Origin of the sequence: Bacillus sp. H1a (assembly GCF_000633475.1) — a bacterium.
GTDB lineage: Bacteria > Bacillota > Bacilli > Bacillales > Bacillaceae_G > Bacillus_A > Bacillus_A paramycoides.
Window position 1 is genome coordinate 1 of the sequence record NZ_AYMH01000042.1, and the last position, 57671, is coordinate 57671.

General features: G+C 35.0%; 48 protein-coding genes, 16 tRNA genes, 1 rRNA gene and 1 pseudogene (1 of these 66 running past the window's edge). 58 read left to right on the plus strand and 8 right to left on the minus strand.

Features of this window, described 5'->3' with window-relative positions; genetic code table 11:
* Nucleotides 1-91 precede the first annotated feature (91 nt).
* The 34 genes and pseudogenes from rrf (at nucleotide 92) to U860_RS0119010 (ending at nucleotide 25406) form a co-directional block, all read left to right on the plus strand.
* A 5S ribosomal RNA gene (rrf, locus tag U860_RS0118840) occupies nucleotides 92-207 on the plus strand.
* 8 nt (nucleotides 208-215) lie between these two features.
* Nucleotides 216-290: transfer RNA gene (locus tag U860_RS0118845), tRNA-Asn, on the plus strand.
* 2 nt (nucleotides 291-292) lie between these two features.
* Nucleotides 293-384 (plus strand) — tRNA-Ser (locus tag U860_RS0118850).
* A gap of 18 nt (nucleotides 385-402) precedes the next feature.
* Nucleotides 403-477 (plus strand) — tRNA-Glu (locus tag U860_RS0118855).
* Between the two features lie 5 nt (nucleotides 478-482).
* A tRNA-Val gene (locus U860_RS0118860) sits at nucleotides 483-558 on the plus strand.
* A 25-nt stretch (nucleotides 559-583) separates the two neighbouring features.
* Nucleotides 584-660, plus strand: a tRNA-Met gene (locus tag U860_RS0118865).
* 3 nt (nucleotides 661-663) lie between these two features.
* Nucleotides 664-739: transfer RNA gene (locus tag U860_RS0118870), tRNA-Asp, on the plus strand.
* A gap of 9 nt (nucleotides 740-748) precedes the next feature.
* Nucleotides 749-824 (plus strand) — tRNA-Phe (locus U860_RS0118875).
* Nucleotides 825-838: 14 nt separating this feature from the next.
* Nucleotides 839-914, plus strand: a tRNA-Thr gene (locus U860_RS0118880).
* A 10-nt stretch (nucleotides 915-924) separates the two neighbouring features.
* Nucleotides 925-1008 (plus strand) — tRNA-Tyr (locus U860_RS0118885).
* Between the two features lie 7 nt (nucleotides 1009-1015).
* A tRNA-Trp gene (locus tag U860_RS0118890) sits at nucleotides 1016-1089 on the plus strand.
* Between the two features lie 19 nt (nucleotides 1090-1108).
* Nucleotides 1109-1184 (plus strand) — tRNA-His (locus U860_RS0118895).
* 63 nt (nucleotides 1185-1247) lie between these two features.
* Nucleotides 1248-1322: transfer RNA gene (locus tag U860_RS0118900), tRNA-Gln, on the plus strand.
* Nucleotides 1323-1327: 5 nt separating this feature from the next.
* Nucleotides 1328-1402: transfer RNA gene (locus U860_RS0118905), tRNA-Gly, on the plus strand.
* A 14-nt stretch (nucleotides 1403-1416) separates the two neighbouring features.
* A tRNA-Cys gene (locus U860_RS0118910) sits at nucleotides 1417-1487 on the plus strand.
* Between the two features lie 10 nt (nucleotides 1488-1497).
* A tRNA-Leu gene (locus U860_RS0118915) sits at nucleotides 1498-1579 on the plus strand.
* A 263-nt stretch (nucleotides 1580-1842) separates the two neighbouring features.
* Nucleotides 1843-2562, plus strand: coding sequence for a YebC/PmpR family DNA-binding transcriptional regulator (locus U860_RS0118920; RefSeq protein ID WP_002174764.1), 720 nt, complete (start codon nucleotides 1843-1845; stop codon nucleotides 2560-2562).
* A 150-nt stretch (nucleotides 2563-2712) separates the two neighbouring features.
* Nucleotides 2713-3174, plus strand: coding sequence for an NUDIX hydrolase (locus U860_RS0118925; protein WP_025149726.1), 462 nt, complete (start codon nucleotides 2713-2715; stop codon nucleotides 3172-3174).
* A gap of 586 nt (nucleotides 3175-3760) precedes the next feature.
* Nucleotides 3761-4537 (plus strand): transglycosylase domain-containing protein, encoded by a 777-nt coding sequence (locus tag U860_RS0118930; RefSeq protein WP_025149727.1) that lies wholly within the window; start codon nucleotides 3761-3763, stop codon nucleotides 4535-4537.
* A gap of 187 nt (nucleotides 4538-4724) precedes the next feature.
* Nucleotides 4725-5378: a thioredoxin domain-containing protein gene (locus tag U860_RS0118935; RefSeq protein WP_025149728.1), complete on the plus strand. Its 654-nt coding sequence runs from the start codon at nucleotides 4725-4727 to the stop codon at nucleotides 5376-5378.
* Between the two features lie 114 nt (nucleotides 5379-5492).
* Nucleotides 5493-5566: transfer RNA gene (locus U860_RS0118940), tRNA-Gly, on the plus strand.
* A gap of 200 nt (nucleotides 5567-5766) precedes the next feature.
* A complete protein-coding gene (gene queG / locus U860_RS0118945) occupies nucleotides 5767-6909 on the plus strand; it encodes a tRNA epoxyqueuosine(34) reductase QueG (protein WP_002174768.1) in 1143 nt (380 codons plus the stop codon).
* Nucleotides 6910-6953: 44 nt separating this feature from the next.
* Nucleotides 6954-7841 carry an amidase domain-containing protein gene (locus tag U860_RS0118950; RefSeq protein ID WP_025149729.1) on the plus strand — a complete coding sequence of 296 codons (888 nt, stop codon included), beginning with the start codon at nucleotides 6954-6956 and terminating at the stop codon, nucleotides 7839-7841.
* Between the two features lie 58 nt (nucleotides 7842-7899).
* Nucleotides 7900-8388, plus strand: a complete 489-nt coding sequence (trmL, locus tag U860_RS0118955) for a tRNA (uridine(34)/cytosine(34)/5-carboxymethylaminomethyluridine(34)-2'-O)-methyltransferase TrmL (protein WP_000538147.1) — start codon at nucleotides 7900-7902, stop codon at nucleotides 8386-8388.
* 126 nt (nucleotides 8389-8514) lie between these two features.
* Nucleotides 8515-10584 carry an EAL domain-containing protein gene (locus tag U860_RS0118960; protein WP_025149730.1) on the plus strand — a complete coding sequence of 690 codons (2070 nt, stop codon included), beginning with the start codon at nucleotides 8515-8517 and terminating at the stop codon, nucleotides 10582-10584.
* Between the two features lie 401 nt (nucleotides 10585-10985).
* Nucleotides 10986-12881 (plus strand): PrkA family serine protein kinase, encoded by a 1896-nt coding sequence (locus U860_RS0118970; protein ID WP_025149731.1) that lies wholly within the window; start codon nucleotides 10986-10988, stop codon nucleotides 12879-12881.
* 449 nt (nucleotides 12882-13330) lie between these two features.
* Nucleotides 13331-14506, plus strand: a complete 1176-nt coding sequence (gene yhbH / locus U860_RS0118975; RefSeq protein ID WP_002174772.1) for a sporulation protein YhbH — start codon at nucleotides 13331-13333, stop codon at nucleotides 14504-14506.
* Nucleotides 14507-14611: 105 nt separating this feature from the next.
* Nucleotides 14612-14941: pseudogene (locus U860_RS33765) on the plus strand (GNAT family N-acetyltransferase); the annotation flags it as partial.
* Nucleotides 14942-15253: 312 nt separating this feature from the next.
* Nucleotides 15254-18151, plus strand: coding sequence for a collagenase ColA (gene colA / locus U860_RS0118985; protein ID WP_025149732.1), 2898 nt, complete (start codon nucleotides 15254-15256; stop codon nucleotides 18149-18151).
* Nucleotides 18152-18396: 245 nt separating this feature from the next.
* Complete coding sequence (locus U860_RS0118990) at nucleotides 18397-18945, plus strand: NfeD family protein (RefSeq protein ID WP_025149733.1); 549 nt, start codon at nucleotides 18397-18399, stop codon at nucleotides 18943-18945.
* A gap of 12 nt (nucleotides 18946-18957) precedes the next feature.
* Nucleotides 18958-20550: a flotillin family protein gene (locus tag U860_RS0118995; protein WP_025149734.1), complete on the plus strand. Its 1593-nt coding sequence runs from the start codon at nucleotides 18958-18960 to the stop codon at nucleotides 20548-20550.
* A 259-nt stretch (nucleotides 20551-20809) separates the two neighbouring features.
* On the plus strand, nucleotides 20810-22786 hold the full coding sequence (locus tag U860_RS0119000) for a methyl-accepting chemotaxis protein (protein WP_025149735.1): 1977 nt from the start codon (nucleotides 20810-20812) through the stop codon (nucleotides 22784-22786).
* Nucleotides 22787-23109: 323 nt separating this feature from the next.
* Complete coding sequence (locus U860_RS0119005) at nucleotides 23110-24714, plus strand: sensor histidine kinase (protein ID WP_025149736.1); 1605 nt, start codon at nucleotides 23110-23112, stop codon at nucleotides 24712-24714.
* The gene (locus tag U860_RS0119010) at nucleotides 24714-25406 is read left to right on the plus strand and encodes a response regulator (protein WP_025149737.1); all 693 of its coding nucleotides are present in this window, start codon (nucleotides 24714-24716) and stop codon (nucleotides 25404-25406) included. Before U860_RS0119005 ends, U860_RS0119010 begins: the two co-directional genes overlap by 1 nt.
* Nucleotides 25407-25472: 66 nt before the next feature.
* Here the strand turns inward: U860_RS0119010 and U860_RS0119015 are convergent, their stop codons facing one another.
* Nucleotides 25473-26777 carry a CitMHS family transporter gene (locus U860_RS0119015; protein WP_025149738.1) on the minus strand — a complete coding sequence of 435 codons (1305 nt, stop codon included), beginning with the start codon at nucleotides 26775-26777 and terminating at the stop codon, nucleotides 25473-25475.
* 255 nt (nucleotides 26778-27032) lie between these two features.
* Between U860_RS0119015 and U860_RS0119020 the strand changes: the two genes are divergently transcribed.
* The 20 genes from U860_RS0119020 (at nucleotide 27033) to U860_RS0119120 (ending at nucleotide 45812) form a co-directional block, all read left to right on the plus strand.
* Entirely contained in the window at nucleotides 27033-27287 is a 255-nt protein-coding gene (locus U860_RS0119020) for a hypothetical protein (protein ID WP_025149739.1), read from the plus strand.
* 185 nt (nucleotides 27288-27472) lie between these two features.
* A complete protein-coding gene (locus U860_RS0119025; RefSeq protein WP_025149740.1) occupies nucleotides 27473-27979 on the plus strand; it encodes a nitrous oxide reductase accessory protein NosL in 507 nt (168 codons plus the stop codon).
* A 163-nt stretch (nucleotides 27980-28142) separates the two neighbouring features.
* Entirely contained in the window at nucleotides 28143-28358 is a 216-nt protein-coding gene (locus tag U860_RS0119030; RefSeq protein ID WP_025149741.1) for a hypothetical protein, read from the plus strand.
* Complete coding sequence (locus U860_RS0119035; RefSeq protein WP_115610331.1) at nucleotides 28331-29161, plus strand: ankyrin repeat domain-containing protein; 831 nt, start codon at nucleotides 28331-28333, stop codon at nucleotides 29159-29161. The genes U860_RS0119030 and U860_RS0119035 overlap by 28 nt, the downstream gene beginning before the upstream one ends.
* Before the next feature lie 205 nt (nucleotides 29162-29366).
* Entirely contained in the window at nucleotides 29367-30047 is a 681-nt protein-coding gene (locus U860_RS0119040; RefSeq protein WP_025149743.1) for a GNAT family N-acetyltransferase, read from the plus strand.
* A gap of 331 nt (nucleotides 30048-30378) precedes the next feature.
* Nucleotides 30379-30921, plus strand: coding sequence for a glycerol-3-phosphate responsive antiterminator (locus U860_RS0119045; protein WP_025149744.1), 543 nt, complete (start codon nucleotides 30379-30381; stop codon nucleotides 30919-30921).
* Nucleotides 30918-32015 carry an ABC transporter ATP-binding protein gene (locus U860_RS0119050; protein WP_025149745.1) on the plus strand — a complete coding sequence of 366 codons (1098 nt, stop codon included), beginning with the start codon at nucleotides 30918-30920 and terminating at the stop codon, nucleotides 32013-32015. Before U860_RS0119045 ends, U860_RS0119050 begins: the two co-directional genes overlap by 4 nt.
* Nucleotides 32015-32947: a sugar ABC transporter permease gene (locus U860_RS0119055; RefSeq protein ID WP_025149746.1), complete on the plus strand. Its 933-nt coding sequence runs from the start codon at nucleotides 32015-32017 to the stop codon at nucleotides 32945-32947. Before U860_RS0119050 ends, U860_RS0119055 begins: the two co-directional genes overlap by 1 nt.
* Entirely contained in the window at nucleotides 32944-33765 is an 822-nt protein-coding gene (locus tag U860_RS0119060) for a carbohydrate ABC transporter permease (protein WP_025149747.1), read from the plus strand. The genes U860_RS0119055 and U860_RS0119060 overlap by 4 nt, the downstream gene beginning before the upstream one ends.
* Nucleotides 33766-33792: 27 nt before the next feature.
* Nucleotides 33793-35169: an ABC transporter substrate-binding protein gene (locus U860_RS0119065; RefSeq protein ID WP_025149748.1), complete on the plus strand. Its 1377-nt coding sequence runs from the start codon at nucleotides 33793-33795 to the stop codon at nucleotides 35167-35169.
* 419 nt (nucleotides 35170-35588) lie between these two features.
* A complete protein-coding gene (locus tag U860_RS0119075; protein WP_025149749.1) occupies nucleotides 35589-36293 on the plus strand; it encodes a metallophosphoesterase family protein in 705 nt (234 codons plus the stop codon).
* A gap of 219 nt (nucleotides 36294-36512) precedes the next feature.
* Nucleotides 36513-37184 (plus strand): response regulator transcription factor, encoded by a 672-nt coding sequence (locus U860_RS0119080; RefSeq protein WP_025149750.1) that lies wholly within the window; start codon nucleotides 36513-36515, stop codon nucleotides 37182-37184.
* Nucleotides 37181-38452 carry a HAMP domain-containing sensor histidine kinase gene (locus U860_RS0119085; protein ID WP_033795458.1) on the plus strand — a complete coding sequence of 424 codons (1272 nt, stop codon included), beginning with the start codon at nucleotides 37181-37183 and terminating at the stop codon, nucleotides 38450-38452. The genes U860_RS0119080 and U860_RS0119085 overlap by 4 nt, the downstream gene beginning before the upstream one ends.
* A gap of 237 nt (nucleotides 38453-38689) precedes the next feature.
* Complete coding sequence (locus U860_RS0119090) at nucleotides 38690-39511, plus strand: hypothetical protein (RefSeq protein ID WP_025149752.1); 822 nt, start codon at nucleotides 38690-38692, stop codon at nucleotides 39509-39511.
* 45 nt (nucleotides 39512-39556) lie between these two features.
* A complete protein-coding gene (locus U860_RS0119095) occupies nucleotides 39557-40315 on the plus strand; it encodes a C39 family peptidase (protein ID WP_025149753.1) in 759 nt (252 codons plus the stop codon).
* A gap of 167 nt (nucleotides 40316-40482) precedes the next feature.
* A complete protein-coding gene (locus U860_RS36890; protein WP_269431810.1) occupies nucleotides 40483-40614 on the plus strand; it encodes a hypothetical protein in 132 nt (43 codons plus the stop codon).
* Between the two features lie 162 nt (nucleotides 40615-40776).
* A complete protein-coding gene (locus U860_RS0119105) occupies nucleotides 40777-42375 on the plus strand; it encodes a sensor histidine kinase (RefSeq protein WP_025149754.1) in 1599 nt (532 codons plus the stop codon).
* Between the two features lies 1 nt (nucleotide 42376).
* Complete coding sequence (locus U860_RS0119110) at nucleotides 42377-43084, plus strand: response regulator (protein WP_002174796.1); 708 nt, start codon at nucleotides 42377-42379, stop codon at nucleotides 43082-43084.
* Nucleotides 43085-43206: 122 nt separating this feature from the next.
* The gene (locus tag U860_RS0119115; protein WP_025149755.1) at nucleotides 43207-44553 is read left to right on the plus strand and encodes a 2-hydroxycarboxylate transporter family protein; all 1347 of its coding nucleotides are present in this window, start codon (nucleotides 43207-43209) and stop codon (nucleotides 44551-44553) included.
* A 59-nt stretch (nucleotides 44554-44612) separates the two neighbouring features.
* A complete protein-coding gene (locus U860_RS0119120) occupies nucleotides 44613-45812 on the plus strand; it encodes a malic enzyme-like NAD(P)-binding protein (protein ID WP_002174798.1) in 1200 nt (399 codons plus the stop codon).
* A gap of 296 nt (nucleotides 45813-46108) precedes the next feature.
* Here the strand turns inward: U860_RS0119120 and U860_RS0119130 are convergent, their stop codons facing one another.
* Both U860_RS0119130 and U860_RS0119135 read right to left on the minus strand, forming a co-directional pair.
* Entirely contained in the window at nucleotides 46109-46633 is a 525-nt protein-coding gene (locus U860_RS0119130; protein ID WP_025149756.1) for a DUF4871 domain-containing protein, read from the minus strand.
* A 115-nt stretch (nucleotides 46634-46748) separates the two neighbouring features.
* Nucleotides 46749-47675 carry a DMT family transporter gene (locus U860_RS0119135; RefSeq protein WP_025149757.1) on the minus strand — a complete coding sequence of 309 codons (927 nt, stop codon included), beginning with the start codon at nucleotides 47673-47675 and terminating at the stop codon, nucleotides 46749-46751.
* Between the two features lie 120 nt (nucleotides 47676-47795).
* On the opposite strand from U860_RS0119135, the gene U860_RS0119140 reads away from it, so the two are divergent.
* Nucleotides 47796-49196: a PLP-dependent aminotransferase family protein gene (locus U860_RS0119140; protein WP_025149758.1), complete on the plus strand. Its 1401-nt coding sequence runs from the start codon at nucleotides 47796-47798 to the stop codon at nucleotides 49194-49196.
* Between the two features lie 34 nt (nucleotides 49197-49230).
* Here U860_RS0119140 and U860_RS0119145 read toward each other — a convergent pair whose 3' ends face one another.
* The 3 genes from U860_RS0119145 to U860_RS0119155 all read right to left on the minus strand — a co-directional run bounded on the left by U860_RS0119145 (nucleotide 49231) and on the right by U860_RS0119155 (nucleotide 52084).
* Nucleotides 49231-49743 carry a GNAT family N-acetyltransferase gene (locus U860_RS0119145; protein WP_000351212.1) on the minus strand — a complete coding sequence of 171 codons (513 nt, stop codon included), beginning with the start codon at nucleotides 49741-49743 and terminating at the stop codon, nucleotides 49231-49233.
* 146 nt (nucleotides 49744-49889) lie between these two features.
* Entirely contained in the window at nucleotides 49890-51344 is a 1455-nt protein-coding gene (locus U860_RS0119150; RefSeq protein WP_025149759.1) for a HAMP domain-containing sensor histidine kinase, read from the minus strand.
* 68 nt (nucleotides 51345-51412) lie between these two features.
* Nucleotides 51413-52084: a response regulator transcription factor gene (locus tag U860_RS0119155; RefSeq protein ID WP_025149760.1), complete on the minus strand. Its 672-nt coding sequence runs from the start codon at nucleotides 52082-52084 to the stop codon at nucleotides 51413-51415.
* 334 nt (nucleotides 52085-52418) lie between these two features.
* On the opposite strand from U860_RS0119155, the gene U860_RS36895 reads away from it, so the two are divergent.
* Complete coding sequence (locus U860_RS36895; protein ID WP_002029704.1) at nucleotides 52419-52541, plus strand: hypothetical protein; 123 nt, start codon at nucleotides 52419-52421, stop codon at nucleotides 52539-52541.
* 306 nt (nucleotides 52542-52847) lie between these two features.
* On the opposite strand, the gene U860_RS0119170 is transcribed toward U860_RS36895, so the two are convergent.
* Nucleotides 52848-53354, minus strand: coding sequence for a GNAT family N-acetyltransferase (locus tag U860_RS0119170; protein ID WP_025149761.1), 507 nt, complete (start codon nucleotides 53352-53354; stop codon nucleotides 52848-52850).
* 256 nt (nucleotides 53355-53610) lie between these two features.
* On the minus strand, nucleotides 53611-54417 hold the full coding sequence (fdhD, locus tag U860_RS0119175; RefSeq protein WP_002174809.1) for a formate dehydrogenase accessory sulfurtransferase FdhD: 807 nt from the start codon (nucleotides 54415-54417) through the stop codon (nucleotides 53611-53613).
* Nucleotides 54418-54711: 294 nt separating this feature from the next.
* Here fdhD and fdhF point away from each other — a divergent pair, with 294 nt between their 5' ends.
* Together fdhF and U860_RS0119185 are read left to right on the plus strand one after the other, a co-directional pair.
* A complete protein-coding gene (gene fdhF, locus U860_RS0119180; RefSeq protein ID WP_025149762.1) occupies nucleotides 54712-57654 on the plus strand; it encodes a formate dehydrogenase subunit alpha in 2943 nt (980 codons plus the stop codon).
* Between the two features lie 12 nt (nucleotides 57655-57666).
* Nucleotides 57667-57671 carry the beginning of a DUF1641 domain-containing protein gene (locus tag U860_RS0119185; RefSeq protein WP_025149763.1) on the plus strand. 478 nt of this gene lie beyond the right edge of the window, so the window shows 5 of its 483 coding nt (coding positions 1-5); it begins with the start codon at nucleotides 57667-57669; the stop codon falls past the right edge of the window.

Below are 57671 nucleotides of genomic sequence, written 5' to 3' on the forward strand. Positions count from 1 at the left end.
AGCAATGTTATCTAGTTTTGAGAGAACATAAAAAACTTATTGACTTTTAAAGTGAATAAGTTATAATAATGATTGTCTCAAAAGAATAATGTCTGGTAATGATGGCAGAGAGGTCACACCCGTTCCCATACCGAACACGGAAGTTAAGCTCTCTAGCGCCGATGGTAGTTGGGACCTTGTCCCTGTGAGAGTAGGACGTTGCCAGGCAATATTATTCCGCAGTAGCTCAGCGGTAGAGCTATCGGCTGTTAACCGATCGGTCGTAGGTTCGATTCCTACCTGCGGAGCCATTGGAGAGCTGTCCGAGTTGGCCGAAGGAGCACGATTGGAAATCGTGTATACGTCACAAGCGTATCAAGGGTTCGAATCCCTTGCTCTCCGCCATAAGGATTTATAATATTTGGCCCGTTGGTCAAGTGGTTAAGACACCGCCCTTTCACGGCGGTAACACGGGTTCGAATCCCGTACGGGTCACCACTTTTGGAGGATTAGCTCAGCTGGGAGAGCACCTGCCTTACAAGCAGGGGGTCGGCGGTTCGATCCCGTCATCCTCCACCATATAAAATTATATGAATAATATTGTCGCGGGGTGGAGCAGTACGGTAGCTCGTCGGGCTCATAACCCGAAGGTCGCAGGTTCAAATCCTGTCCCCGCAACCAAATGGTCCCGTGGTGTAGTGGTTAACATGCCTGCCTGTCACGCAGGAGATCGCCGGTTCGACCCCGGTCGGGACCGCCATTTTAATAAGGCTCGGTAGCTCAGTCGGTAGAGCAGAGGACTGAAAATCCTCGTGTCGGCGGTTCGATTCCGTCCCGAGCCACCATTTTAATAAAATATGCCGGCTTAGCTCAATTGGTAGAGCAACTGACTTGTAATCAGTAGGTTGGGGGTTCAAGTCCTCTAGCCGGCACCATGTAAGTTTCGGAGGGGTAGCGAAGTGGCTAAACGCGGCGGACTGTAAATCCGCTCCTTCGGGTTCGGCAGTTCGAATCTGCCCCCCTCCACCATTTACATAGGGGCATAGTTTAAAGGTAGAACTGAGGTCTCCAAAACCTCCAGTGTGGGTTCGATTCCTACTGCCCCTGCCAAATATATAAACACAACATGGCGGTTGTGGCGAAGTGGTTAACGCACCGGATTGTGGCTCCGGCATTCGTGGGTTCGATTCCCATCAGTCGCCCCATTTTTATTTTAAACATTACAAATAATCTAATGGATACTTACATATAATTAAGTAAGAATTCGATGGGCTATAGCCAAGCGGTAAGGCAACGGACTTTGACTCCGTCATGCGCTGGTTCGAATCCAGCTAGCCCAGCCATTTTTGCGGAAGTAGTTCAGTGGTAGAATACAACCTTGCCAAGGTTGGGGTCGCGGGTTCGAATCCCGTCTTCCGCTCCATTTAAATTTCATATGGCGGCATAGCCAAGTGGTAAGGCAGAGGTCTGCAAAACCTTTACCACCGGTTCGAATCCGGTTGCCGCCTTTATTATTGTGCCGATGTGGCGGAATTGGCAGACGCGCACGACTCAAAATCGTGTTCCTTCGGGAGTGTCGGTTCGACCCCGACCATCGGTATCGGCGATGTAAAAAGACTCTAACAGAAATGTTAGAGTCTTTTTTGTTAAATTATGCTATGTGATTCTAAAATTCGTAATGAACGTAGAAATTCATGTATAATATAATTTGTTGAATTAGCAAAAGGATAGTGATTTATATTATGTCAGTAATATGAATCAATAATGAACTTTTTACATTTATTTTAAAAAAGTGTTGAATAAACATTATATTTCATATTAATATTTTTATGTAGATTTAAAACGGGAAAGAGAGTGGAAAGTATGGGCCGTAAATGGAACAATATTAAAGACAAGAAAGCATCAAAAGATGCAAATACAAGCCGTATATACGCGAAATTTGGACGTGAAATTTATGTGGCAGCAAAACAAGGCGAACCAGATCCAGAATCAAACCAAACGCTAAGAGTTGTATTAGAGCGTGCGAAAACATACAATGTACCAAGAACCATTATTGATCGTGCAATTGAAAAAGCAAAAGGTGGTTCAGAAGAAAACTACGATGAGCTTCGTTACGAAGGGTTTGGACCAAATGGATCTATGGTAATTGTGGATACACTTACAAATAACGTAAACCGTACTGCAGCAGATGTACGAGCTGCATTTAGCAAAAACAGTGGTAACATGGGCGTAAACGGTTCTGTAGCTTACATGTTTGATGCGACAGCTGTTATCGGTCTTGAAGGTAAAACATCAGATGAAGTTCTTGAAATTTTAATGGAAGCAGATGTAGATGCGCGTGACATTCTAGAAGAAGAAGATTCTGTCATCGTTTATGCTGAACCTGATCAATTCCATTCAGTACAATCTGCACTTAAAGATGCTGGTGTTGAAGAATTTACAGTTGCAGAATTAACAATGCTTGCACAAAGTGATGTAACACTTCCTGAAGATGCTCAAGTACAATTTGAAAAAATGATTGATGCATTAGAAGATTTAGAAGATGTACAGCAAGTTTACCACAACGTAGACTTAGGAGAATAATATAAGACAGAAGACCCTTTCGTTTAACGAAAGGGGTCTCTTTTTTATTGAATTAATTAAGATGATAAAGTTTTAAAGGTGTTTTGTTGTAGTTAGGGAATATGGTTATAGATTGTATATGAAATAATCGTATTTCTAGGAGGTATTTATGTGGAGCATAAAACACCAAAGCATATTGTTGCTGTAGCAGGTTATTTGACAAATGAGAAGAACGAGGTACTTTTAACGAAAGTGCACTGGCGAGCCGATACGTGGGAAATGCCTGGAGGACAGGTAGAAGAAGGAGAAGCACTCGATCAGGCTGTTTGCAGGGAGATAATGGAGGAAACGGGCTTAACTGTGAAGCCTATCGGAGTTACAGGGGTTTATTATAACGCTTCTATGCATATTTTAGCTGTTGTTTTTAAAGTGGCATATGTTAGTGGTGAAATAAAAATTCAGCCTGAAGAAATAAAAGAAGCAAAATTTGTTGCTTTAAACGAAGAGAACATCGATGAGTATATAACGCGTCCTCATATGAAATCAAGGACACTTTATGCGATGAAAGCAACGCATTTCATTCCATACGAAACATGGGAAGTTCAGCCGTATAATCTTATAGGAAGAATGTAAAGTTTAGGTTAGTTATTTGAGGACATCTCAAATTGCTAACCTTTTCTTTATGTATACTGTTTCAGAAAAAGGTCAAAATGATAAAGTGAAACTTTAATCAATGGAGGGTGTTCATCCCCCACTGATTATTAGCCCGTACCAATCGGGCTTTTAGGGGGAGTCCTACTGCCCGCAAATAGCGGGATAATACGAAGGATAGTCTTGATTCCAAGAACGTTCGTTCTGTATAATGATAATATATCGTATATAATTAGATTGCTAGATGTTTAAAAGTAAAAATTTATAGCTGATATAATAAAAGAATAAAGTATATATTAGGAGGCTTTTATAAGGGACTTAGTGCTGTCTTAAGCTCTTTACTTTGACTGGTTATTAAGGGAAACACTACGCCTGCAAATAATGAGGAAAATAATGTATATTCAACATTTCATATGAGTAGTAGATAAAAAAGGACTGTGATACAATACATTTTTATACCTTACAATGTTGTAAGGTAGGTGTAAGAGAAATCGATGGGATATTCTTTTACAACAAGGTATTCTTAAGTTAAGAGTTATATATGCTGTGTGGAAAAGAGGTGTTCAAGATGAAAGAACGAGTATTATCTAGAGTGAACTATCATCAAAAAGTTGCATTGAATCCAATAACTAAATTTCTTTATAAAGCCATCATTTTATTATTATTGTTAAGTTGTACATTATTATTCATTGGAAATGTAATGATTGAGCGAAGTGATATTAGTAAATTGCAGGTACCCGCTAAGTTAGAGGTGCCAGAATCATTAACACACGCATTTATTGCGACGGAAGATAAAAGATTTTATCATCATAATGGTTTAGACTATATAGCAATTATTCGAGCGTCTATTGAAAATATAAAAGCTGGTGGTGTTGTGCAAGGAGGAAGCACGATTACACAGCAGTTATCTAAAAATGCTTTCTTATCTAATGAACGTACATTTTCTCGTAAGTGGAAAGAGATTTTTTATACGAAAAAAATTGAACGTACATTCACGAAAGATGAGATTTTAAAATTATATGTGAGTAATATTTACTACGGAGAAGGCGCATGGGGAATTGAAAAAGCAGCAAACCTTTACTTCGGTAAAAAGGTGGATCAATTAACGTTGGCTGAGAGTGCAATGATGGCTGCTGTAGTAAAAGCGCCAGCTTATTACTCACCTGCACAAAATTATGATAAAGCAGTAGAGAGACGAAATGTAGTTTTAAGACTAATGGAGAAAGAAGGATATATAAATCATGATGAATATGTGCAAGCAGTTAGTGAGAAATTAGTAATTCGTCATGATATAAAAACAGAGCAGTCCGTGTTAAAAAATGCCCGTGAAAAAGCAGTAAGTTAAAAGAAGTTCCTATAGAGGAACTTCTTTTTTTGAATAAAATGTGACAAATGGCGACACAATATTGTCACAATTGTTGTGTTTTTGTAATTTATGTGAGCGTGTTCATTGCGTGACCTATGAAAGTCTTGATATTATGTGTATTGTGTACAATGATGTATACAGAATATGAATTTAAAGAGGAATGTATATGAAATCATCAAACAAACTCATGGCTCTTGGTATAGTTTTTTCTATCGCAGTATTGATTGTAATCGGGACGATTGTGTATAGCATCATAAATGACAAAAAAGATAAAGGGAATGAGATGTTTGCTTATTCTACGCAACAATCTTTAGGGAAAGATGATGCACCAGTTAAGGTAGTTGAATTTGGCGACTTTAAATGCCCAGCTTGTCGTACGTGGGATGCAACAGTATTACCACGATTAAAAGAAGAATATATTGATAAAGGCAAAGTACAGTTATATTTCATTAACTTCCCATTTATCGGAAAAGATTCTGATTTGGGTGCAGCTGCTGGTGAAGCAATTTATAAACAAGATAAAGATTCATTCTGGATTTTCTATGATGAGATTTATCAAAGTCAAAAGAAAGATACGGAAGAATGGATTACAGAAGAATTACTTCTTAAGATTGTGCAAGATAAGCTTCCAAAAATTAATGTAGAACAATTTAAAAAAGATTTACACAGTAAAGAAATTAAAGAACAAGTACGTAAAGATTCAGATCGTGCTAAAAAATTAAAAGTTCAAGGTGCTCCTTCAGTATATATAAATGGAAATCTTGCAAACCCTGATTTCGATAGTATGAAGAAGGCAATTGATAAAGAATTGAAAAAGTGATGAGTATCTCATCACTTTTTCGACTTTTTTCGATAAAATTCTTGCTTCGCATTTTTTTACATGCTATACTACTTTACATAAGTTATTTCAATATCTTATATTTATTTCATATTTGCGGGTGTAGTTTAGTGGTAAAACAAGAGCCTTCCAAGCTCTGGTCGAGAGTTCGATTCTCTTCACCCGCTCCAAATTTTATTTAATGTTTTTCTAATAAATTGTGATCAACGCAGTGTTTCGTTTCCAAGATAAACGAGGCATTGCGTTTTTTAATGTTTGAAAATCATAATTGTATGCGAAAATAGAAGTAAAGAATATTATTCCAAAAGTGAATTGCTAACCAATATAGTCGTTACATAAGGGATGGATTCATCGGAGGAGGCGATTAAGAATGGATTTTGAACAATTAAAGCAAGAAGTAATTGCGTATAGTAAAACGATTGGTATAGATAAAATAGGGTTTGCCAGTGCGTCACCATTTGAGGAATTAAAGCAGCGTCTAATCCAGCAACAACAATTAAATTATCAGTCTGGATTCGAAGAGCCGGACATAGAGAAGAGAACTAATCCACAGCTATTGTTACCTGGTGCGAAATCGATTATTGCGATTGCTTTGGCATATCCTTCAAAATTAAAAAATGCACCATTAAGTAAGCGTGGAGAACGACGTGGGATTTTTTGCCGTGCTTCTTGGGGACAAGATTATCATCTTGTTTTACGAGATCGTTTGCAAAAGTTAGAGGCATATTTAATCGAAAAACTTCCGGATATAGAAGTGAAATCAATGGTTGATACAGGTGAGCTAAGTGATCGAGCTGTTTCAGAGCGTGCAGGTATTGGGTGGAGTGGTAAGAACTGCGCTATTATTACGCCTGAATTTGGTTCGTATGTATACTTAGGAGAAATGATTACGAATGTTCCATTTCCTCCTGATCAGCCAATAGAAGATCAGTGTGGAAGTTGTACGAAATGTATTGATATTTGTCCTACAGGTGCTTTAATACAAGGTGGACAGTTAGACTCGAAGAAATGTATCGCATTTTTAACACAGACAAAAGGATTTCTGCCTGAAGAATATCGCGATAAAATAGGAAATCGTATATATGGGTGTGATACATGTCAGACTGTTTGTCCGAAAAATAAAGGAATGGATTTTCATAACCATCCTGAAATGGAGCCAGATCCTGAGTTAGTTAAACCGTTATTAACACCGCTTTTAACAATTAGTAATCGTGATTTTAAAGAGAAGTATGGAATTATGTCTGGTTCATGGAGAGGTAAAAAGCCATTGCAACGAAATGCCATTTTAGCACTTGCACATTTTAAAGAAACAGCAGCAATTCCTGATTTAATCGGTGTTATGAAAGATGACCCAAGGCCAGTACTTCGCGGAACAGCAGCATGGGCACTTGGGAAAATTGGTGGAGATGGAGTAGGCGAAGCCATTGAAAAAGCGATGGGACGCGAGAAGGACGAAGAGGTTCTTCATGAAATGAATCGTGGGCTTGAATTGTTAGCGCAGAAAAAAGAGTAGATAATGTCTCCCTTTTTCATATTGTAATATGGGAGGGAGACTGAATGGTTGTAAAAGCGAGTGTTGAAAAGCAAGTGCAACAGTTTTTAGCATATATAACAGAGAAACGAACAGATGTGGATGGTATTGCTGAAGATTTATTACAAATGGTACAGAGAAAGAAACAATTGTTTCAAAAACGTAGTGCAGATATAGTGAAAGCAACTGCGGATATTTCTTTCAATAGACAATTGAATAGTGGTGAGCACCAAGAAATTGATTATCAAATACACTTGAAATATTTAATTAAGCATAAAGAATTATTTTATATCGAAGAGGAACAATTAAAACGACGAGTCTGTTTAAGCAATAGCCGTATAATAGATGATTATGCTATTGAAGTGCAAGAAGAGAGTGGAATAGGTGAGACGTTAGAGCGGGAAGTCACGAAAGAAAAATACGGTTCATATCAATATAATCGTTTAGAATCAGTAAAATATGCAGAGCGCTGGTGGGATGATCGAAATCCTGCGTATCGTAATTTCCCTGATAATTGTACGAATTATATTTCACAATGTCTTCATACTGGAGAAGTACCAATGAACGGGTATCCTAATATCCGTAAAGGATGGTGGCAAAGAGAAAACCAATGGAGTTGGAGTTGGGCTGTAGCACACTCTTTTTATTGGTATTTGTCAGGCGCTACAACTGGTCTTCGAGCAGAAGCAGTAGAAAAGCCAGAAGACCTTATTCTTGGTGATGTAATTGTTTATGATTTCGAGGATGATGGTAGGTGGAATCATACGACGATTGTAGTAGCGAAAGATGCAGATGGGATGCCGCTTGTAAATGCACATTCAGCGAATAGCCGTCGGCGTTATTGGAATTATGAAGACTCTAGTAAATACACACCACAAATGAAATATAAATTCTTTCATATTATTAATGGGTAGAGATTTTTCGTTCAAGTGGTATAATACGTAGTAGACAAAAAATAGAGGTGAATATCGCGTGGGAGTACATGTTGTTTTATATCAACCAGAAATTCCAGCAAATACAGGAAATATTGCACGTACTTGTGCAGCAACTGGAACAGAATTACATTTGATTAGACCGCTTGGATTTTCAACGGATGACAAAATGTTAAAGCGTGCAGGATTAGATTATTGGCAGCACGTAAAAATTACGTATTATGATTCAATCGAAGAGTTTTATGAGAAAAATAAAGATGGTGAATTCTTCTATTTAACAAAGTATGGCGAGAAAGCTCATACAGCATTTGATTATAGCAAACGTGAGAAGGATTACTATTTCGTGTTTGGAAGAGAAACAAATGGATTACCAGCTAATGTAATTGAAGAAAACTTCGATCATTGTTTACGTATTCCAATGACGGATAAAGTACGTTCATTAAATTTATCTAATACAGCAGCAATTTTAATTTATGAAGCGTTCCGTCAACAAAATTATCCAGGATTAGATTTAGAAATCGTTTATTAAAAGTCGCCATTTGGCGACTTTTTTATTTAAATAAAAATAATATGTAATCATACATTTTAAAAAAGGTACATATTCATATAGAATGAGATATATGAATAAAAATAGAGAAGACGGGTTGAGATAAATATGAAAGAAAAATATAACAGTCAAAATACCTTTTTAAGTATGATAGATATGGATTTAATAAGACAAGGATTATTACATGCTATTCAAGATTTAGTATTCATTGTGAAAGTTATTGATGATGAAACTTTTAAATATATATATGTGAATAAAATAGGGATGGATCACGCTAGGCTAAGCGAAGAGTGTTACGGAAAAACTTTTGCAGAAGTATTGCCAGAAGGTACGGCGAGAATATTACAAGGGCAATATGTAAAAGTAATGAAAGAAGCGAGAGCGCATACTTTTTGTGATGTAATCAGTTTACCAACTGGTGATATCCATTATGAATCTTCACTTAATCCAGTATACGATGTGGATGGAATATGCCAGTTTATTATTTGTATTACTAGGGATATTACAGTACAGGTTGAGGAAAAGGTGGAAATAGAGGAAAAACAAATGTTATTTAAGTCATTACTAGAATATAATAATGATTCCATTATATCTGTAGACTCTATTGGGAGAATTATATATGCAAATCCAGCAACGTATGAAATATTTGGATATAGATATGAAGAGCTAAGTAATCAATTTGTTTTTCAGTTTATAAATAAGGAATATGAAGAAGCTTTTCAAACTATATTTAAGGGGGCTTTACAGGGAAGGGCAAAACAAGTCGTTGCAAAGAAATATGTTCATAAAGAAGGATATGAGCTTTATATTTCTGTGAGAACTATCCCGATTATTGTGAATGGTGAAATTGTTGGGGTATATATTGTTACGAGAGACGTTACAATGCAAGTATTAAATGAAATGAAAACAGAATATTTGGCTTACTATGATCAGTTAACAGGGCTAATGAATAGAATTTCATGTACAAATAAATTAAATGTTCTTTTAAGTGATAATAAAGAGTTTGCTCTTGTTTTTATAGATTTGGATGAATTTCACCTAATTAATGATACATTTGGTCATAAAGAAGGAGATCAAGTATTAAAAAAAGTCACGGAATGCTTACGAAACCAACAAATAGAAGGTATGCACTTATTTAGAGAACACGATGATCAATTTGTTATGTTAATAGAAAATATAACGAAAGAATGCGTAGAGGAAGTTGCACAAACTATATTAAAGAAAATTAGTGAGCATTTTGTAATAGAGGAAGAGGATGTTTATTTAAGTGCATCAATTGGGATTGTAATGGCCCCAAAAGATGGAATGGATGAAAAAATGCTTTTCCAAAGAGTCGACGCAGCTTTGGAGAAAGCAAAAGAAAAAGGAAAAGGGCATTATTATTTTTATTGTAATGGATTAGATTGTGAACGTGAACAAAGGTTTGTAATAGAAAACCAGTTGCATCGTGCTATAGAGAAAAAGGAATTTTCCCTATATTATCAACCTCAAATCAATATTGAAACAGAAACGATAGCGAGTATGGAAGCTCTAATAAGGTGGGAGAATAAGGGGCTGGGTCTCGTCCCACCAAATCAATTTATTCCACTTGCTGAAAGAACAGGGTTTATTATTAAACTTGATGAATGGGTAGTATATCAAGTTTGTAAGCAAATACGTGAATGGTTAAATAAAGGATATGAAGTTGTACCGATTGCAGTTAATATTTCGGCCAGACATTTTCGTTCTATTACATTAATAGAGATGATTACACGAGCTTTAAAAAAGTATAATGTGCCACCTCATTTATTATCAATAGAAGTTACAGAAGGGGCCCTTATACATAAAGATTTATCGAAAAGAGTGTTATTACAGTTAAAAGAACAAAATTTAAAGATTCATTTAGATGATTTTGGAACGGGATATTCATCTTTAAGTTATTTGAAAACATATCCAATTGATACGTTAAAAATTGATCGTTCTTTTATGGAAGGTATATATAAAGATGAAAGAGATACGAATATTACGGCTGCAATTATTCATTTAGCACATACTCTAGGATTAAATGTAATTGCAGAAGGAGTGGAGAAAGCGGAACAAATACAATTTTTAAAGGAGAAGAATGTGAAACTCGTACAGGGTTATTATTATAATCGCCCTTTATCGATATGCGATGTGGAAAATATTTATTTTAAATAATTTAAAAAAACGAGAAAAAAGTGATGTGCTAAAAAGCACATCACTTTTTATGTGTACCTGGTTTATCGTTGTAACCGGATGTGAAAATAGCTGTAAGAAATGTAATTGATACACCTAAAATTAATAATAACTTCATACTAATTTCCTCCTTACTTTTTCGGTTTACGAATTCTATTTATTAATCGAAATGTATGTAAGGTTCTTAGAAGAAAAGAATTTAATAAAAATGAATAGCAAGTTAAAAACGTTAATACCTTTATTATACAGAATTTTCTTTGAATTTTGGAGAGAATTTTATAGCGCTATTATATATTTCGTTTTGATTTAAAGAATGTTTAAGGACATCCTAGCATACCTTTTATAATAATCCGATTGAACAAGGAGATGGGGGAGGAGCTATAATGGATATTCTAAAGAAAATTGAACAGCATCGAGAAGCAGAAGAACGTTTACAATGGGAAGGTACGTTTGCGGAGTATTTGGAGCTTGTGAAAGAAAGACCATGGGTGGCTCAAACAGCACACTCTCGCATTTACAATATGATAAAAGATGCTGGTATTGAAGAAGTTGATGGTAGAAGAAAATATAACTTCTTTAGTAATCAACTATTTGGATTAGAGGATGCCTTAGAACGCCTTGTGGAAGAATATTTTCATCCATCTGCAAAACGATTAGATGTTAGAAAACGTATTTTATTATTAATGGGTCCTGTTAGTGGAGGGAAATCAACACTAGTTACGATGTTGAAACGAGGATTAGAAACATATTCACGAACAGATCGTGGAGCGATTTTTGCAATAAAAGGCTGCCCGATGCATGAAGATCCACTCCATTTAATTCCGCATCATTTACGGGATGATTTCTTTGATGAGTATGGAGTAAGAATTGAAGGGAATTTATCACCATTAAATGTTATGCGTCTAGAGCAAGAATACGGATTGAGAATTGAGGATGTAGTTGTAGAGCGTATTTTCTTCTCTGAAGATCGCCGTACAGGGATTGGTACATTTAGTCCGTCTGATCCAAAATCACAAGATATTGCCGATTTAACAGGTAGTCTAGATTTTTCAACAATTGCAGAATATGGTTCAGAATCAGATCCACGTGCGTATCGATTTGATGGAGAATTAAATAAGGCGAACCGAGGTATGATGGAATTCCAAGAAATGTTAAAATGTGATGAGAAATTTTTATGGCATTTATTATCGCTTACACAAGAAGGAAATTTCAAAGCAGGAAGATTTGCGCTTATTTCAGCAGATGAATTAATTGTAGCGCATACGAACGAAACAGAGTATCGTTCCTTCATAGCAAATAAGAAAAATGAAGCATTGCATTCACGAATTATTGTAATGCCAGTTCCATATAATTTACGGGTGAGTGAAGAGGAACATATTTATGAAAAAATGATTCGTGAAAGTGATGTATCCAATGTCCACATTGCACCACATACACTTCGAGTTGCAGCAATGTTCACTATTTTAACTCGTTTAAAAGATCCGAAGCGTCCGGATATTGATTTAATTAAAAAGATGCGTTTATATGATGGAGAAACGGTAGAAGGTTATAATGCGATTGATGTAGAGGAGCTGCAACGCGAATATCAAGATGAAGGTATGAAGGGTATTGATCCTCGATATGTCATTAACCGAATTTCTTCTACAATTATTCGAAAAGAGGTACCATCTATTAACGCGTTAGATGTACTTAGATCTTTAAAAGATGGGTTGGATCAGCATCCATCGATTAGTAATGAAGATCGAGAGCGTTATATGAATTTCATCTCATTAGCGAGGAAAGAATACGATGAAATTGCTAAGAAAGAAGTACAAAAAGCGTTTGTTTATTCATACGAAGAATCAGCTAAGACACTTATGGATAATTACTTAGATAACGTCGAAGCGTACTGCAATAAATCAAAATTACGTGATCCGTTAACGGGTGAAGAAATGAGCCCGGATGAAAAACTTATGCGTTCGATTGAAGAGCAAATTGGAATTTCAGAAAATGCTAAGAAAGCATTCCGTGAAGAAATTTTAATTCGTATTTCTGCTTATGCACGTAAAGGAAAACGCTTTGATTATAATTCACACGAACGTCTTCGTGAAGCGATTCAGAAAAAACTATTTGCTGATTTAAAAGATATAGTGAAAATTACAACATCAACGAAAACACCGGACGAAAATCAGCTTAAGAAAATCAATGATGTTGTTGCACGTTTAATTGATGAGCATGGCTATAATTCTTCATCTGCGAATGAACTGTTACGCTATGTAGGTAGTTTGTTAAATCGATAGTCTGATAATAAAAACGCTGTCTCTTGTTCTCGGGACAGCGTTTTTTTATCCACTGATATTTGTAAAAAGTGTCATAGCTTGTCCAAATATAATAAATTAAGATGCAATTTCATGAATTTATTGTCAATTATTTTTACAATATGCATATGATAGAGTAACCAACCATTCATACGAAAAAAGCCAACACAATACAATATGTTGCAAAGCGGAGATGTGTGCAACAATGCGTTGTGTTTCTTTCTTATCAACGGCTGAATGTTTCTTTCTATTATGTGAGTGGAAAAATTTTGTTTAAGATGCTCGGAGTATTGTGCGAAAAATAATTGATATGTTTATGGGATGAGTTTCGATGAACAGTTACTTTTCAAATATTCTAGTTATGCACACTAGAAAACAAAATTATAGATTGCTGTTCATATGAGAGAAAAATACAGTAAGGAGGGAAAGGCATGGGCGAAGAAAATCAACCAAACTATACGATTTCACAGGAAAACTGGTCCCTCCATCGCAAAGGATATGACGACCAACAACGCCATCAGGAAAAAGTACAAGAAGCAATTAAAAATAATTTACCAGACCTTGTAACAGAAGAAAATATTGTTATGTCTAATGGTAGGGATGTTGTGAAAATACCGATTCGTTCTTTAGATGAATATAAGATTAGATATAATTATGATAAAAATAAACATGTAGGGCAAGGAAACGGTGATAGCAAAGTTGGTGATGTCGTTGCGAGAGATGGATCAGGTGGTCAAAAGCAGAAAGGACCAGGAAAAGGGCAAGGAGCAGGAGATGCAGCTGGGGAAGATTATTATGAAGCGGAAGTTTCAATTTTAGAATTAGAGCAAGCGTTTTTCAAAGAGTTAGAGCTGCCTAATTTAAAGCGAAAAGAAATGGATGAAAACCGAATTGAGCACATTGAATTTAATGATATTAGAAAAACAGGATTATGGGGAAATATTGATAAGAAACGAACGATGATATCCGCATATAAACGAAATGCAATGCGCGGTAAAGCGTCTTTCCATCCGATTCACCAAGAAGATTTAAAGTTCCGTACTTGGAATGAAGTGTTAAAGCCAGATTCGAAAGCTGTTGTATTAGCGATGATGGATACGAGTGGATCGATGGGAATATGGGAGAAGTATATGGCACGTAGCTTCTTCTTTTGGATGACAAGATTTTTACGCACAAAATATGAAACAGTTGATATTGAGTTTATTGCACATCATACGGAAGCGAAAGTCGTCACAGAAGAAGAGTTTTTCTCAAAAGGTGAGAGCGGCGGAACAATATGTTCTTCTGTATATAAAAAAGCACTTGAGTTAATCGATAATAAATATTCACCAGATCGCTATAATATTTATCCATTCCATTTTTCAGACGGTGATAATTTAACTTCGGATAATGCTAGATGCGTAAAGCTTGTGGAAGAGTTGATGAAGAAGTGTAATATGTTTGGTTATGGGGAAGTGAACCAGTACAACCGCCACAGTACGCTTATGTCGGCATATAAAAATATTAAAGATGAGAATTTCAGATATTATATTTTAAAGCAAAAAGCAGATGTATTTCATGCAATGAAAAGCTTTTTTAGAGAAGAATCCGGAGAGAAAATGGCATAACCCCTTAAAAGGGGTTAACTTTTTTGTAAACTTTTTTATTTTTTAGTCTACAATGAAAAACATTATCATTTATTCAAGAAATGATTACATTTTGATTTATATATTTATGAAGGAAATGAAATTATTGAACGGTTAAGTGATACAAATAAATTATTTGTAAGTAAAGAGAATGATAAGTTAGAAGGTTATGTATATGTTGAAGTAAATCCGCAGTTTCATGAAGCAAATATCGAATTTATTGCAACTGCTGTAAATAGTAGGAGAAAAGGTGTTGGAGAGTGTTTATTACAAGCTGCAATTCAGTATATTTTCTCCTTCCAAGGGATGGAAGAGATAGAACTATGTTTGAATACGAATAATGAAAGTGCTATGAAATTGTATAAGAAAGTAGGTTTTGAAGAGAAGTCATGTTTACAGCACTATATAATAAAGTAAAAAACCCATTCGTATGAAAATTACATTTCATACGAATGGGTTTTTAAAATTTACTTTTCCACTTTCAGTAATAACGGATTCAGGCCTAATTTGAGGCCCGAATTCTTCTTTTAAATGCTTGTCATATAGTGTGCGGAGGAAGTTTTCTTTACCTAGTTTTTCAAGCTCCTTATTTACCCAATCATGCAAAAAGTTCGTTCACTATATGGTCAAAATGTATAAAGAAATAATATGAAATATTGCATTTTATATTATTTTATCTGGATAATATGTTAACTTCTTGAATGGAATATTTAAATAGGGGGAAATAGTGTGAACAAGAAATCAAAGTTCAATAAAGTGATGCTTAGTATTAGTACAATGGCTCTATCGTTAGGAGCAATTCAAACTCATGTGTCAGCGGAAGAAAAAGTACCATATAACGTGTTGAAATCGAAACCGGTCGGAATTGAAAAAACAGTAGATGAGATTGGACATGCTTCGAAAGTTGATGAAACATTATCGTTTCAAGAACGTTTAAAAGTAGGAGACTTTTCACAACGTCCAGCACCTATTATGAAAAGTTCAGTAAGAAAACAAGTTAAAGAAAACTATTCAATGGCTGATTTAAACAAAATGAGTCATCAAGAGTTAATTGAAACGTTAGGGAGTATTAAGTGGAATCAAATTTCAGATTTATTCCAGTTTAATGAAGACGCAAAAGCTTTCTATCAAGACAAAGGAAGAATGCAAGTAATTATAGATGAATTAGCTCATAGAGGTAGTACATTTACGAAAGATGATTCAAAGGGAATTCAAACATTTACTGAAGTATTACGTTCGGCTTTTTACCTTGCATTTTATAATAAAGAATTAAGCGATTTAAATGAAAGAAGCTTTCAGGACAAATGTTTACCAGCGTTAAAAGCTATTGCAAAAAATCCGAATTTTAAGCTTGGAACAAATGAGCAAGATGCAGTAGTATCTGCATACGGTAAATTAATTAGTAATGCTTCAAGTGATGTTGAAACGGTTCAATACGCAACTAGTATTTTAAAGCAGTATAACGATAATTTTGCTACATATGTTAATGATCGTATGAAAGGACAAGCAGTATACGATATTATGCAAGGCATCGATTATGATATGCAATCTTATTTATTTGAAACTCGTAAAGAAGCGAATGAGACGATGTGGTATGGGAAGGTAGATGGATTTATTAATGAGATTAATCGCATTGCTCTTCTAAATCAAGTAACATCAGAAAATAAGTGGCTTATAAATAATGGAATTTATTTTGCTAGTCGTTTAGGAAAGTTTCACAGTAATCCAAATAAAGGTTTAGAAGTTACTACACAAGCAATGCATATGTATCCACGTTTAAGTGAACCGTATTTTGTTGCGGTAGAACAAATTACAACTAATTATAACGGGAAAGATTATAACGGAAATACGGTAGATTTAGAGAAGATACGTAAAGAAGGAAAACAGCAGTACTTACCAAAAACGTACACATTCGACGATGGATCTATTGTATTTAAAACAGGAGATAAAGTATCAGAAGAAAAAATTAAGAGGTTATACTGGGCAGCAAAGGAAGTAAAGGCGCAATATCACCGTGTAATCGGTAATGATAAAGCTTTAGAACAAGGTAATGCAGATGATGTATTAACTATAGTAATCTATAACACTCCAGATGAATATCAGCTAAATAGACAACTGTACGGATATGAAACAAACAACGGTGGAATTTATATTGAAGAGACAGGCACATTCTTTACATATGAGCGTACGCCAGAACAAAGTATTTATAGTTTAGAAGAGTTATTCCGTCATGAGTTTACTCATTATCTTCAAGGGAGATATGAGGTTCCAGGTTTATTTGGAAGAGGAGATATGTATCAAAATGAAAGATTAACTTGGTTCCAAGAAGGGAATGCGGAATTTTTTGCGGGATCTACTCGTACGAATAACGTTGTACCGAGAAAGAGCATAATTAGTGGCTTATCATCTGATCCTGCAAGCCGTTATACAGCAGAGCGTACACTATTTGCTAAATATGGTTCTTGGGATTTCTATAACTACTCGTTCGCATTGCAGTCTTACTTATATACGCATCAATTTGAAACATTTGATAAAATTCAAGATTTAATTCGTGCGAATGACGTGGAAAATTATGATACGTATCGTGAGACTTTAAGTAAAGATTTGAAATTAAATAAAGAGTATCAAGAGTATATGCAGCAGTTAATTGATAATCAAGATAAGTACAATGTGCCGGAAGTAGCAGATGATTATTTAGCTGAACATGCACCAAAAGCATTAACAGAAGTAAAGAAAGAAATTAACGATACGTTGCATATGAAAGATGCAAAAATGACAAAGCATACATCTCAATTCTTCAATACATTTACATTAGAAGGTACGTATACAGGTAATGTAACAAAAGGTGAGTCAGAAGATTGGAAAGCAATGAGTAAAAGAGTAAATGAAGCTTTAGAACAATTAGCGCAAAAAGAATGGAGTGGCTACAAGACTGTTACAGCATACTTCGTCAATTATCGTGTGAATGCTTCAAATGAATTTGAATATGATGTAGTCTTCCATGGTATTGCAAAAGATGAAGAAGAAAATAAAGCTTCGACGGTTAATATAAATGGTCCTTACAATGGGCTTGTAAAGGAAGGCATTCAATTTAAGAGTGATGGTTCAAACGATGAAGATGGAAAAATCGTTTCTTATTTATGGGACTTTGGAGATGGGAATACAAGCACAGAAGTTAATCCATTACATGCATATGAAAAGGCAGGAACATATAAAGCAACATTAACAGTGAAAGATGATAAAGGAAAAGAAAGCAAAAGTGAAACAGCGGTTACGATTAAAGATGGGAGTTTAATAGAATCCGAACCAAATAATCGTCCAGATGAAGCAAATCGTATCGGACTAAATTCCACTATTAAAGGTAGTCTTATTGGTGGGGATCATACGGACGTTTATACATTTAATGTGGCATCAGCGAAAGATATCGATATTTCTGTTCTAAATGAATATGGAATTGGGATGACATGGGTGCTTCACCACGAATCAGATATGCAAAATTATGCGGCTTACGGTCAAGCCAATGGAAATCATATAGAAGCAAAATTCAATGCAAAACCGGGCAAATATTACTTGTATGTATATAAATATGATAATGGTGATGGAACATACTCATTATCAGTAAAATAAGTGTTCTTCCAATGTATGTTTTACTTTACTTTTTGTGGAAAATAATATATTATATAGATATATAATATATCGGTTATTTTCTAGGAGGAGCCTGTCACAATAGGTTTCTCCTGTTCTTTTTTAGAGACCTGTCTTACAGGTTTTTCTTTAAAGTCTAAATAACTGAAAATTAAGATTAATAATCTTTGAAAGAGGTGGGGCATACACATAACAAAAAAGGATTGTTTAAGAAAGGGGGATAAGAAATGGTCTTGTTTGGTTATCCACTTGAAACAATTTATTTATACGGATTTATAATTGCTACTATACTCACTGTTATTTATATCTTCTTTGGAGATATATTTGAATCAATATTTAGTTTTGGAGGCGGATCTGTATCCGTTGTTACTTTATTACTTAGTTTTTTCGCCATGTTATGTGGACTTAGTTATATAGGAGAATATTTATTTTCCTTTAATAGCATTATTATTTTTGGGGGCTCATTTGCTATATCCTTTATCGGTGTTTTCATAATGAAAATATTAATTTTAAAACCGATTGCAGAGGCAGAGCAAAATACAGTACAACGCATGGATGAATTTATTGGACGAAAAGGAGAAGTAATTATAACGATTCCGAAAGAAGGATTTGGTGAAGTATTAATCTCCTCCCAATTTGGAAATAATGCAATACCAGCAAAAACGATTGGGAAAAAAGATATTTCACAAGGAACTGAGGTTATTATTGAGGGAGTTCAAGATGGTGTTTTGCTTGTACAAAACATAGCTTATTCTTTAAAGAAACCAAAATTATAAGGGGGAATTTACATGACGATTCCATTAATTATCGGTGGAGTTTTACTCGCAATTTTAATTCTACTCATTTTAGTGTTCATTACGAAGTATCGTACAGTTGGTCCAGACGAAGCATTAATTGTAACAGGGAACTGGCTTGGTGGTGGAAAGAATGTCGTTACCACTGATGATGGAAAGAAGATTAAAATTATTCGTGGTGGCGGTACTTTCGTAGTTCCAATTATGCAAAGAGGAGAGCCTCTTAGCTTATTAAACTATAAATTAGAAGTTGGTACGCGTGATACGTATACGAAGCAAGGTGTTCCTGTTACGGTAAATGGTGTTTCTATTATTAAAGTAGGTTCGACAATTGAAGAAGTATCTACAGCAGCTGAGCAATATTTAGGAAAAGAAACAGAAGAGTTAAAAGTTGAAGCGAAGGAAGTTTTAGAAGGGCATCTACGTGCTATCTTATCTTCTATGACAGTAGAAGATGCTTATAGTAATAGAGAGCAATTTGCTCAAAAGGTGCATGAAGTAGCCTCGACTGATTTAAAGAAGATGGGTCTTCGCATCGTTTCCTTTACAATTAAAGAAATAATGGACAAAAACGGCTACTTAGATGCACTTGGTCAGCCACAAATTGCAACTGTTAAGCGTGATGCAACAATTGCGAATGCAGAGCGTGAAAAAGAAGCACGTATTGAAAAAGCGCGTGCAGAAAAAGAAGCGAAAGAAGCAGAGTATCAACGTGATGCACAAATCGCTGAAGCTGAAAAACATAAAGAATTAAAAGTACAATCTTATAAGAGAGAACAAGAGCAAGCTCGCGCAGATGCGGACCTTTCTTACGAATTACAACAAGCGAAAGCGCAACAAGGTGTTACAGAAGAGCAAATGCGAGTTAAAATCATTGAGCGTGAAAAGCAAATTGAGTTAGAAGAAAAAGAGATCGCACGTCGCGAAAAACAATACGATGCAGAAGTAAAGAAAAAGGCAGATGCAGATCGCTATGCAGTTGAACAATCAGCAGAGGCGGAAAAAGTAAAACAAATCAAAAAAGCAGATGCGGATCAATATAAAATTGAAGCAGAAGCAAGAGCACGTGCAGAAGAAGTACGTGTAGAAGGTTTAGCGAAGGCGGAAATTGAAAAAGCGCAAGGTCAAGCGAAAGCAGAGGTACAGAAAGCACAAGGTACAGCAGAAGCAGATGTTATTAGATTAAAAGGTTTAGCAGAAGCGGAAGCGAAACAAAAAATTGCAGAAGCATTTGAATTATATGGGCAAGCGGCAATTATGGATATGGTTCTTAAAATGCTTCCAAGTTATGCGAAAGAAGTTGCGAGTCCACTTAGCAATATTGATAAGATTACAGTCGTTGATACAGGCGGCGGTGGCAAGAATAGCGGTGCCGGAAAAGTTGCGGGTTATGCGACTGATTTAATGGCAACGATGCAAGAAACGTTGAAAGCTTCTTCTGGCATTGACTTAAAAGAGTTATTAGAAGGATTTGCAGGAAAAGGAGCAGTACAACAATTATCAAATGATAAACCTGTCGTATCTGTAGTAGAAGATGAGAAAAAAGAAGTAGAAAAAGATAAAGATAAAGATAAAGATAAAGAATAGTAAGATAGGAAGAACCTCTAGTAAATATGATACTAGAGGTTCTTCCGTGAAACGTAATATTTTGAATAATGCATATTCTATATATTGTTTTAATTATTTAATTTCTATAGGATGAGAAATGTATGCAAAAATTCTTCAAATGTAGAGAAAGATGAGGAAAAGAGATAGAGAGTCTCATCAATGCAAATGTATCGTATGATTTATATAAAGGGATTAAAAGTAAAATAATTGCATTTAAACGGTATGGAGGGACAGAAATATGTTTCAAGGAAAATTAAGGAGTAGTGGTTTAAAAACAAAGTTATTTGTATCATTTATTATTATTTTAATTCTTCCAAGTATTGTAATTGGTTGGACGTCTTATCAACAGGCAAAGACAAACTTTAATGAAACAATTTTACAATCAGCAAAAGATAACATAAAGATTTTAAATAATGTAATTAATAAAGAGTTAGATAGTAAGAAAGTAGACGTAGCATACTTTACAAAGTTATTTACTGGGGCGAGTTATCAAGCTGATCAGCTTCAAAACGTGCAGAATAAATTAGAAGAATATAATAAATTACATCCAGAAATGGAAGCAATCTATACGGGATCTAGTAATGGACAATTTGTTCAATCACCAGCTATTCAAATGCCAGAAGGATATAATCCTACAGAAAGAGAGTGGTACAAAGAGGCAGTGAAAAAAAGCGGAAAAGTGATTATCACAGCTCCATATAAATCAAAAACGACAGGAAATATTGCTATTACAATAGCAAAACAAAATGAGGATAAAAGTGGCGTCCTCGGTATTGATTTAATTATTAATGATATTGTAAATACTTCAAAAATGGTTAATATCGGTAAACAGGGGTATGCTGCAATTTTTGATCAAGATAAAAATGTGGTAGCACATCCAACGCTGAAGCCGGGGGATAAGGTAGAAGAAAAACTTGAAAAAGAGCTGTACAAACAGGAAATAGGTGATTTTAAATTTTCATTAGATGGTGAGGATCGCAATATCACTTTTAAAACGAATAAGATAACTGGATGGAAAATAGCAGGAATTATGCCTTCAAAAGAAATTATTGAAGCGGCTGAACCTATTTTCTATAAAACAATAACTATTCTTGGAATTTCATTAATAATTGGTGGAATTGTAATTTACTTCATAACTGCTTCTATTATTAAACCGTTAAAACAACTTGTTATATCAGCAAGGAAAATTAGCGAAGGTGACTTAACGGAATCAATTACTGTTCGTTCGAAGGATGAAATTGGACAGTTAGGAGAAAGTTTTAATGAGATGGCGGCATCATTACATGATGTAATTTCAAATATTAATACTTCAGCTGGTCATGTAGCAGCTTCTTCGGAAGAATTAACAGCTAGCATGAAGCAAGCAAGTGAAGCGACGGAACAAATTACACAAGCAATGGAACAAGTATCGAGTGGGGCAGAAATACAAACGCGGGAAGTTGAAGAAGGAGCGACTTTGTTAGAAGAAGTTACAGAAGGAATTCAGCGTGTTGCGGATAGCTCTTCGTTAGTATCTACAGCATCTATGTACACGAAGCAAAAAGCTGAAGATGGTGGAAAGTTAGTTGAACAAACTGTGAATCAAATGCAATTAATTCATGAATCTGTGTCACAGTCAGACAAAGTCATTTCTTTATTAGATGATAAGTCGAAGCAAATTGGATCTATTCTAGAAGTGATTCAGCATATTGCAGAGCAGACAAACTTATTAGCATTAAATGCTGCAATTGAGGCTGCAAGAGCTGGAGAGCAAGGAAGAGGTTTTGCAATTGTAGCGGATGAAGTGCGGAAATTAGCCGAACAATCGGGACAGTCTTCTACGGAAATTGGCAAGCTAGTGAAAGAGATACAATTTGATATAAAGGAAACTGTAAGCTCTATGAATCAAGTTGGGACAGAGGTACAATCAGGGCTTGTAGTTGCAAATGAAACGAAACAAAGCTGTGTAGAAATATTGAAATCTACAAATGATACAGTTGTACAAATTGATAGTATGGTAGAAGTAGCGAAACGAATGACGATAGATGCAAAACAAGTAAGTGCATCTATTAATGAAATTGCAGCAACGATTGAAGAAAATGCAGCAAGTGTTCAAAATATTGCTGGCTCCTCTGAAGAACAAGTAGCTTCAGTAGAAGAAATAAATTCAGCAGCAGTTCACCTATCGCAAATGGCTGAAGAATTACAAGAGATGATCGGTAAGTTTAAAGTATAATAACAAATATTAAGAAACGAGGTAGTAGTTTTACTTCGTTTCTTTTTTTGTGACGACGATCATGAGATAAATTGAAGAAATATATAGTAATCGTGTTATGATTAAATACGGAAATAAAAGACAGTATTTTCTTTAAATTCTATCTTTATCCCGCTATTTGTGGGCAGTAAGACTCCCACCTCAAAATTCGGCTATAAAGCAAAGGAGTTAGGTGGGGGATCAACTGCCCGTAAAAGCCCGATTGGTTCAACTAATAATCAGTGGGAGATGAACAAAACCCCCACTGATTAAAGTTTCACTTTATCTATGTTAGGGGAATGGTTTTGAAATTTGAAAAATTAAAACTACAACCGAGAATTACATTAACTATTAGCACGCTTATTCTTGCTGTGCTTCTGTTAACGAGTTATTTATTTTACTATATATTATCTGAAACGGTAGAAGAGCAAATTGGCAAAAGAGCATTGTATGTTGCAAAAACAGTTGCCACTATACCAGAAATTCAAGAAGCTTTCCAAAAGGAAAATCCAAGTTCTATTATTCAGCCAATTGTAGAAAAAATTCGAATCGAAACAGATGCTGATTTCATTGTAGTTGGAAATAAAGATGGCATTCGTTATGCACATCCTAAGCGAGATAGAATAGGAGAAGCAATGGTTGGTGGTGATAATAAAGGCGTATTATTGGAAGGGAAGTCTTATATTTCAAAGGCTACTGGATCATTAGGACCTTCATTACGCGGAAAAGTTCCAATACGTAATCAAGATAATGAAATTATTGGAGTAGTATCTGTTGGTTTTTCGATGGACGATGTTTATCAAGCTGTAGAAGTATATGGTACGCGTGTGTTTTGGATTGCTATAGCTGGTTTATTGTTAGGCATAATCGGCTCTATATATTTAGCAAGAAGCATAAAAAGGATGATGTTTGGGATGGAGCCAGAAGAAATTTCATCCTTATATGAAGAACATAGTACAGTTATTCAATCTGTACGTGAAGGGATTATAGTAATCGATAAAAATGGAATTGTTAGTTTAGTAAATCAAGCGGCATATGACATTCTTTCTTTAGAAAAACAGCAAAATATAATTGGAGAATTTATTTTAAATGTTATTCCTAACTCATCGATACTAGATGTACTTCAAACTGGTGAGGGACAGTTTGATCGTCAATTAAATATAAAGGGAAAGGCTGTTATTGCTAACCGTTTACCTATTAAAGTTAATAATAAAGTAACTGGTGTTGTATCCAGTTTACGTTTGAAATCTGAAATGGACCAATTAACAGCAGAGTTGTCTCAAACGCGGCAATATACAGAAGCATTACGAGCACAAACACATGAATATAATAATTTGTTGTATACGCTTTCGGGTCTTATCCAATTAGAGTCATATGAAGATGCTTTAGAGCTTATTCATAAGGAAACGGCAGTATATCAAGATTTCGTTCAATTTATTATGAAACGAATTCAAAATCCATGGCTAGGTGGAATTTTAATTGGATTTTATAATAGAGCAAGAGAGTTGAAAATTGATTTTGTGTTAGATCGAGAAAGTAGTTTAGAAAAGTTAAGTCCGCATATTGATAGTAATTATGTTGTTTCTATTTTGGGAAATTTAATTACGAATGCATTTGAAGCAATTGAAAAAAATCAAGAGTATGACAAGAAAGTTAGAATGTTTGTAACGGATATTGGAGAAGAAATATTAATTGAAGTGGAAGATTCAGGACACGGGATTCATGATGAAATAATAACAAGCATATTCTATAAAGGTTTTTCGACGAAAGAGGGCGAAAAACGTGGATATGGATTAGCAAAAGTGAAAGAGCTAGTGGAAGATTTAAATGGGAGCATCGCAATCGAAAAAGGGGATTTAGGTGGTGCGTTATTTATCATTGCATTACCGAAAGAGAGAGGCGAATTGTAATGGTTGAGGGGATTGAAGTATTGATTGTAGAAGATGATATTCGGATTGCGGAGATTCATCGTCGTTTTGCTGAAAAAATTGATGGATTTAAAGTGATTGGAACGGCAACGACTGGGGAAGAAGCAAAGGAATGGCTAGAGCTTGTGAAGCCACAGCTTGTTTTATTAGATGTATATTTACCCGATATGCAAGGAACTGAACTCATCACATATATTAGGCATAATTTGCATGATACAGACATTATTATGATTACAGCCGCATCAGAAACAGATGTAGTGCGGCATGCTTTACGAGGTGGGGTAACAGATTATATCGTAAAGCCACTTACGTTTGATCGATTTAAAAAAAGTTTAGAAAATTACCAAAAGAAGATCATGAAGTTAAAGGAAAGTGCTCAATTATCTCCAGAACAAATTGAATATCTATGGTCTCAAAGAGGAGTGCAGGCAAATCAAATAGAATATGCCCCAAAAGGGATAGATCCATTAACATTAGCAAAAATAAAAAAGCATATGCTAACTGTTAATGAAGAGGGAATTACTGCAGAGATGCTAAGCTCAATGGTAGGTGTAAGTCGATCCACAGCGAGGCGCTATTTAGAGTATTTGATTTCTGGAAAGAAAGTGCATGCAGAGCTTATATATGGGAGTGTGGGGAGGCCAGAAAGAAGGTATTTCCGTATTTCTTCATAGGAGACTTTCATAACAATAAAAACAGTAGAGGATTACATTTCCTCTACTGTTTTTTCTAGTGTCATCTTATATTGGAATAATCCCAATTACAATTCCAGTAATCAACATAACCATTGTCGTTCCAACAGCCCAAAGTAAAGTAAAGCGTTGGTGTTCACCAAAATCAACTTTGGCCATTCCGACTAATAAATAAGTGGAAGCGACGAGAGGGCTTAGTAAGTGAACAGGTTGCCCGAGTAACGAAGCGCGTCCCATTTCAGCTGCGCTAACTCCATAAGCAGCTGCGGCTTTTGTTAAAATAGGTAATACCCCGAAGTAAAATGCATCGTTGGACATGAAAAATGTAAACGGCATACTTAGAAGAGCTGTAATAATTGGCAGCTGGGGTCCAAGTGCATCTGGTATGAGAGTAACTACACTTTGAGCCATTGCATCTACCATTTTTGTTCCAGATAGAATACCTGTGAAGATTCCAGCAGCAAATACGAGAGAAACAACTGCTAATACGTTTCCAGCATGAGACGCAATACGTTCTTTCTGTTGTTCTAAGTTTGGATAGTTAATCATAACAGCAATTGCAAAAGCGACTGTAAATAAAACAGGTAACGGCATAACTTCTAGTATGAGACAGACGAGTAAGGCAACAGTTAATAAAAAGTTAATCCATAGCAGCTTAGGGCGTTTATGTACTTCAGCTTCGACTGCTGCAGCTTGCTCACCCATTGTTTGCATTTGTTTTAAATACTGTACATCCATAATTCCTAAACGTTTTCTTTCTTTTTTTCCAAGATAGTAGGCAACGAAAACTACCCAAATTGCACCAGCGATCATTCCTGGTATAAGTGGTGTGAAGAGCTCTGATGCATCAAGACCAAGTGCACTCATAACCCGAGCAGTTGGTCCACCCCAAGGTGTAAGATTTGTCACACCTGCTCCTAACATAACAACGCCAGCTAATATAAGCGGATTCATTCCAAGACGTTTATACAGTGGATACATTGCGGAAACAGTAATCATATATGTTGTTGTTCCGTCCCCATCTAATGAAACGATAATAGTAAGGATAGCCGTACCAACAACAATTTTTAACGGATCACCTTTTACAAATTTTAAGATTTTACTAATGACAGGATCGAATAAACCACTATCAATCATAATTCCGAAATATAAAATGGCGAACATAAGCATAATACCAGTAGGTGCTAGCTTTTTAATCCCCTCTAGCATCATAGGGCCCATATTTGCATAAAAGCCACCAATTAATGCAAAAATAATTGGAATTAATATTAATGCTACTAATGCTGACATACGTTTAGTCATAATCAAAAACATAAAGACAAATACCATTACAAATCCGAGTAATGCTAACATGTAATCTCCCCCTCAAAAATGATTACGCTTTCAAAATAAAGTAAAAATTCAGATAAAAGGTTTTTTTATTTATAATAAAAGTTTCAATTCAAATGGTAAATAATTAAAAAAATAACATCATTAGAAGCATAATCTTTATTTTGATCATTTTGTTCACGAGGGTAATTTTGAATTTTTAAAAAGATAATTTACTTCGTACAAGAATGGTAGAATAAGGTGAAAATAGTGAAGTGTGAAGTAGGGAGTAGATTTTGAATGAAAAGAAGAATAGAAGAAATTTATAGTTCATGTGAAGGAAGAGTAGAGGAGATTTTTATTAATGAATCCTCTTACGTATATGAATGGGAAAAATTAATGATGATCCGAAAACACGATGGTGAGCTTGAAAAAATCGGGGTAGGGATCAGTGGAAATATAAGGTTAGTGAATGTAGAGGTTGGACAGGAAATTGATACGGACACATTATTAGTTAAGCTAGAAGATGATTTGTTAATTACTGGTTGTGAATGATGAGAGATGTGTAGAAATAGCTACACATCTTTTTTGTTCCATATATTACAAAAGATACATTGTTTTTTCACAAACCTCACACAACTTTTTGATATGTTCTTAGTTGAGTATAACGAATAGATTTTTAAGAATAATTTATTATTACTAATGGGGAGTATATTGTTCTTTTTAGGGAGGAAATCTGGATGAGAGTAAAGTATGCTGTGCTTGTTATATGTTTATGCTTCTTATTTACAATAGTAGGATGTGGGAAAAAGGACATAGAAGCTATTGCAGTTGATGAGAAAAATGATAAGTGTGATATTTGTCAAATAGGAGTAATGGATAATCAATTCGCAACAGAAATTATTTTAGAGAATGGAAAAGTCTTAAAGTTTGATGATATTGGCTGTATGCATAAATGGATGGATAATAATAAAAATGAGAAGACGAAAGAAAAGTTTGTACGAGACTATAATACGAAAGATTGGGTTCCAATGCAGGACGCAACTTACGTACATGATAAAACAATAACAACACCTATGGCTTATAATGTAATCTCATTTAAAGATAAAAAAGATGCGGAAAGTTTTGTATCTAAATATAAGGGGAAGGTCCTTTCCGACAAAGAATTATCAGAGCATAAGTGGGAAATGAACAAAGAGATGATGGGGAAACCGAAAAAAGGGAATAGCGGAGGACATTCTCATTAATACGAAGAAGTAGCTAGAGCAAGGACAACCACCCCAAGGTTGTCTTTTTCTATTGCCAGTGAGATGAAAATAGAAAGATAAAAGGTGTAAAATAGTTAGAAGAACAGTTACAATATAAAATAGTGACATCTTTAGGGGAATTAAGGATAAGAAAGATGTACAAGTGTCACCGAAACATGCTAAACTAATTGCTTCATATGTTAATGATGAAGCCGGGCGGCATATCATTCCAAACATGAATTATTTGTTGAGAAAACATGGGCATAAGCGTTCGATGATTCAATTTAAGAAGGAATATAAGGTGCTTATGGATAAATCTATTGAAGAAGAGTTATTGCATGTGATGGAGGAATGGTTAAGAAAACATTATCTTTCATAGGAGCTGTAGTTGTGAGAAAACAAAAAATATTATTATGCATGTTATTAGGACTTTTAATGATGACAGTGGCTTGTGATAAGCAAGAAGATCCTGAATCAAAACCGGTTCAGGTGAAAAATGAAAAAAAGAAGGAAAACTATAAAGAAAAGGAAGAAGCAAAAAAAGAAACAGGTATAAATTTAATGGATAAGCAATTATTACTTTCTGCGACTCTAGGTGATACCGAAACGGCTATGAAGTTGATTAAAGATGGAGCGAATATTAACGTAGAAGGTGATAACGGAGAAACGCCTGTCCTTGCAGCAACGTATCAGAATCATGTAGAGACAGTTAAAGCGTTAATTGATGCGGGAGCTGATATTGAAATTCAAGATGAGAAACAAAGCAGTCCATTTCTTTATGCTAGTAGAGAAGGTTATAAGGATATCGTAAAATTATTAATTAATGCAGGAGCTAATACGAAAGAAACTACTCGGTCAGGTGGAACAGCATTAACTTCTGCATCTGAGCGTGGTCATGTAGAGGTCGTAAAAGAATTATTAGAGCACACAGATATTGATGTGAATTACAAAAATAATCGTGGTGGAACGGCATTATTAGAAGCGATTGTATTGGGAAATGGTAGCGAAAATCATAAAAAGGTAATTCAAATGCTTATTGAGCATGGAGCGGATGTAAATATGGCTAACAGTGAAGGAACTACGCCGCTGCAATATGCTGAAAAAAGAGGGTTTAAAGATATTGCAAATATGTTGAGAGTAGCTGGGGCAAATGAAGTTATACAGCAGCAACCTACAGAGTAATATAAGAGTGAGATAAGAGGCTAAGAAAATAACAGTCATGAAATTATCCCATTTAAATAGACAGAACAAGGAGATCATTCGGCAAGATGGACTCATTGATGTTTATTTAAATGGGATTTTTGTTTTGAGAAGGAGTTCTTTTGTATTTACTCTATGAAGGCTTGTTATAGGAATTTTGTATATGCAGTAACAAAGGAGGATATAGATGAAACTTTCAGAACTTGAATTAATAGCAATTCAGGCAGAGGTTCTATTTGTTCATAATCAAGTAGGAAGAATAAAGAGTGTAAATGAGCATGGAAATCTGAAAGCGCCACGTTTTTTTCTTGGCCGAACTCGGGAGGGGAATATAACGAGATATCATTATAACCTTCATAGTGAAACGGTGAATGAGATTGGGAAATTAATTTCAGAACGTTCAAATCACATAGAGATAGCAAAAATCATTAAAATATTAAATGAGGAAAGAGCGGTGGAGAATATTTGGATGGGGCCTGCTTTCATGTTTCCAAATAATTCAAATAATCCGACTAGGACGATACGAATAACAGAGAAGAATAAAGAACTCCTGCGAGAAAGTTTTCCTAATCTAATCGAACAGATGGAGTGGAGACAACCTTATTTTGCAATTGTTGAAAATGAAAAGGTGGTTTCTATATGCTGTAGTGCAAGAAGTACACCAACAGCTTCTGAAGCGAGTGTAGAAACGTTATCTGAGTTTCAAGGAAAAGGATATGGTTCAGATGTTGTTACGGCCTGGGCGATATCAATACAAGAAGAAAAACGCATTCCACTTTACAGCACGGCTTGGGATAATTTTGCTTCGCAAGCAGTGGCAAGAAAACTAAAACTGAGTAACTATGGTATGAATTTACATATCACTTAAATTCTAAACAAAGTTGTTTTCTGTTGGAGTTTATTCGTATATCTTGATTATTGTAAAAGTAATATGGTGAATATTAACATTCGATTAACACCTAATTAACAATCTATCAAAACTGACTTAATAAATACGTAATATAGTAAAGGTAACAAAATAACTAGGGTAGAGAACATTTGAGAACACCCGCTTACATATAACGTGCCACTTTCTTAAGTGTGCTCTATTTCCTAGAGTTCAAATAAGGAGAAAGGTGTTCTATGTAAGTAGGTGTTTTTAGTTTGGATAAAAATAGAAAAGCTAGGTGGAATCAATGTTTAAATAACCTTATATAGCGATGATAAAGAATTGGAAAGGGTATAAAACATACAAAAAATTACCGAAAACAGTTTTTCTTATGACTGGTTCAATGTTGGAGTTACCAGAGCGTGTATATGAATTACAGAAAAATGGGCATGATGTATTTCTTCATTGTGATTTTATACAAGGGCTAAATACGAATACAGAGGAAGCACTTTTGTATATTCAAGATGTTATTGGTGCACAAGGTATTATTTCGACAAAGGGATCGACAATTCGAAATGCCAATAAGATTGGATTGAAAACGATTCAACGTATTTTTATCGTTGATACTTTATCTCTTACAAAATCAATTGAAAATTGTAAAACGACTAAACCGAATGCAGTAGAGATTATGCCTGGTATTATGCCTTCTATTATTAAACAGCTAGCAGAGGAAATAGAATTTCCTATTATTGCAAGCGGACTGATTCAAACTCGAGAAGATGCAGAAATTGCAATTCGTGCAGGAGCAAGTGCGATTTCAACAAGTCATTATGAAGTATGGATACAAGACGAAAAAAGGAGTGCAATCTTGTGATTGAATTGAAAAATGTATTAAAGGTATATAAAAATACGGAAGAGACAGCGGTTAAAGATGTATCGGTTCACATTAAGAAGGGAGAATTTTTTGTTTTAGTTGGACCTTCGGGATGTGGGAAAAGTACATTATTACGAATGATTGCTGGCTTAGAGGGAATTTCTTCGGGAGATTTAATTATTAATGAGCGTGTTGCAAATGATTTAGAGCCGAAAGATCGTAATCTATCAATGGTATTTCAAAACTATGCGTTATATCCACACTTATCTGTAGAAGAAAATATTTTATTTGGCCTTAAGGTAAGAAAAGTACAGAAAGAAGAGCGGCAAAAACGATTAATGGAAGCTGTTGAAATGGTAGGACTAAAAGAGTATGTGAAAATGAAACCAGGTCAATTATCAGGTGGACAAAGACAGCGTGTTGCGCTTGCTAGGGCGATTGTGAGTCAAGCACCGATTTGCTTAATGGATGAGCCGCTTTCGAATTTAGATGCGAAATTGCGTGCGCAAATGAGGATTGAAATTAGAGAAATTCAGCAACGATTAGGAATTACGATGATTTACGTTACTCACGATCAAATTGAAGCAATGACTATGGGAGATCGCATCATGGTTTTAAATAAAGGAAGTATACAGCAAGTTGGAACACCGCTTGATATATATAACGAACCAGCAAATGAATTTGTTGCAAGTTTTATAGGTTCTCCTTCTATGAATATTAATGATGGAGAAGTGGATAAAGAAAAAGGCGTATTGCATATAGGCCAATTGCAAATTCCGTTATCTATTGGACAGTTAAAGCAATTACCAGAAGGAATTATTCGAATAGGCATGCGTCCTGAGCATATTGCATTGTCTGAGGAAGGGCAAGAAGTTACGTTGCAATCTGTAGAAGTATTAGGGAATGAATCTATTTTAAACTTTTCGGTAAATGGGGCAACTTGGAGTGCAAAAGTCATCGGACAGTTACTCTTGAACAAAGGTGACAAAGTAAAATTATTATTCTCGCAAGAAAAACTATGCTTCTTTCAACAGAATACGAATGAACGATTAAAAGTGGTAGCTGAAGAAGAGCTGAAAGTGGTGGCGAAATAATGATTGAGGTAGGGAAATTACCAGCTCAAACAAAAGTGTCAAAAAAGAAGGCATTATGGGGGAGAACGAAAGATTTAAGAATAGGATTATTATTTTTAGCACCATCTATTTTATTGTTTTCGATTTTTCTTTTCTATCCATTGTTTAGGACGATTTACTATAGTTTTTATTTAACAGATATACACGGAGAAGCTAATCTTTTTGTTGGCTTGGAAAATTATCAATATTTATTTTCTGATCCTGCTTTCTACAAAAGTATAAAGTCAACTTTATTATTTGTTTTATATACAGTACCTACTAGTATTATATTCGCTTTATTTCTTGCATTAATTGCAAATGAGAAAGTAAGAGGTATTGGATTATTTCGGGTGCTCTTTTCCTCAACGATGGGCATATCAGTAGCTGCGAGTGCAGTGATTTGGCTATTTTTATTTCATCCAAGTGTAGGGTTATTTAATAACATATTAGCCTCTATGAATCTCCCTGCGATTGCATGGTTAACGAGTCCGGACTGGGCATTGTTTTCCGTATCAGTTACAACGGTTTGGGTGAATACAGGATTTGCATTTTTAGTTATATTAGGTGGTTTACAAAATGTTGATACGTCTTTATATGAGAGTGCATCTATAGATGGTGCAAGCTATTTATATAAGCTTCGCCGCGTTACATTACCGATGTTATCACCAACGTTATTTTTTATTGTAACAGTAACTTTAATTAGTGCATTTCAAAGCTTTGGACAAATCGATATTTTGACGCACGGTGGACCGAACGATGCAACGAATTTAATTGTGTACTCGATTTATAAAGAAGCATTTGTGAATCATCAATTTGGAACAGCAAGTGCACAAGCGATGGTATTATTTGTTTTCATTTTCATTGCTACATTACTTCAATTCAAGTTTGCAGAGAGAAAGGTGCATTATAAATGATTGTTAAACAGTGGAAACAAAACTTCCTATTATACATACTGCTCATTATTAGTGCAGTGATGGTATTTTTTCCTGTACTCTATGCGTTTTTAATAAGCTTTATGACACCAGATGATATTCAAATGAGAAGGTTATTTCCGACTCAATTTACTTTTGATAATTTCATTAATATCTTTCAAAAAGTACCGCTTTTTACGTACTTATATAACAGTTTAATTGTATCGACAGTTGTTATGATTGGACAACTTATCGTATCAAGCTTAGCTGCTTATGCTTTTGTCTTTCTCCAGTTTAAAGGAAGAAACCTTATTTTCTTCCTGTTTATTTCAACGATGCTTATTCCGTGGGAAGCAACGATGGTACCAAACTTTTTAACGATTCAAAATTTCGGATGGATCAATAGCTTTGCTGGGATGACAGTACCGTTTTTTGCAACAGCGTTCGGTATTTTCTTACTACGCCAACATTTTATGACACTTCCGAATGAACTGAGAGAAGCTGCTTTTATTGAAGGGATTGGAAATTTAAGGTTTTTATTCAGCGTTGTAATTCCGTATTGTAAAACGAGTTTTATTACGCTTGGAGTATATAGCTTTTTAACAACATGGAATATGTATTTATGGCCGCTCTTAGTGACCACTGATGAAAAAGTAAGAACAGTTCAAATTGGTGTGAAGCAGCTCCAGTCTCAAGAAGTTGCAACTGATTGGGGAAGTGTAATGGCTGGTGTTACTGTTATCGTCATTCCAACGTTGATTTTACTATTTTTAGGGCAAAAGCAATTGCAACAAGGATTAACAAAAGGTGCAATTAAATAAGCATACATAGGAAAAGGTGGGATTGAGATGAGTTTATTGAAAAAAAGTGCGGCTCTTTTGATGGCAGCCACAATGGCGTTAACCGGGGCAGCTTGTTCAAGTAGTAAAACAGAGGGGAAATCTGAAGCACAGGCAAAAGTAGCTCCTGTTGAAAAAAATGGTGATAAAACTGTAATTCGCTTCTGGCATGCGATGGGTGGAAAAACACAAGGTGTGCTAGATGGGCTTGTTGCAGACTATAATAAGTCACAGAATAAATACGAGATAAAGGCAGAGTTCCAAGGAACATACGAAGAGTCTTTAACGAAGTTTAAAACGATATCTGCAACGAAAGAAGCGCCAGCTCTTGTTCAATCAAGTGAAATTACAACGAAATATATGATTGATAGCAAAAAGATTACGCCTATTGATAACTGGATTAAAAAAGATAAGTACGATACATCAAAATTAGAAAAAGCAATTACGAATTATTACTCAGTTGATGGGAAAATGTATTCTATGCCATTTAATTCATCTACACCAGTATTAATTTATAATAAAGATGCTTTCGCAAAGGCTGGGCTAGATCCAGAGAAAGCTCCGAAAACATATGCAGAATTAAAAGAAGCAGCTAAAAAGTTAACGATTAAAGAAGGCGGAAATGTAAAACAATATGGATTCTCCATGCTGAACTATGGATGGTTCTTTGAAGAATTATTAGCGACACAAGGCGGTCTATACGTGGATAATGAGAATGGGCGAAAAGATGCAGCAACGAAAGCGGTATTTAACGGAAAAGAAGGGCAAAAAGTATTTGGGATGTTAGATGAATTGAATAAAGCTGGTGTACTAGGAAAGTATGGAGCAAGTTGGGATGATATTCGTGCCGCATTCCAATCTGGACAAGTTGCTATGTATTTAGATTCTTCAGCTGGTGTTCGTGATTTAATTGATGCATCTAAGTTTAACGTTGGTGTTGCATATATTCCATATCCAGAAGATACGAAACAAAATGGTGTTGTTATTGGCGGAGCGTCATTATGGATGACGAATATGGTTTCAGAAGAAACGCAGCAAGGTGCTTGGGACTTTATGAAATATTTAACGAAACCAGACGTACAAGCAAAATGGCATACAGCAACGGGTTATTTCTCAATTAATCCAGATGCATATAATGAACCGCTAGTAAAAGAGCAATATGAAAAGTATCCGCAGTTAAAAGTAACGGTGGATCAACTGCAAGCAACGAAGCAATCTCCAGCAACGCAAGGAGCATTAATTAGTGTATTACCAGAATCGCGAGATGCAGTTGTGAAAGCATTAGAAGCAATGTATGACGGGAAAAATAGTAAAGAGGCGTTAGATGAGGCTGCAAAAGCAACAGATAGAGCCATTAGTATTTCAGCTCGTACGAGTCAAAAATAAAAGAAAGCCGTGTCCTTCTTAAGGATACGGCTTTCTTTATAGAGGGATAAGGGATCAAAGAAATGATGAAGTCTTATCTCTTTTATATGAGCAAAGGGTCTAGAACGAATCTTGTCCTTTTCATTATTTATTTAACTCCATTGCAACTTGTTTGCCATTTACGAAAACCTCTGCCACCGCTACTACAACTTCCATCACTTTTTTCATATCTCATCTCTCCTTGTTTTTTGTTTCATTTCTTACTTTTAGTATAAGGAAATGCAGTAATTACAACTATCGAATTGGATGACAAGAGGCTTACATTGTTGTAAGGATAATAGATTCATTTGTAATAATAATGCTTTCTAGTAATTATGTTCAGAAGATTCTTTAAAAAAGTTATAATTAGAGATAAATGTATTTAGAAAGAAGGGGGAAAAATGAATAGAATACTTGTAATCAGTGATATTCATGGAGAAATTGATAAATTTGAAAAGTTACTCATAGAAGTACAATACGATGCGAAACAGGATCAGCTAATTTTATTAGGTGATTATGTAGATCGTGGTCCAAATGCGCGTGCTGTAATTGAAAAGGTAAAAGGGTTAAAAGAAGAGGGAGCCTTCATTTTAAAGGGAAATCATGAAGACATGATGATTAAAGCGTTAACGACAGATGAAGAACGTTCGTGGAATCATTGGGTAAAAAGAAATGGTGGCGATAAAACATTATATAGCTATGGATTTGTAGAAGAAGATATTGAGGTAAATGAGGGAGCCTTCCAAAAGCCAATTTTACAATCTCATATATTAGGGGAACACGTAAAGTTCATTCAAGAATTAGATCATTACATTGAAACAGAAGAGTATATATTTGTACATGCTGGTATTGAGCCGCTGAAACGAGTTTCTGAATGTGAACCATACACGTTAATGTGGATACGTAATGAATTTCATAGTGGGTATAGTGGCGAAAAGGTTGTTATATTTGGACATACGGAAACAAAGACGCTTCATGGTAATGATGATTGCGGAGTATATTTTGGTAGTAATCGTATTATAGGAATTGATGGCGGGGCTGTGTATGGTGGGCAGTTAAATTGTTTGGAGTTGCCGAGTAAAAAGGTATATGTAGTAAAAGGTTGAAAGAAATAAGGATTTCCTTATTTCTTTCAATCTTTTATTAAGACAAAGTTAAGAAATGGATTCTATAATAAAGCTTCCAAATTTTATTCAATTTAAACATTTAGGTGGAAATAATTAAAAAGACAACTAATGCGACTACTTTCTTTCGTTATTACGAGAAGTGATGTAATAATAAAGGAAAAGCGAATTGAAATATATTGTGGAAGGTGAGAAAGGCCGATGCGCTTACTTGTAGTAGAAGATAATGCTTCTTTATTGGAGTCTATAGTACAAATTTTACGTGATGAATTTGAAGTGGACACGGCAATGGATGGGGAAGATGGTTTGTTTTTGGCATTACAAAATATATATGATGCAATTTTACTTGATGTCATGATGCCAGAAATGGATGGATTTGAAGTTATTCAAAAAATACGAGATGAGAAGATTGAAACGCCAGTTTTATTTTTAACAGCGAAAGATTCTTTGGAGGATCGAGTAAAAGGTTTAGATTTTGGCGGGGATGATTATCTTGTTAAGCCATTTCAAGCACCGGAATTAAAAGCGAGAATTCGTGCTTTATTACGACGAAGTGGTAGTTTAACAACAAAGCAGACAATTCGTTATAAAGGGATCGAATTGTTTGGAAAAGATAAAGATGCACAAGTAGATGGACAAGCAATTAAGTTGACTTTAAAACAGTATGAACTTCTAGAGTACCTCATTCAAAATAGCGGTAAGATTTTAATGCGTGAACAAATTTTTGATCGTGTTTGGGGATTTGATTCAGATACAACAGTAGCCATCGTAGAAGTGTATGTTCATCATTTACGTAAAAAATTAGAGCCATTCGGTTATCAGAAAGATATTCAAACTGTTCGTGGTATTGGATATATATTGAAAGAACAATGAAAAAGGGAAGTATGTTTCAAAAAACACGCATTCGTCTGACTATATTAAATTCGTTAGTGTTTATTATATTAATTGGGATATTGGGAAGTTTAGTTTATTCATATACATATGATCAAATCTACAAGGGAGTAGATGGATCGATAAGAGAGTTTATTATGAAGATAACGAGAGAAAAGCGCCAAGGTCCCGCTCAATTTGAATTAAATAAAGATTTACGTATAGGAGATTCAAGGGTCTCTTTATTGGTATGGAATGAAAATAATCAGTTGCAAGATATAGACCAAAAATCTCGAGATCGCAGCTTTTTTGAAGAGAATCAAACAAGTTTATTTCCAAAAAAAGTTGGAGATTTCTATGATATAGAAATTAAGGGGAGAAGTTATAGAACTGGAGCAGTTCACGTAACTACACGGTTTGGAGAGAACCTTACATTTCAAATATTACGTGAAACAACTACTGAAAAAGAAGTACTTCGCACATTATTGTTAATTCTTATAATCGGTTGTGGGATAGGAAGCCTATGTGCAATAGGAATCGGCTTTTTCCTAGCGGGTAGAGCACTCATACCGATTCAAAATTCATGGGAGAAACAGCAGCAATTCGTTTCTGATGCATCGCATGAATTAAGGACGCCACTTGCGGTTATTCAATCAAAAACAGATATATTATTCCAGTCACCATCCGCTACGATAGAAGAAAAAGTGCTAGATATTTCTACAATTTCAAAGGAATGTAGACGGTTATCGAAGCTTGTAGCTAATTTATTATTGCTGGCGCGTTCGGATTCTAATCAAATCGAGATGGATAAGAAAACATTTGAATTGGATAAATTGCTAGAAGAAATAGTAGATCCATATAAAGAAATTGCTTCTTATCAAGAAAAAGAGATGATGTTAAACGTAGAACGTAACATACTGTTTATGGGTGACAGGGAGAGAATCCATCAAATGATGGTTATACTGTTAGATAATGCGATGAAGTATACGAATGAAGGTGGACATATTCAAATTAATTGTGCGCAAACGAGTAGTTCAATTCGCATACAGGTGAAGGATAACGGGATAGGAGTTAAGGAAGAGGATAGTCCAAAATTATTTGATCGTTTTTATCAAGGAGATAAAGCGAGAAGTTCATCAGAAGGTGCTGGATTAGGTCTTTCAATCGCTAATTGGATTGTAGACAAACATTACGGAAAAATATCGGTAGAGAGCAAATGGGGAGAAGGCACTTGTTTGGAAGTGATTTTCCCAAAAAATCAACGATTATAAGTGAGAAGACGATCTTGTTTTTACAAGGTCGTCTTTTTTTTAAGGGAAAGTTAAGGAACAACTTGTATCATGTATTACATCATGGGAATTTGTAATAGAAAGAGACGCTGGAGTAGATATTTTTGGATGAATTAGATGAATCATACTGTTATTTCTAACAGTGATGAAATTGATGTATAGTATTAAAAAAATTATGGGAAAGATGGAAAAAGAAAGCGTGAGAGGGAGGAAGAAGTCTTGAAAAAGAAGATGATGATGGTATGCGCTATTGGAGTAATGAGTTTAAGTATATTAGGAGGCGCCTCTCCTTCTGGAACGACAAAAGGAAAGACAGATTACACGCAGCGCAGTAAAGAACAGTTAAACGATGGGAAAATAAATGCGATGCATACAGAAGAAAAGGCAGAAAAGCTAGGCATTGAAACGAATGGAAAAGAACAAATTACGTTAGAAAAAGAAATTCATGAAACGGAAGTAGGAAGAGAAGCGGAACAATTAGGTATCTCAACAGAAGGAAAAGATGTTGGAATTCTTTCAGAAGAAATTTATGAAACAAAAGTGAAGCAGGAAGCATTAAAACTAGGAATATCAATAGAGAATACATCGATTGTGGATTTAATAAATCAAATTAATACAATCAAAATTAATAATGAAGCAGATAAACTAGGCGTTTCAATAGAGGGAAAAGAAATGCAAGATATTGCGGAAGAAATTTATGGGACAAAAGTAAGAGAAGAAGCGGAAAAGCTAGGTATTTCTAAAAAAGGAAAAGAGATAGGAGATCTAGCACAAGAAGTGTATGAACAAAAAGTACAGGAAGAAGCAAAAAAATATCATATTGATCTATACGGCAAAGATATATATCAAGTATTAAGAGAAATTAATGAACAAAAAGTGGTGCAAATGGCGGATGAGCTTAATATGGATAGAACGAATATGAATATTCAAGATTTAGCAGAAAAAATAAAACGAGAACAACCTGAAAAGGGAAAAGAACTAAATTTTGTACCGATGATTCAAACAGATGCTGATGCGTTTTATTCTTATTTAACGAATTAAAGAGGGCGTGAGAATAGGAGCATGATACGAAATTTGAAAGTGTGTATGTACGTGATTATATTCGGGGCGGTAATATGGGGCATATATACGAATGGGTTTACAAAGTATGCCGAAAAAGTAAAGAGAGTAACATTATCCACTACAAAAAGTCAGAAACAAACAGTATCCACTAATAATCAAGGTGATGAAAAAATCGTCTTATCAAATGTGCCTTTAATTCAGCAATTACCAGAGCTAGAGAGAGGGTGCGAAGTGACGAGCTTAGCGATGATGTTACAATACGCAGGTGTTTCTGTAGATAAGATGAAATTGGCAGATGAAATAAAGAAAGTTGATTTTGAGGATAATGGTACACGTGGAAATCCGAATGAAGGATTTGTAGGGGATATTTATACATTTTCTGAATCAGGATACGGTGTATATCACGGACCGCTCTTTCAATTAGCGAAAAAATATTTACCGAATGAAGCTGTGGATTTAACGGGAAAAAGTATAGAAGGAATTTATAAGAGTGTAAAAGCAGGGCAACCGGTAGTAATGATTACGAATGCAACATATGCACCATTAGGTGAGGATGAATTTGCTACATGGGAAACAGATAATGGTGATGTTTCGATTACTTATAGTGAACATTGTGTTGTACTTGTTGGATACGATAAGGAGTCCGTATATATTCATGATCCTCTTAACGATAGCCCAGATGTAAGTGTGCCGAGAGAAAACTTTGAAAAGGCGTGGGTACAGATGGGAAGTCAAGCAATTAGTTATGTGAAAAGTTCAAAAAAAATTAAGGGAATTATATAAATAAAATGGTATACGGATTATAAAGAAGGTTTTGTGAGAAGCGTTTTAAAGAAGCAAAAATGATAAGAAGAAAGAGGACTTCTATGTATAGAGGTTCTCTTATTTCATAATTTAAACTTTTAAGAATAACTACATATGTAAAAAATGCATAATCAACAAAAAAATACATGTTATTATTATATTTTGTTTCCAAAATTAATCGAGTAGCAGAAACAATGAAAGGTTTAGCTGGCGATGAAAATGAAGTAACAAATGCCATTGATGAGATTGCAAAGGCTACAGAAGAACAAGTCAATTAAATGGAATAAGTTAGTTTAGTCACTCAAAACTTAGCAGAGATGACAGAAGAATTATAAGAAATGATTAGTAAATTTAAAGTATAATAACAGGAAATAAGTAAGGTGGAAATGATATCACCTTACTTATTTTTCTATACAGCAATTAGGGGAGTCATTAACGGGATGAAAAAAAGAAAAAGACTATGGAATTTATGGAAAACGATTACATTATTAGTGTGTACAGTTGTAATTTTTTCTTTGCTCGTAACAGATATTTTGATTAGCCATAATGTTGAACGAACGACAGAAGATAGCCAAGCAGAGAAGGCAAAAACGATTGCACGTATTGTGGCGGATGATTCTATTGTAATTGATGGGTTGGCGGGGAAAGTAGATACCGCCTTGATTCAAGTGTATACAAATAAGATATTAAAGAGTACGGATGTTCAATTTATTGTGGTTATGGATATGAATGGAATCCGAAAATCTCACCCCAATCCTCAAAAAATAGGTCATCATTTTATTGGGGGAGATGAAGGGCCCGTATTGAAGGGGAATGAACATGTATCATTGGCAGAAGGAACTTTAGGGATTTCTATGAGAGTATTTGTGCCGGTTTTTTCTGAAACAGGGGAACAACTTGGAGCGGTTGCGGTTGGAATTTCAGCAGATAATGTAAAAGAAAGAGTGAGAGAAAGTAGACATATTATTTATATAGGTGTTGGAGTTGGAGTGTTGGTTGGCATTATAGGAGCGATATTGCTAGCTAGACATATAAAGAAAAGTTTATTTGGCCTTGAGCCGCATAGGATAGCGAAAATTCTTGAAGAAAGAAATACGATGTTGCTTTCGGTGAAAGAAGGTATTATTGCTGTAGATAAAGAGGCGAACGTAACTTTAATCAATAATGAGGCAAAACGGTTATTTAAGAAAAGTGGACTTGAAGAAGACTTTATTGGTAAAGATGTTGAATTGTACATGCCAAATTCACGTATAAAAGAAGTATTGCAAACTGGAGAGGTACAATTAAACGAAGAACAAAATATTTATGGAATTACGATTGTTACGAATCGTGTCCCTTTATATGTAAAAGGAGAAATAGTTGGCGCGATTGCAACATTTCGTGATAAAACAGAAATTAGAAAATTAGCAGAAGAACTAACTGGTATTAGGTTATATGCGGAAGCATTACGGGCACAATCTCATGAATTTATGAATAAAATGCATGTCGTATTAGGGCTTACACATATGAAACAGTATGAAGAATTGCAGAAATATGTAAGTAGTATGGTATCAGAGCATCAATATGAAATTGGTGGGGTTATGAAAAAAATTAAAAGTCCAGTATTTGCTGGTTTTTTATTAGGGAAGCTTAGTTATGCTAGAGAGAAAAATATAAAGTTAATTATAAGTGAAGATTCTTACTTACCAGAAATATATGATGAACGTATCATTCATGAACTAATCACCATTGTCGGAAATTTAATTGATAATGCATTAGACGCGGTGACGAATTGTGAAAAGAAGCAAGTTGAAGTTGGAATACAATATGGGGATACATTAATCATTACAGTACATGATACAGGGAAAGGCATACAAGAAGATGAAATGGATGCATTATTTATAAAAGGTTATTCCACAAAGGGTGATAATCGGGGGTATGGTTTGCACCTTGTAAAGGAAAGCATACAGCGAATAAATGGGGAAATTCATATTCATTCATTGGTAGGAGAGGGAACAACGATAACAATTGAAATACCTAAAAGTAGGGATGAGAGATAAGATGATCAAAGTTTTAATTGTAGAAGATGATCCGATGGTTGCAATGTTAAATACGCATTATTTAGAGCAAGTGGGAGGGTTTGAACTTGTTCATGCAGTTAAATCAGTAAAAGAGGCGATAGAAGTATTAGAGAAATCACGAGTAGAATTAGTATTACTTGATATCTTTATGCCTGAGGAGACTGGATTTGAGCTTTTAATGTATATTCGGAATCAAGAAAAAGAAATTGATATTATGATGATTTCAGCTGTGCATGATATGGGGAGTATAAAAAAAGCATTACAATATGGAGTGGTAGATTATTTAATTAAACCATTTACATTTGAACGATTTAAAGAGGCGTTAACTGTATATCGAGAAAAACTTACTTTTATGAAAGAACAACAAAAAATTAGTCAATCAGAATTAGATTCGTTAATTTTACAAAAAGAAAAAAGAGAGTCTACTGTCACTAAAGAGCTTCCGAAAGGATTAACGAAGCAAACGTTGCAACTAATTTGGCAGAAAATCGAGTCGCTTCATGGACAAGCATTTACAACAGATGAAATGGCGAAATTAGTAGGGGTTTCAAGAGTTTCTATTCGAAAGTATGTAATGTTTTTGACTGAAATTGGAGTTTTAGAAAACGAAATGGTGTATCAACATGTGGGAAGACCTGTAAGTAAATTAAGATGTGTTGACCAAAATAAAATAGATTTTTACGTATAAGCGACTTATTATAAGCCGCTTATACTTTTTTTAATTACAAAACCAGTTACAAAACTTACAAAAACTATTTTTACTATTGAAAGCGTTTTAATATTGTTATTAAGAAAACAAGGGGGTGCCATATGGGAATTCAAAAGAATGTGGAAGCGGTATCATTTCCTGAGGGAAATGAATTAAAAAGTGAATCTTTCGCTTCTAAAATTATGAATATTAAAATCGGTGTTATACCTTTACCGCTATATTTAGTATTGGCCGCTATTATTTATGGAGCATCTGTATATAATAAATTACCAGCAGATATGATCGGCGGATTTGCAGTTATTATGATTATGGGTATTTTCTTAGGTGACATTGGGATGAGAATCCCAATTTTAAAAAATATCGGTGGTCCAGCAATTCTCTCATTATTTATTCCATCGTTACTTGTATTTTTTAACTGGATGAATCCAGCTTCAATGGAAGCTGCGACTATGTTAATGAAAAAATCGAATTTTTTATATTTATATATTTCTTGCTTAGTAGTAGGAAGTATTTTAGGAATGAATCGCAAAGTGTTAGTACAAGGTTTCGTTCGCATGTTTATTCCTTTAGTAGTAGGAACGTTAGCTTCTATAGTAGTAGGATTATTAGTTGGTTCACTATTTGGATTTGAAATGAAGCATACATTCTTCTTTATCATCGTACCTATTGTGAGTGGTGGTATTGGGGAAGGGATTTTACCATTATCACTAGCATACAGTGATATTTTAAATGAATCATCAGCAACATTTGTATCACAGCTTATTCCAGCAGCTATTATCGGAAATATGTTTGCGATCGTGAGTGCAGGCTATATGAAACGATTAGGTGAGAAGAGACCTGAGCTTAGTGGGAATGGTGTATTAGTAAAAACAGATAATCAAGCAGAGTTATTAAAAGAGCAAAATGCAGAAAAACCAATTGATTTCTCATTAATGGGAGCAGGGTTATTGATTGCATGTACATTCTTTATTTTCGGAGGATTCGCTTCTAAGTTTATCGGTATTCCAGGAGCGATCATTATGATTTTTTCAGCGGCAATTGTGAAGTATTTTAATTTAATGCCAGCAAAAATGGAGCAAGGTGCATTCCATTTATATAAATTTATTTCAAAGAATTTAACTTGGCCGTTAATGGTCGGTTTAGGATTGTTATATATTCCTTTAAAAGACGTAGCAGCAGTTCTTTCTGTAGGGTATGTTGTTGTTTGTGCATCGGTTGTTCTTACAATGGTAGCATCAGGTTTTCTTGTAGGGAAAGTGATGAAAATGTATCCAGTTGAATCAGCGATTGTAACTGGATGTCATAGTGGTTTAGGTGGAACTGGAGATGTTGCTATTTTATCAGCTTCAAACCGTATGGAATTAATGCCGTTTGCGCAAATTTCAACACGTTTAGGCGGAGCAGCAATGGTTGTAACAGCGACAATTTTATTAAAAATGTTTTCATGATCGAACAAGCTAGCTATATTCATATAGCTAGCTTGTCAAATTAAGGGGAGATTATAAGTATGTTAGAAAATCAAATTAATGAAAGATCATTGTTATTGCATAAAGAGTTAGTAGGGAAAATTGAGATTACAAGTAAAGTAGAAGTGAATTCAGCGGATGATTTAAGCCTGACTTATACACCAGGCGTAGCGGAGTCTTGTAAAGCAATTGCAGCAGATGAAGAAACAGTGTATGACTATACAGCAAGAGGGAATATGGTTGCAGTCGTTTCAGATGGAACAGCAGTACTTGGCTTAGGGAATATTGGACCGAAAGCGGCTATGCCTGTTATGGAAGGGAAAAGTATTTTATTTAAAAAGTTTGCGAATGTAGATGCTTTCCCGCTATGTTTAGGGACGACTGATGTGGATGAAATCGTTACCCTTGTGAAAAATTTGGAGCCTACATTTGCAGGTATTAATTTAGAAGATATTGCAGCACCACGTTGCTTTGAAATTGAAAAACGATTAAAAGAAGAAACTAATATTCCTGTATTTCATGATGATCAACATGGGACGGCTATTGTCGTTTTAGCAGCTGTTATTAATGCATTAAAAGTTGTAAGTAAACAAATGAATGATGTGAAATTTGTTATTAACGGTGCGGGTTCGGCAGGAATCGCAATTGGAAAATTATTATTAAAAGCTGGCGCAAAGCACATCACGTTAGTTAGTTTAGAAGGTATTGTTTGTGAAGGTGAAACATGGATGAACGAAGCGCAAATCGAAGTTTCGAAAAAGACAAATCGAGAATATGTACGTGGAACATTAAAGGAAGCGATTCATCAGGCTGATATTTTCATTGGTGTATCAGCTCCTAACGTATTAACGAAAGAGCTTGTACAGTCGATGAATGAGAAACCAATTGTATTTGCAATGGCGAATCCAATTCCAGAAATCTTCCCTGAGGATGCACTAGAGGCTGGGGCAGCTGTAGTAGGAACTGGGCGTTCTGACTACTCGAATCAAGTAAATAATGTATTGGCGTTTCCTGGTATATTCCGTGGTGCGTTAGATGTGCGCGCGACGGATATTACAGAAGAGATGAAATTAGCGGCAGCATATGGAATCGCTAACATTATTACGGATGAAGAGCGTAATGCGAACTATGTCATTCCAAATCCATTAGATAAAAGAGTTGTTCCAAGTGTTGCAGAAGCAGTAGCAAAAGCAGCCATTGATTCAGGAGTGGCACAAATTACGAAAATGCCAAGTTATTAATAGTAAAAAGCAGTGCCTTTAAGGCACTGCTTTTTTTGAGATAAGAAATCAAAATAATGAAGAAGAAGTGTAGAGTTATTCATGTCCCCTCATTATTTATTTAATTCCATTGCAACTTGTTTACCATTTACTAAAACCTCAGTTACTGCTACGATCACTTCTATCATTTTTTTCATCTCTCATCTCTCCTCGTTTCATTTCTTACTTTAAGTATAAGGGAAGAGAGAGAATTCAACTATCGAAGTACGTGACGTGGAAATTACATTGTTGTAAGGAAGTGTTTCAGTTTTGTCACTTTACTCGGCATTGATTACAAACTGATTATAATATTTTTCGTTCACATATATATTTAATACCCATAATCCAGATGAAGGTAATGACATTACGAGAGGGAGTTCTTTTATTGTAGTATCGACTATATTGGAAGTAGTCCAAGTTTGTTTGGAAGCTTCTTTTTGAAAGAGGATTGGTGTTGGAATTGTAGTACCTTGTTTTAACGCGATAATAGATAGTTTTCCGGTTGGCATTTCAGGATCTAGAAAGAACCACATTATTTCATTTTGTTCATTTGCGATGATGGGGCTATCAGCCATTGCGATTTTTCCTTCAATGCCCTTTAAAGGCATTTTTCCATCTACGAAGGATGGCGCTTCTTCCCAATTTACATCTTTTAAAACGCTAAGATGAAAAAAGGAAGGTGCGTTAATTTGAGAGGATGCCGTTTCTATTACTTCTTTTTTAGGCGCTTTTGAATCGGGTTGCGGTTGCGCACAGCCAGTAATGAGGAAGGAGAAAAGTAGCATAGTTCCGATTTTTTTCATGGTGCCACACTCCTATTTTTTATTGTTAGTGTAATTGTATTTGCTAGAAGGCGGGACAATTCCTTTAAATCATAAAAAGAGGTCGTAAGTTTTGTGCGACCTCTTTTGACATTATCTATACTTGTTCAGTTGTAAAGATTTGTTCCCGCTCTTTTTGAGGCATCGTTAAAAAAATAACAGAAAGAACGATACATACACCGCCTAATAATTGATATGCTCCAAAAGATTCATTAAGCCAAGTAATTGAAACGATGGCAGCTACAAGTGGTTCAATGCTAGATAAAATACTTGTTTCGGTTGCTGCTAAGTATTTAAGACTACCGATATAAAGAAGGAAAGAAAGAGTGCCGCTTATAATGATAAGAATAAGCATAGAAAAAGTTTGGAGTGTGAAGGTTTGTGAAAGCTGATTCCATCCAAACGAATGATTGCAAATAAGCAATGCAATCCCTCCAATTAACATTCCCCATCCAATTACTATTGTTGTTCCACATTCCTTAATAAGAGAAGCCGGATGAAGAGTATAAAATGCAAATCCAATTGCTGTTAATAGGCCAAAAATAATGGTTGCTTTAGATAAAATAATATTTTCAATTGAGCCATTTGTAATAATAAAGTATGTCCCTGTTAGAGCAGTTATAATTGCGAGTATTTGCATAGAAGCAGGAAATTTCTTTTGCTCAAACGCAACGTAAATTGTAATAAGAACGGGACCTAGAAACTGAAATAGTGTTGCCGTGACGGCATTACTAATATGAACTGTTTCGATAAAAGCGTACTGAGCACCAAGCATGCCAAGAATAGAGAAAATTAAAAGCTGTATAAAGTGTTTAGGTTGTTTCCAAATGTGAAATATGTTTTGTTTTTTAATAAGCAAGAAGGATAAAATGAATATTCCTGCGAGTAACAGGCGAATTGTTAAAAAATCAATTGATGATACGTTAGTATGTTGAAATAGCCACTGAATCATGGGACCAGATAATCCCCATAAAGTAGCTCCTGTAATAATCATCATAAGTCCAATGCGTCTACTATTGTTCATTATCATGCATCTCCTCTCTAGTATTTGATTTTTTATGTGTGACATGATAAAAGGAATTATATATAACTTCTGGTACTGTAAAAAGTATCAGATTTTAGTTTTATTAAGGGGTCAGATATTATGTTAGAATTAACGCCTAATTTAAATATGAATAGTAAAAAGGCATTGTATGTGCAATTGTATGAGTATATAAAAGAAGAAATTAAAGATGGAACGATTCTACCTTTTACGAAGTTACCAGCTAAGCGAAAGTTAGCAACACATTTACAAGTAAGTAAAAATACAGTAGAGGCGGCTTACGAACAATTACTTGCAGAAGGTTATATTGAGTCAATCTCGAGAAAAGGTTACTTTGTGTGTGAAATTGAGCAAATGGTTTCTGTAGAAGGAAGCGAAGAGAGAATAGGAGAGGTACCATTTCAGGAAAAGAATTATAAATTTGATTTTACACAAACGGGAGTCGATACGAATACTTTTCCGTTCACTATGTACCGCAAACTTATAAATGATGTATGGCAGCCACATAATAATGATTTGCTCTTTCTTGGGCACCCTCAAGGGGAAGTGAGCTTAAGAGAAGAAATTGCGAACTATTTGTATGAATCTAGAGGTGTGCGTTGTTCAGCTAGTCAAATCGTATTAGGAGCGGGAACACAAATATTAGTGAAGTTACTATTTCAATTGTTAAAGGGAAGCAATTATGCCGTTGAAAACCCAGGGTATCATAGGAAAATGGTTGTTTTTGAACAGGGAGAAAAAAGAGTTCAAATGTTATCTTTAGATAGGGATGGAATTTGTATTGCAGATTTAGAACATAGCGATGCAAATGTTGTATTTGTAACTCCTTCTCATCAGTTCCCGTATGGAATGATCATGCCTATCACGAGACGGATGCAGCTTTTACAGTGGGCGAAGAAAGAAGAAGGTAGGTATATTATTGAAGATGATTACGATAGTGAATTTCGCTATTCAGGAAAGCCAATACCGGCACTGCAAGGGCTAGATACGGATGGAAAAGTTATTTATATGGGTACACTATCTAAAGCATTGTTGCCATCGTTACGGATGAGCTATATGGTATTAACAAAGAATTTAATTAAAAAGTATCAAAAGGAATATTTGTTTTATACACAAAGTGTTTCAAGAATGGACCAAGAAGTGATTAGAAGGTTTTTAAATGAAGGACATTGGGAAAAACATATTCATAAAATGCGTGTCGTCTATCGAAAGAAGAGAGATCGGCTTGTTTTTGAAATAGAAAAGTATTTTTCTAATCGTGTTGAAGTGATAGGAGAAGATTCAGGATTACACATTTTATTAAAAGTACATAATGGAATGCGAGAAGAAGAATTAATTAAAGAAGCAGCAAAATATAGTATTAAATTATATCCTGTTTCTACGTACTATAAAGACGGTACTGCACCTGAAAATATAGTTTTACTTGGGTTTGCGATTTTATCAGAAGAAGAAATTGCGAAAGCGATTCAATTATTAAGTACGGCATGGTTTACAAGAAAGTAAAAAAACATCCTCATACATGAGAGGATGTTTTTTATTATTTATTTTCATCTAGGAATAATACCATATGCTCTTCATCCCAATATTGGCCGTTATATTTTAATGAGCGTTCTTGCACACCAAAAGTTTTAAAGCCTAATGACTCATAAAGTTTCTTTGCACCATCGTTGCCAACAACAACATCAAGCATAACTTGTTCTACTTCTAAAGATTTAGCAAGTTCAAGACATTCTTTAATAAGTGCTTTTCCCGCTCCAAGTCCGCGTGCTTTTGGAGACACGTATACTGAACCGATCTTTGCTTTATGTTCTTGTTTTACATATGGTTTCGTTTCTAATGTTGCAACCCCGATTAATTTTCCATCTTTAAATGCACCTAGTGTATAGTTTTCATCTTGTGCTAATTTTTGTGCTTTATATTCAATAGCACACTCTTTATTAATAATATCTTCATAAGAAGAGCTGAAAGCTTCAGGGTTTTGCTTTAATCCTTCTACGCGAAGTTCTAAGTAAATTTCCGCTTCGTCTTTTGTTAATACATGGATATCCAATTATATCACCCTCCAAATCTTTGACAAATGTACCTTTATTTTATATTGAAATAAGAATAATTTCAAAAGCTTAGCTTATAATGGCTAGTTTTATGAACAAAATAACACCAGTAGTGTTTACTACTACTGGTGATTTCACGCATATATTATTCAAGTGGTAGCTCAATTATAAATTCTGTTCCAACGTTTAATTCACTTGTAACTAGAATAGAACCGTTATGAAGTTCTACAATTTCTTTTGCAACAGCTAGTCCGATACCTTTTCCGCCTGTAGCTCGTGTCCTAGATTTATCGACACGGTAAAAGCGATCGAAAATATGTGGGATATCTTCTTCAGGAATACCTTCTCCTTCATCTTGTACACTTATTGTAAAAGTATCCATATTTGTTCGTACACGTATTGTTATGGAAGTGTTTTCTGGTGAATGTTGATAGGCGTTATGCAGTAAATTTAACATAACTTGTTCCATACGTCTTTCATCTATGCAAACTTCTAAGCCATCGTTACAGTATACATGGATTTTCATCTGTTTGTTTGTTAATGTTGTTTTTGTTTTTTCAACCATTCGTTCTAAAAATGGACTAAGGAGCATAGTTTGTTTTTTTATAATGAATTGGTGCTGCTCTAATTGTACAAGTATGAATAAATCTTGTATGAGATCCGTTATACTATCCGTTTCATCTTCGATAATCTGTAAATATTCTTCACGTTCTTCCTTCGTTAAAGAGTCTCTCTTTGCCACTTTCGCATAGCCTTTCATGTAGGTCAATGGAGTTAATAGTTCATGGGCAACGCTAGCGAGAAATTCATTTCGCTCTTTTTTCATATACGTAAGTTCACTAGATAAATCTTCAATGGTCTTAGCTAAACTTCCGAGTTCATCATTCCGTTTAATTCCTAATTGAATTGGTTTATTCAATTTCGGCATTTTTTCTGTTGCTCTTTTCATTTTTATAAGAGGATCTGTAATAACTCGAGAAAAAACAAAGACAGAAATAGTTGTTAAAATAAGCGTTAAAATACTAACGATGATGAATTGATTCATAAGTCTAAGTAACATCTTTTCTAAGAAGGATGTTTTTAAGAACATGTGTAAGTTACCATTAAAGTCTTCTGTTTTAATCGGGCTTACTGTTGAGATGAATTTTGATTTTTTCCAGTTCTTCTCTACTATTAAGCCATCTCTTTCAACAGGTTGTGTGTTGCAATGAAGTTGTTTTTGTATATCTTGTGTTACAGTCGCTGAGGAAGACATAACTTTTCCATTACTATCAGTTATAACGATAACTATATCAGAATTAGTAAGTGCCTCTGTTTCCATTAAATCTTCAGCGGCATGTTCAATAGCGAAAGCAGGGGGTTCAGGGCGATTGAGACGTTCAGCATATTTTTTTCTCTCAGTGTATTTGCCGTATTTGCTCCATTTTGCACGCCGTTCAATCGTATCGCGATAGCGATTTCCTTTCTCTAAAAGAGAAAGGGTCTCTTCCTCAACCCGCATTTTTGAAAGGCTTTTATAAAAAGATACGAAAGCAATTGTTTCAATACATAAAGCTAATATTAAAAAGTATGTCCCAATTTTAAGGGATAGTTTGCTCATTTTCTCACCATGCCTTATTTCATATAAAGGGCCAGTGGTTTACTATTATTGTCCACTGACCAAATTAATTATTCACTTTTCCATTTGTAACCGACCTTATAGACGGTTTCTAAGTAATCTTCAACTGGAAATCCTTTTTTGCGTAATTTATCACGGATATTACGAATATGTGAATCGATAGTTCTGTATTCGATGTCTGTTTGATAGCCCCAGATTTTTTCGATTAAATCGTCTCGGCTGTAAGCACGGTTTGTATTTTGTAAAAACAGTCCGAGTAATGAAAATTCAATAGGAGTTAGGGAGATTTTTTCATCATAAACTGTAACAGTATGTTTCGTTTTATCCCACTCAATTCCATTGAAACTAACAAAGCCATCTTTCTTTGTGCGGCGTAATATGGCCTCAATTCGTGCAACCAGTACATGCTCATCAAATGGTTTTGTAATATAATCATCTGCTCCCATCGTCAGGCCTTTAATCATATCATAATTTTGGTTGCGAGCCGTTAGCATAATAATTGGAACGTTGGAAAGTTGACGAATTTGATAACAAGTATCCCAACCATCCATATTTGGCATCATAACATCTAATAAAATAATATCGAAGTCCTTTTGTTCAATTAATTCTAGCGCTTCAAGGCCAGATGTAGCTTTCATACAAAAATAGCCACGAGGGCTTAAGAACAGATCTAGTAATCGTAACATACGTTCTTCATCGTCTACTAATAAAATTTTCACCATAATCTTGTGCACCCCAAACTATTCATTCTACTTGTATAGTTTACATGAAAATAATAAAAAACTCTTTTTATGTGATTGAATGGAAGGCTGATTTCTTCTTTCAGGGCAATTGACATAAAAAATGCACTAGTTTTGCACAACTATTATTTATAATAAAGAACGTAGCGACACAAAATACCCTATGTTGCGACATAACGTCATGTCATTTTATTTATAAAATGACAATTCCATTCTATTGTGTATGTGAGATAGAGAGGGTTTTCGTATTCACCTCGCATCGGATAAGAAAAATTTCCTATCTCACACTTTTTTTATCATAAAGGGGATTGTACACATGAGTAAAAAAGTAGAACGTTTACAAAAAGAAAAGCAAGATCGTAATGCAATTGTGATGTGTGTTGCGGTATCTATGCTTATTATGATAAGTTGTGTAAATAAATTTTTCGGGATTTTATAATAGAAAAAAAGCTTATTGCCTCTTAAGAGGCAATAAGCTTTTTTTATGTATTCTATATAATAAACCAAGGTAGAATTGCCAATCCAGAAGTTACAATTGCTGTAGCAAATATTAAAAAGGTAGCTTGTTTGTTTTGTTTCATATCACATTCTCCTCTATACATCAATTGAATGCTATTCGTTCACTTTATATTTTTAGTATAACGAATGGAAAGGATTGGAACGATCGATAAAGGTGACATGAAGATTACATTGTTGTAATAAAAAAGCATCTTTATTAAGAAGATGCTTTTGAAAAGTTGACGTATTAATCATTTAAGAATAAAACCATATGTTCTTCATCCCAATATTGTCCGTTATGCTTTAAGGAACGTTCCTGCACACCGTAAGTTTGGAAATCGAGGGACTCATATAATTTTTTTGCAGCTGTGTTATCGGCAACGACATCAAGCATGAGTTGCTCTACATGTAATTTATCGGCATTTTCAATAATGGCTTTAATTAAAGCTCGTCCCGCTCCGAGTCCACGTGCTTTTGGGGAAACAAAAACGGAGCCGATTTTTGCTTTATGTTCTTGTTTAATAAAGGGTTTTGTTTCTAAAGTAGCAATACCGATTAAATCATTATCTTTGAAGACACCTAGAGTATACTTGTCCGGATTGCTTAATCGTTTTGCCATGGCAGCGACAGGGTTCTCATGTTTCAGAACATCTTCATAAGAAGAGCTAAAAGCTTCAGGGTTTTTTGTTAAACCTTCCATACAAACTTTTAAATATATTTCTGCGTCCTCTGTTGTTAATAAGCGAATTTCCATAATTGTAACCTCCTTGGTTGATCCAAATTTAATTCATTATCTTCATAAGAGTGAGTATAGTTTTACTTTGTAAATGCACGCTGTGACTATTCTTTCTTAATTTGTAAAAGAATGAAAAGATTATGCTACTATGTTTTCATTTCTGTTTATGTAATGAAATTATATATTAACTTCGTTAACTATTCAAGTGTTTAATATATTGTATTTTTATAACTAAAATAACTCCTATGTAAAGGAGTTATTTTGTATTTCGTATTTAATTTTTTGCTTTATACCCATCAATTCGTTCTGGATGTGTATAAATATTGCAAGATTCATTTCGAATAAATCCTACTACGGTAATACCTAAATCATGGGCAAGTTGCAGGGCCAGTTTAGTTGGAGCCGATTTAGATAAAACAATTTCGCACCCTATTTTTGAAACCTTTAGCAAAATTTCAGATGAGATGCGTCCGCTAAACGCAATGATTTTCCCTTGAACAGATATATTGTTTCGTAAACAATGACCGTATATTTTATCTAGCGCATTATGTCTTCCAATATCCATTCTTGATAAAAGAATGTTTTTTCGATCACATAGAGCGGTATTGTGCACACCACCCGTTTGGCGAAATGTAGTTGAAGATTGCTGTAAGGAAGTCATTAGGTGAAAACATTCTTCCGGAGTAATAGTTATATGTATATCATGTAACTTTTTTGCTTTTGCGGCATCATTGACGAAAACAAAACCTTGTCTACTTTTTCCGCAACAAGAAGTTACGTACCGTTTATTATATAAAGTTTGATAGAGCGGATTAATTTTTGATGATTTTACATGGACAATTCCGCTTTCTTTTTGAATCCATAACTCTTCAATATCTTTATAAGAAGAAATAATTCCTTCTGAAATTAAAAAACCGATTACCATATCTTCAATATAATTAGGAGTGCATACGACTGTTACGTATTCTTCGCTATTTAATTTAATTGTAATAGGAGATTCCGTAACAATCTCATCGGTTTGTTTTGAAAATGTACCAGATTGATAGCGTACAATTGTGTACGTTTCTTGAGTAGGCTCCATATTAAATTCCCCTTTATATGTATTTTTCTCCATATTTATCATAAAACATCGAAAAAATAAAAGCATCCACTAGAAGGTAGCAGATTATTTTGGTTATAATTGTATATTTACGATATAATAGATTTGTAGAGTAGTGACATTTATAAGCTTACGTAGTTATACCTTATAACATCTAGAATCGACTTCAAAAGGAAAGTATTTCAACAGGGCGTTTCAAAAATATGTACAGCAACGCAGTTTTGAAAACGGATTCATAACTGTGTTGTACAGTTAGTTGTAAGGAGAGGGGAAACTATGACAGAACAGAAAGTCCGTGTAACCGTTGATGGTAAAGAATTTTTCGCAACAGGTGAAAAGACGATACTCCAATTATTTAACGAAAGTAATTTAGAACATCCTCAAATTTGTCATGTACCAGAGGTAGATCCTATTCAAACTTGTGATACATGTATTGTAGAAGTGAATGGAAGTTTAATGCGCGCTTGTTCAACGAAGTTGGAAGATGGTATGCATATTGAGAGACAATCAACACGTGCGAAAGAAGCACAAACTGAAGCAATGGATCGTATATTAGAAAATCATTTATTGTACTGCACAGTATGCGATAACAATAATGGTAACTGTAAAGTGCATAATACGGTACATATGATGGGAATTGAAGAACAAAAGTATCCATATGAGCCGAAAGTGAGCGCGTGCGAAGTGGATATGTCCCATCCATTTTATCGGTACGATCCCAATCAATGTATTGCTTGTGGACAGTGCGTAGAAGTATGCCAAAACTTACAAGTGAATGAAACTTTATCAATTGATTGGAGTTTAGATCGTCCGCGTGTTATTTGGGACAATGGCGTGAGTATAAATGACTCATCTTGCGTGAGCTGTGGACAATGTGTAACAGTTTGTCCATGTAATGCATTAATGGAGAAAACAATGCTAGGAGAAGCTGGGTTCATGACTGGCTTAAAACCAGATGTACTAGATCCAATGATTGATTTTGTTAAAGATGTAGAGCCAGGATATAGTAGTATTTTAGCTGTTTCAGAAGTAGAGTCTGCAATGCGTAAGACGAAAATTAATAAAACAAAAACAGTTTGTACATTTTGTGGCGTAGGTTGTTCGTTTGAAGTATGGACGAAAGACCGCCAAATTTTAAAAGTACAGCCTGTATCAGATGCACCAGTAAATGGTATTTCTACATGCGTAAAAGGTAAATTCGGATGGGACTTTGTAAACAGTGAAGATCGTATTACAAAGCCGTTAATTCGCCAAGGGGATATGTTTGTTGAGGCTTCATGGGAAGAGGCTATTGAAGTTGTTGCATCTAACATGCAGCACATTAAATCAGAATATGGTAGCGATGCATTTGGATTTATTTCTTCTTCTAAAGTAACAAATGAAGAAAACTATCTTATGCAAAAACTAGCTCGTCAAATATATGGAACAAATAATGTAGATAACTGTTCACGCTATTGTCAGTCCCCAGCGACAGATGGTTTATTTAAAACTGTCGGTATGGGCGGAGATGCTGGGACGGTGAAAGATATTGCTGAGGCAGGTCTTGTTATTATTGTTGGTGCAAATCCAACAGAAGGACATCCTGTACTTGCAACGAGAGTGAAACGTGCTCATAAATTACATGAACAAAAACTAATTGTAGCAGACCTTCGTAAACATGAGATGGCAGAACGTGCGGATTTATTTATTCATCCGCGCCAAGGAACGGATTACGTATGGCTTGCTGGGATAACGAAATATATTATTGATCAAGATTGGCATGATAAAAAATTCTTAGCTGAAAATGTGAAAAACTTTGATGAATATAGCAAAATGCTAGAAAAGTATACGATTGATTATACAGAAGAAATTACGGGGATTTCTAAAGAGAATCTGAAAGAGATGGCCCGTATGGTATATGAAGCAGATGGTACTTGTGTACTTTGGGGAATGGGTGTAACTCAAAATACAGGAGGAAGTACAACTTCAGCTGCAATTTCAAATTTACTTCTCGTTACGGGTAACTATCGTCGTCCTGGTGCAGGTGCGTATCCATTACGCGGGCATAATAACGTACAAGGTGCTTGTGATATGGCAACATTACCGAACTGGCTGCCAGGTTATCAAGCAGTTTCAGATGATGTGCATCGTGCAAAATTTGAAAAAGCATACGGTACTACTATTCCGAAAGAACCAGGGTTAAATAATATTGCAATGTTACTTGCAGCTGAAGAAGGAAAATTGCGTGGTATGTATGTCATGGGCGAAGAAATGGCTTTAGTAGATTCGAACGCTAACCATGTGCAACATATTTTAGCGAACTTAGACTTCCTCGTTGTTCAAGATATGTTCTTATCGAAAACAGCTCGTTTTGCTGATGTTATTTTACCAGCAGCACCAAGCTTAGAAAAAGAAGGAACGTTTACGAATACAGAGCGCCGTATTCAAAGGTTGTATGAAGTATTGAAGCCACTTGGTGATTCTAAGCCGGATTGGTGGATTTTACAAAAAGTAGCTCGTGCACTTGGCGGGGACTGGAACTATGAAAGTCCAAGTGAAATTATGGATGAAATTGCATCGCTTGCCCCGTTATATTCACAAGCAACGTATGATCGTTTAGAAGGATGGAATAGTTTATGCTGGGGTAGCCACGATGGTAGTGATACACCACTATTATATGTAGACGGATTTAACTTCCCAGACAAACTAGCACGTTTATCACTAGATGAATGGGTACCGCCAGTAGTAGCGCCAGATGAGTATGATTTACTATTAAATAATGGCCGTATGTTAGAGCATTTCCATGAAGGGAATATGACGAATAAGTCGGCTGGAATTTTATCTAAAGTGTCTGAAGTATTTGTTGAGATTTCGCCTGAACTTGCTAAAGAGCGCAATGTGAAAGATGGTGGTCTTGTAGAATTAGCATCGCCGTTCGGAAAGATTAAAGTACAAGCGCTTGTTACAGACCGTGTAACTGGAAATGAGTTATATTTACCAATGCATGCGACAGTAAATGAAGAGGCTATTAATATTTTAACAGGAACAGCGACAGACATTTATACATGTACACCAGCTTATAAACAAACGATGGTGAAACTGCGCGTATTACGTGAAAAAGGAAATCGTCCATTACCATCTTCAAACCCAAGAGACAAAAAACGTCATCCGCAAAATGGTGTTGAAATTCAACAAAAGTGGCAAAGAAAACAATACGTATCACTTGTGGATCAAAATTAGGGGGCGGAGATAGTGGC

Excerpts from the sequence above, each read along its gene's own strand:
- U860_RS0118920 (WP_002174764.1), top strand. The coding sequence starts at position 1,843 with ATGGGCCGTAAATGGAACAATATTAAAGACAAGAAAGCATCAAAAGAT.
- U860_RS0118930 (WP_025149727.1), top strand. The coding sequence starts at position 3,761 with ATGAAAGAACGAGTATTATCTAGAGTGAACTATCATCAAAAAGTTGCA.
- U860_RS0118935 (WP_025149728.1), top strand. The coding sequence starts at position 4,725 with ATGAAATCATCAAACAAACTCATGGCTCTTGGTATAGTTTTTTCTATC.
- queG (WP_002174768.1), top strand. The coding sequence starts at position 5,767 with ATGGATTTTGAACAATTAAAGCAAGAAGTAATTGCGTATAGTAAAACG.
- U860_RS0118950 (WP_025149729.1), top strand. The coding sequence starts at position 6,954 with ATGGTTGTAAAAGCGAGTGTTGAAAAGCAAGTGCAACAGTTTTTAGCA.
- U860_RS0118960 (WP_025149730.1), top strand. The coding sequence starts at position 8,515 with ATGAAAGAAAAATATAACAGTCAAAATACCTTTTTAAGTATGATAGAT.
- U860_RS0118970 (WP_025149731.1), top strand. The coding sequence starts at position 10,986 with ATGGATATTCTAAAGAAAATTGAACAGCATCGAGAAGCAGAAGAACGT.
- yhbH (WP_002174772.1), top strand. The coding sequence starts at position 13,331 with ATGGGCGAAGAAAATCAACCAAACTATACGATTTCACAGGAAAACTGG.
- U860_RS0118990 (WP_025149733.1), top strand. The coding sequence starts at position 18,397 with ATGGTCTTGTTTGGTTATCCACTTGAAACAATTTATTTATACGGATTT.
- U860_RS0118995 (WP_025149734.1), top strand. The coding sequence starts at position 18,958 with ATGACGATTCCATTAATTATCGGTGGAGTTTTACTCGCAATTTTAATT.
- U860_RS0119000 (WP_025149735.1), top strand. The coding sequence starts at position 20,810 with ATGTTTCAAGGAAAATTAAGGAGTAGTGGTTTAAAAACAAAGTTATTT.
- U860_RS0119010 (WP_025149737.1), top strand. The coding sequence starts at position 24,714 with ATGGTTGAGGGGATTGAAGTATTGATTGTAGAAGATGATATTCGGATT.
- U860_RS0119015 (WP_025149738.1), bottom strand. The coding sequence starts at position 26,777 with ATGTTAGCATTACTCGGATTTGTAATGGTATTTGTCTTTATGTTTTTG.
- U860_RS0119020 (WP_025149739.1), top strand. The coding sequence starts at position 27,033 with ATGAAAAGAAGAATAGAAGAAATTTATAGTTCATGTGAAGGAAGAGTA.
- U860_RS0119025 (WP_025149740.1), top strand. The coding sequence starts at position 27,473 with ATGAGAGTAAAGTATGCTGTGCTTGTTATATGTTTATGCTTCTTATTT.
- U860_RS0119035 (WP_115610331.1), top strand. The coding sequence starts at position 28,331 with ATGGTTAAGAAAACATTATCTTTCATAGGAGCTGTAGTTGTGAGAAAA.
- U860_RS0119040 (WP_025149743.1), top strand. The coding sequence starts at position 29,367 with ATGAAACTTTCAGAACTTGAATTAATAGCAATTCAGGCAGAGGTTCTA.
- U860_RS0119045 (WP_025149744.1), top strand. The coding sequence starts at position 30,379 with ATGATAAAGAATTGGAAAGGGTATAAAACATACAAAAAATTACCGAAA.
- U860_RS0119055 (WP_025149746.1), top strand. The coding sequence starts at position 32,015 with ATGATTGAGGTAGGGAAATTACCAGCTCAAACAAAAGTGTCAAAAAAG.
- U860_RS0119060 (WP_025149747.1), top strand. The coding sequence starts at position 32,944 with ATGATTGTTAAACAGTGGAAACAAAACTTCCTATTATACATACTGCTC.
- U860_RS0119065 (WP_025149748.1), top strand. The coding sequence starts at position 33,793 with ATGAGTTTATTGAAAAAAAGTGCGGCTCTTTTGATGGCAGCCACAATG.
- U860_RS0119075 (WP_025149749.1), top strand. The coding sequence starts at position 35,589 with ATGAATAGAATACTTGTAATCAGTGATATTCATGGAGAAATTGATAAA.
- U860_RS0119080 (WP_025149750.1), top strand. The coding sequence starts at position 36,513 with ATGCGCTTACTTGTAGTAGAAGATAATGCTTCTTTATTGGAGTCTATA.
- U860_RS0119085 (WP_033795458.1), top strand. The coding sequence starts at position 37,181 with ATGAAAAAGGGAAGTATGTTTCAAAAAACACGCATTCGTCTGACTATA.
- U860_RS0119095 (WP_025149753.1), top strand. The coding sequence starts at position 39,557 with ATGTACGTGATTATATTCGGGGCGGTAATATGGGGCATATATACGAAT.
- U860_RS36890 (WP_269431810.1), top strand. The coding sequence starts at position 40,483 with ATGTTATTATTATATTTTGTTTCCAAAATTAATCGAGTAGCAGAAACA.
- U860_RS0119105 (WP_025149754.1), top strand. The coding sequence starts at position 40,777 with ATGAAAAAAAGAAAAAGACTATGGAATTTATGGAAAACGATTACATTA.
- U860_RS0119110 (WP_002174796.1), top strand. The coding sequence starts at position 42,377 with ATGATCAAAGTTTTAATTGTAGAAGATGATCCGATGGTTGCAATGTTA.
- U860_RS0119115 (WP_025149755.1), top strand. The coding sequence starts at position 43,207 with ATGGGAATTCAAAAGAATGTGGAAGCGGTATCATTTCCTGAGGGAAAT.
- U860_RS0119120 (WP_002174798.1), top strand. The coding sequence starts at position 44,613 with ATGTTAGAAAATCAAATTAATGAAAGATCATTGTTATTGCATAAAGAG.
- U860_RS0119130 (WP_025149756.1), bottom strand. The coding sequence starts at position 46,633 with ATGAAAAAAATCGGAACTATGCTACTTTTCTCCTTCCTCATTACTGGC.
- U860_RS0119135 (WP_025149757.1), bottom strand. The coding sequence starts at position 47,675 with ATGAACAATAGTAGACGCATTGGACTTATGATGATTATTACAGGAGCT.
- U860_RS0119140 (WP_025149758.1), top strand. The coding sequence starts at position 47,796 with ATGTTAGAATTAACGCCTAATTTAAATATGAATAGTAAAAAGGCATTG.
- U860_RS0119150 (WP_025149759.1), bottom strand. The coding sequence starts at position 51,344 with ATGAGCAAACTATCCCTTAAAATTGGGACATACTTTTTAATATTAGCT.
- U860_RS0119155 (WP_025149760.1), bottom strand. The coding sequence starts at position 52,084 with ATGGTGAAAATTTTATTAGTAGACGATGAAGAACGTATGTTACGATTA.
- U860_RS36895 (WP_002029704.1), top strand. The coding sequence starts at position 52,419 with ATGAGTAAAAAAGTAGAACGTTTACAAAAAGAAAAGCAAGATCGTAAT.
- U860_RS0119170 (WP_025149761.1), bottom strand. The coding sequence starts at position 53,354 with ATGGAAATTCGCTTATTAACAACAGAGGACGCAGAAATATATTTAAAA.
- fdhD (WP_002174809.1), bottom strand. The coding sequence starts at position 54,417 with ATGGAGCCTACTCAAGAAACGTACACAATTGTACGCTATCAATCTGGT.
- fdhF (WP_025149762.1), top strand. The coding sequence starts at position 54,712 with ATGACAGAACAGAAAGTCCGTGTAACCGTTGATGGTAAAGAATTTTTC.